The sequence below is a fragment of the Hymenobacter cheonanensis genome (assembly GCF_030581075.1).
GTDB lineage: Bacteria > Bacteroidota > Bacteroidia > Cytophagales > Hymenobacteraceae > Hymenobacter.
The window spans coordinates 227,824-285,494 of record NZ_JAUQSW010000002.1 but is presented as its reverse complement, the minus strand read 5'-3'; the positions used below and the strand labels follow the sequence as shown (position 1 = coordinate 285,494).

The following is a 57,671-nucleotide window of genomic DNA, read 5'->3' as shown; positions in this document are numbered from 1 at the left end:
GCCGACTCCAGGTCGTGGCCAAAGGGCTTTTCGATGACGATGCGCGTGCGCTCGGCGTCTTCTGTCAGGCCGGCTTTAGCCAGGTTTTCGGCAATGATGGGAAAGAAATTCGGCGCCACCGCCAGATAGTAGATAACGTTGGCGGGCGCCTGCCACTCCTCTTCCAGGCTTTTGATGAGCTTAGCGAATTCCTGGTAGGTGGTGGCATCCTGCACGTCGGCGGCCTGGTAGCGCACGTGCGGACCGAAGCCGGCCCACTTATCGTCGGCCACCTTGCCGGTGCGCGAGAACTCGTTGATGTCCTTGAGCATCCGGCCCTGAAACTCCTCATCGGTGAGCTTGGTGCGGCCCGTGCCCACCAGGGCAAAGTGCTCGGGCAGCCAGCCTTCGAGGTAGAGGTTGTAGAGGGCCGGCGCCAACTTGCGGGCGTTGAGGTCGCCGGTGCCGCCAAAAATGACGAAGATGGTCGGCTGCGATTTGAGCTGCGTGTTCATTTAGGCTTGGGGGGTAGTGGGCTCCTCGTCCGTTTGCTTGTTGCCGGCCACTGGCGGAGTAGCGGGCGGCTGGTTGGCGGCCGTGCCGGCCGGCGCCTCGGGCTTGCTGCGCATGCCCGTCCACTGGGTGTGGAAAACGCCTTCTTTGCCAATGAGTTCGTAGGTGTGCGCGCCAAAGTAATCGCGCTGCGCCTGAATGAGGTTGGAAGGCAGGCGCCCCGTGCGGAAGGCATCAAAGTACCCTAGCGCCGAGGTGTAGGCCGGCACCGGCAGGCCCGCCGTTACGGCCGCCGCGATAATGGCCCGCGAGCCGCCTGCGCTGCCCTGCACCAGCTTCTGCACGTTGCCGTCGAGCAGCAGGTGGGCTAGCTGGTTGTTGCCCTCGTAGGCATTGTATATGTCGTTGAGGAACGTGGAGCGAATAATGCAGCCACCGCGCCAGATTTTGGCAATGGTAGCCAGCTGCAAGTCGTACTTAAACTCCTCCGAGGCCCTGGCCAGCATATGCATGCCCTGGGCGTAGGCCATTATCATGCTGAAATAGAAGGCGTTTTCGAGCTGCGCCAGAATTTCTTCCTTGTTGCCAGCCAGCGGGCCGGCGGCGGGGCCGTATTGCTGGGCCAGCTGCTCGCGCAGCTGCTTGTACTTCGACAAGTCGCGCATCGACACGGCCGAGTCTACGGTGGGCAGGGGCGCCTGCAGGTCCATTGCTACCTGTGAGGTCCACTTGCCGGTGCCCTTAGCGCGGGCCTCATCCTTGATATCGTCGAGCAGCAGGTGGTCGGTATCGGGGGCGTTGAAGGCAAAAATATCTTTCGTAATGTCGAGCAGGAAGGATTGCAAACGGCCCTCGTTCCACTTGGTAAACACCTGGCCGATAGCGGCATTGTCCATGCCCAGCCCGGTTTTGAGCAAGCCGTAAGTTTCGGCAATCAGCTCCATCAGGCCGTACTCGATGCCGTTGTGCACCATTTTCACGAAGTGGCCGGCCGCGCCGGGGCCCATCCAAGCCACGCAGGGCGCGCCATCTACCTTAGCGGCAATGGCTTCAAAGACCGGCTGCATAGTTTTGTAGGCGTCTTTGTCGCCACCGGGCATCATGCTGGGGCCAAAGCGGGCGCCTTCCTCGCCGCCGCTCACGCCCATGCCGAAGAAGTGCAGGCCTTTGGCATCCAGCTCCTTATCACGGCGCTCGGTGTCGAGGTAATACGAGTTGCCGCCGTCGATAAGAATATCGCCGGGGGCTAGCAGCGGCACCATGTCGGCAATTACGCTGTCGACGATGGCGCCCGCGGGCACCAGCATCATAATGGCGCGGGGCGTTTTGATGCTCTGCACGAAGGCTTTAGGGTCAGTAAAGCCCTTCACGGGCTTGCCCTGGCCTTCCTGGCCTAGCAGGTCTACCTGCTTCTGGTTTTTATCGTAGCCAGCCACTGCGAAGCCGTGGTCGGCCATATTCAGGAGCAGGTTGCGGCCCATCGTGCCGAGGCCAATCATGCCGAATGCGTAGTCCGTGGGGGTGTCGCTCATCGTGCGAAAGAAAAGGAGTGAATGCGCAAAGGAAGGCTATACGCGGAAATGGCCGCCGGGCTGCCCTGAATGTTGGGTGAAGCTCCGTTTGGCCGCGCGTAGCTCGGTTAGCGTAAGCAGCTTTCACCCTCCTTGGTTTGAAAATGACCGTTTCGCACTGGCTATTTCGCGGGCTAGCCACGCTGGGGCTGCTGGCGCTGCTGGCCGCCCAGCCCGCCCCCGGCCCCGACCTGGCGCGCACACTGCGGGCTAGCCGCTGGCAGCACCGGCTGCTGCTCGTGGGCGCGCCCACGGCCAGCCAGGCCGATTTTCAGCGTCAGAAAGCCTTGTTGGCTGAGGCCGAAGAAGGCCTGGCCGCCCGCGATTTCAAGGTTATCGAAGTACTCTACGACCGGCTCTCGCCCGCCGACCGCCAGTGCTGGACGCAGCAGCTGGGCCAGCCCCTGGCCGGCTTTCGCGTGCTATTCATTGGTAAAGACGGCGGCGTGAAGCGCACCGAAACCCAGCCGCTAGCCCCGGCCAGCCTCTTCGGCACCGTGGATAAAATGCCCATGCGTCGCCAGGAAATGCGCGGCAAAAAGTAGAGATTTAATGAAAAGACTGTCATGCTGAACGCAGTGAAGCATCTCTACCGCACCGTTTAACGGCCCGACCAAGATGCTTCACTGCGTTCAGCATGACAGCCTTTTTTACTGCCGATGCGGGTTGTCGGCTAGCCTACCAGCACGGCGTCGCTGGCCGCGATTTCCTCCAGAATGGCGTAGACTTCAGCGCCATTCTCGGCATCGACCAGGCGGGTGCGCCACTGCTTGGCGCCTTCCAGGCCGCGGAAATAGTGGGCATAGTGCCGGCGCATCTCGAAGATGCCAGCCTTGGGGCCTTTCCACTCCAGGCTTTTGTCGAAGTGCATTTTGCACATGGCAATGCGCTCTTCCAGCGTGGGCGGGGCTAGCCGCTGGCCGGTGGCCACGAAGTGTTTCACCTCCCGAAAAATCCAGGGGTAGCCGATGGCGGCGCGGCCAATCATGACGCCATCCACGCCGTAGCGGGTTTTGTATTCGAGCGCCTTCTCGGGCGAGTCGATGTCGCCGTTGCCGAAAATCGGGATTTTGATGCGCGGGTTTTCCTTGATTTTGGCAATGAGGCGCCAGTCGGCCTCTCCTTTGTAGAGTTGCACGCGGGTGCGGCCGTGCACAGTAAGTGCCTCAATGCCTACGTCTTGCAGGCGCTCGGCTACTTCCTCCACGTTCAGGGTGCTTTCGTCCCAGCCCAGGCGGGTTTTCACGGTCACAGGCAGATGGGTGTTTTTGACCACGGCGGCGGTCATGGCTACCATCTTCGGAACGTCGCGCAGCAGGGCCGCGCCCGCGCCGCGCAGGGCCACCTGCTTCACCGGGCAGCCGTAGTTGATGTCGATGAGGTCGGGCCCGGCCTCGGTGCTGATGGCTGCGCACTCGCCCATCGTCTCCACATCGGAGCCGAACAGCTGAATGCCGATAGGCCGCTCGTAGTCAAATACATCCAGCTTCTGGCGGCTCTTGGCCGCCGCGCGTATCAGGCCCTCCGAGGAAATGAACTCGGTGTACATGAGGTCGGCGCCGTTGGCCTTGCACACGGCCCGGAAAGGCGGGTCGCTCACGTCCTCCATCGGGGCTAGCAGCAGCGGGAAGTCGGGCAGTTGGATGTTGCGAATAGTGACCACGGATTTAACAGATTTAACGGATTGCACAGATTCGATGGGTGGCCGCCGGAGCCGGCGCGCTGGCGGCCATTGCCCGCACGCCGCCAGGGGCGGTGCTACTCAGCCAGAATTTATTGCGCAAATTTACATCCCCTTGAACACCCCCGCCCTTATGAAAGGTTTAGTGCCCCGCTCTGTGCACCCCGCCGTGCAACTGCTCATGCTGCTGGGGCTGGCCGTGGCGGGGCTATGCCTGGCCGCCCTGCTGGCGCTGGTCCTGGTTAGTGCCTTGTATGGCGTCTCGATGCTGCAATTCAGCAGCCTGGCGGCAATGCCCGACCAATACCCGCATGGCTGGGATGCGCTCATGCTGTACCAAGGCTTGGTGCTGGCGGGGGCGGGGGCCGGCGCGCTGCTGCTGCCGCGCCTGCTGGGGCAGTCGGCAGCCAGCTATTTTTCGCCGCGCCGGCTAGGGGCGGCGTGGTGGCTGGGGGCGGCCGGGTTGGTCATTATCTGCTCGGTGCCCTTTTTGTCGGCCCTGGTTAGTTGGAATGCCAGCGCGCATTTCCCCGGTGCCCTACACGGCTTCGAGCTGTGGGCCCGCGACAAGGAAGACCAAGCCGCCGGCCTCACCAAATTTCTCACCGATTTCAACTCGCCCGGCCGGCTGCTGGTGGGCCTCCTCGTCATCGCCATCGTGCCAGCCGTGGCCGAAGAGCTGGTGTTTCGGGGCGGTGTGCAGCGTTGCCTGGTGGCGTGGTTCGGGTCGCGGCACGTGGGCGTGTGGCTGGCGGCGGCCATCTTTTCGGCCATTCACGTGCAGTTTTTTGGGTTTGTGCCGCGCTTCGTGCTAGGGCTGGTGTTGGGGTATTTGTATGAGTGGAGCGGCAATATTGTGGTGTCGATGGCCGCGCACTTCACCCAGAACGCCTTTCAGCTCGTGCTGCTTTACCTGGCGCAGGGCAAGCACCTGCCCAGCTCTTTCGACCCCGATGCTACCCAAGCGTTGCCCTGGCCGGCCGTGCTGGCGTCGGCCGTGCTCACGGCTGGCCTGCTCTACTGGCTGCACCAGCGCTGGGCGGCCAGCCCACCCGCCGCCCCGCTCAGTGCCGCGCTGCCCGGCGAGCGGGCGCTGCACTAACTTTTCCACGCCGGGCCGCCCGGCCCCAAACCCCGCTCTGATTTGAACCCAGCCACTACCCCTTCGCCCTTCCCTGACCCGGCCGCGCCCAAAGGCCCCAGCAACCTGCGCCTGCGCGTGATTTGGGGTGCCCTTGCGGCGGCCCTGCTCATCGGCTGCACCTTCGGTGGACCCCTCTCATTCGCAGTGTTTTTTGCGGCCGTGCAGGCAGTTATCCTGAAGGAATTTTACCGCATAATGCGGGCTAGCGAAGCTAAACCAGCGTTTTGGCTCGGCATTGTAGTGGGGCTGCTCATCTTTCTGGCTGTCAATTTTGTAGTGGGCTATACGGTGTATGCGGAGCTATTTGGCTGGCCCACGGGCTGGACTGTCTACCCTCCTTTATCTGTCCTGCCGCAGGAGATTCCTGGCCAACCCACCGGGTGGCCTAAGGTATTTACGACAGTACTCTCGGCCCCCGTGTGGCTCGGCAGCGCGCTGGTGCTACTGGTGCTGCTAGTGCTGCGTGAAATATTGCTATGGCCCCATAATGGCCAACCCGGCAGCAACATTGGCGCTACCGTCACCGGCCTGCTCTACGTCAGCCTGCCAATGGCCATGTTGAGCGTAATAGCCTACGGCTCGGGCCGTTTCGAGCCGGGCCGCGTGTTCTGCCTTATTTTCTTCGTGTGGGCGGCGGATACCGGAGCCTACTTCGCGGGCAAAAACTTCGGCAAGCACAAGCTGGCGCCCAGCATTTCGCCCGGCAAAACCTGGGAGGGCTGGGCCGGAGGCGCGGCGCTCACCCTAGTGGTAGGCTGGGCCGCCGGCCATTTCCTGCCCGATATTCCGTTGAGCCACCGGCTGGTGGCGGCCGGCGTAGTAGCCGTATTCGGCCCGCTCGGCGACCTGGCCGAATCGATGCTCAAGCGTAGCGCGGGGGTGAAGGATTCGGGTACCTTTTTGCCCGGCCACGGCGGCCTGCTCGACCGCTTCGACGCCTTTTTGCTGGTGCTGCCGGTGCTGGCGCTGCTGCAAGTGCTGCTAGGGTAAGCGCAAGCCAGAAGCGGGGAAGGCAGCGCGAGGAAGTATGCCAATGGTAATTCTTCATGCCCCCTTCCCGGTTCCTGCTTCGCTGTAGCCGTACCTTTGCGGCGCTTTTTCGTAAGCGCACTCCTCTTTCCTTCCCACCCACCCCTCACCCCATTACCTTCTCACATGGCAGCCACCACTGTGTACAAAGAACCCGCCCCCCGGGTCGAGAATACCGAAAATCCGCTTGAGTCCATGATGTCGCGCTTCAACGTTGCGGCCGAAATTCTGGGCCTCGACGACTCCACGTACGAAGTGCTGAAGGCACCCGACAAGCAGGTAATCGTGCACCTGCCCGTATCGATGGACGATGGCAAGGTGCGCGTTTTCGAAGGCTACCGCGTGGTGCACAACACCATTCTGGGCCCTAGCAAGGGCGGTATTCGCTACGACAAGAACGTAAACCTCGACGAGGTAAAAGCCCTGGCGGCCTGGATGACGTGGAAGTGCGCTGTCGTTGACATCCCCTACGGCGGGGCCAAGGGCGGCATTATCTGCGACCCCACCACCATGAGCGCCGGCGAAATTGAGCGCCTTACCCGCGCCTACACCGTGTCGATGAAAGACGTATTCGGCCCCGACCGCGACATTCCGGCCCCCGATATGGGCACCGGCCCCCGCGAAATGGCCTGGATTATGGACGAATTCTCGAAGACGGTGGGCCAAACCGCTTCGGCCGTGGTTACGGGCAAGCCCCTGGTAATGGGCGGCTCGCTGGGCCGCACCGAGGCCACCGGCCGCGGCGTTATGATTTCGTGCCTGGCCGCCATGAACAAGCTGGGCATGAAAATCGAGGAAACCTCGGTGGCCATTCAGGGCTTCGGCAACGTGGGCTCGTGGACGGCCAAGCTGATGTTCGACAAAGGCCTGACTATTAAAGGTGTATCGGACATTTCGGGTGCTTACTGGAACGACAACGGCATCAACATCGACGAGGCCATTGCCTATAAAAACGCCCACGGCGGCCGCCTCGAAGGCTTCGACGGCGCCGACCCGATGGACCCCACCAAGCTTCTGACCTCGGCCGTAGACGTGCTGGTGCCCGCCGCCGTGGAAGACGTTATCACGGAGCACAACGCGCCTTTCATCCAGGCTAAATTGATTGTAGAAGGCGCCAACGGCCCTACTTCGGCCTCGGCCGACCCGATTATTTATGGCAAAGGTATTTCGGTAGTGCCCGACATCCTGGCCAATTCGGGCGGCGTAACGGTGAGCTACTTCGAATGGGTGCAGAATAAGCAGGGCTTCAAGTGGAGCCTCGATATGGTGACCGAGCGCGCCGACCGCATCATGACCGAGGCGTTCGAGAAGGTATACGCCACCAGCCAGAAGTATAACATCTCGCTGCGCATTGCTGCCTACGTGGTGGCCATCGACAAAGTAGCCCAGACGTATAAGTACCGCGGCGGCTACTAAAATCACGGATTACGCGGATTTTAACGGATTTCACGAATTTTGTGGACGACGACCGGACGACGCAGCTTCGCACCGGTCGTCGTCCACTTTTCGTAAAGCTGTTGGCTAGCCCACCGTTACTTTGCACCTCGGCCATCGTACACGTTAGCTTGAGGCGCACATTGCCGCTCAAAAACTATTTATTGCCCCTCGCACATCCTTTACTCTTGGTTCTGACACGGAAGAAAAATGCGTAGGCATCGCCCACAAAATCCGTGAAATCCGTTAAAATCCGCGTAATCCGTGATTAAGATACATAAAGAAGGTCGGCGCATCCTGTTCGTGACGCTCCTGGTGCTGCTGGCCCTCAACCTCTTGCTGAGCCGCTACAATGGCCCGAATGTGGTATTCAATCGCATTTTTGCGGGCGCCTCGGTAGTGGCGTTTCTGATGCTGCTGCAGTTCTTCCGCTCGCCCTTCCGGCGCCTGCTCACGCACGAAGACCTGCTGCTAGCCCCCGCCGACGGCAAAGTGGTGGTAATTGAGGAAGTATTCGAAAGCGAATATTTTGAGGACGCGCGCCGGCAAATAAGCGTGTTCATGTCGCCCATCAACGTGCACATCACCCGCAACCCGGTGTCGGGCATTGTCAAGTATTTCAAGTACCACCCCGGCCAGTACCTGGTGGCCTGGCACCCCAAAAGCAGCACCCAAAACGAGCGTACCACGGTAGTAGTAGAAAGCGACGCCGGCCCGCTGGTGCTGTTTCGGCAAATTGCCGGGGCTATGGCCCGCCGCATTGTGTGGTACGTGAACGAGGGCGACGAAGTAAGTCAGGGTGAGGAATTTGGCTTTATTAAATTCGGCTCGCGGGTCGATATTTTTGTGCCCCTCGATGCCGACATCAAGGTCGAGCTGGGCCAGAAAGTAAAGGGTGGCGAAACAGTGCTGTGCCAGTTGAAGGCCTAGCCTGGCAGCACCCGAACAAACCTGCCCCGCAAAGCAAACGCCGGCTGCCCTTCCGTTTAGATGGGCAGCCGGCGTTTGCTTTGGGGTGCAGGAGCTAGTGAGCGGGGAGCTGCATTTGCTCCATCTGCTGTTTCATAAGAGGCGCCGTGGTGGGGTTGTGCAAAAGCACGTAGCTCAGGCCGATTTTAAGCAGCAGGCAGGCGCCTAGCGGCAGCAGCCAGTTGCGGGCCTGAAACTGGTACGTACCTACGTAGCGGGGCCAGAACCACCATACGTAGGCCATAATAATGGGCAAATCGAGCAGGAAACCAGTGAGCGGCGTAAACAGGTTCTGATTCACCAGCCACCTTAGCAGAAATACTTCGGTCAGAATGTAGGTGATAACAAACGCCACGAGCCCCGAAATGGCCCGCCCGCGCTTAAGACGATACATATTTGTAGCCAGCAGCACGGCGCCCGCCACCACCGAAATCATGGCCGACATAACCACGATACCCGCTGGCGAATAAAGGCGGGGTAGCTCTTCCTCCTCAGCGGGCACCAGGGCCTGCGCAGTCAGGCGCGCCTGCTCCTGCACCACGGCCTCCAGGGCAGGGCGCAGGCTGGCATCTTCGGGGGCCGGCTGGCCGCGGCGGCGCAGCTCGTTGAGGGCCGCCAGCACGGCCTCCTCGCGATACTGAGCGTGGCCCGTTACGTAGTCGCGCAGGGCAGCATCGGGCTTGAGGGTCATTTTGGCCGCGTAGTCTTCCATAAAAATCAGTAAGCAAGTAGCCTGGGCTAGTAAGCAGATAGCGTGTAAATGACCAGCGCCACTGCCCCTTGCAGGCCGCTAGCTGTAAAATTCCGAAATAGCCGCGCCCGCCCGGCGCACATCCTCAAACGAATTATAGAGCGGAACGGGTGCCAGGCGAATAACATTCGGCTCGCGCCAATCGGCAATAATGCCCCGGCCCGCCAGAAAGTCGAACAGCTCGCGCCCGCGCTCGTGCACCAGCAGCGACAGCTGGCAGCCCCGCTGGGCGGGTTCGGTGGGCGTAATTATCTCCAGCTTCGATTTCGGCAGGCCTAGCTGATTAAGTAAAAATTCGAGATAGCCAGTGAGCTTTTCGCTCTTGGCGCGCAAGACGGCCAGGCCGCCGGCGCGGTCGAAAATCTCCAGGTTGGCGCGGTGCACGGCCATGGGCAGCACCTGCCCGCACGAGAGCTGCCAGCCCGCCGCCCCGGCCGCCGGCCGGAAGCCCGGCTTCATCTCGAAGCGCTCGGCCGGGTCGTTGCCCCACCAGCCGGCTAGGCGCACCAGGTCGGGCCGGTGCGCAAAGCGCTCGTGAATAAAGGCGCCCGAGGTGCCGCCCGGCCCCGAGTTCAGGTACTTATAGGTGCACCAGCAGGCAAAATCTACATCCCAGTCGTGCAGGTGCAGTACTACGTTGCCGGCCGCGTGGGCCAGGTCGAAGCCCACGGTGGCACCCACGGCGTGCCCGGCCCGCGTAATGGCCGCCATGTCAAATACCTGCCCGGTGTAATAATTGATGCCACCGAAGATGACGGTAGCCAGCGAGTCGCCCAGCTCCGCGATTTTGGCTTCTATGTCCTCGGTGCGCAGCGTGTGCTCGCCGGGGCGGGGCGTCATCTCCACAATGGCATCGGCGGGGGCGAGGCCGTGCAGGCGGGCCTGGCTTTCGAGCGCATACTGGTCCGAAGGAAACGCGCCGCCCTCCATCAGCACCTTGTAGCGGGTGGCGGTGGGCCGGTAAAACGACACCAGCAGCAGGTGCAGGTTTACCGTTAAGGTATTCATAATGACCACTTCCAGCGGCTTGGCGCCCACCACGCGGGCGGCCGCTTCGGCTAGGGTGTCCTGGTAAAACATCCAGGGCGACTCGCCGTGAAAATGCCCTTCTACGGCCTGCGTTTCCCACGACTTAAACTCTGCCTCCACAGCCGCACGGGCGGCGCGGGGCAGCAGCCCCAGCGAATTGCCGCAGAAATAGGCCGTCGGCCGGCCATCGGGCCCGGGCGGAATATGAAACTCCTGGCGGAAAGGGGCTAGCGCATCGGCCGCATCCTGAGCGGCGGCGAAAGTAGGAGAGGGGTCGTAGGACATAAAATCGTTATTCGTACTTCGCTGCTCGTTTTTTGAAAGCGCGGGCCGGGAAGGGATATTCCTTTTTACGAGCGACAAAAAACGCGCAACGAAAAACGCGCGTTACATTTTCTCAAAAACCATGGCCGTGCCCTGGCCCACGCCCACGCACATGGCGGCCAGGCCATAGCGCACGCCCTCGCGGCGCTGCATTTCGTGCACCAGCGTAGCAATAATGCGCGCACCGCTGGAGCCTAGCGGGTGGCCCATCGCGATGGAGCCGCCGTTCACGTTGAGCTTGCTCATGTCCACGCCCAGCTCGCGGGCCACGGCCACGCTCTGCGAGGCAAACGCCTCGTTGATTTCGAGCAGGTCCATGTCAGCCAGGGTCAGGCCGGCGCGCTCCAGCGCCTTGCGCACGGCCGGCACCGGCCCCATGCCCATAATGGATGGGTCGACGCCCGCCACGGCCGACGAGATAATGCGGGCCATCGGCTTGAGGTTGTAGCGGGTCAGGGCCTCTTCGCTCACGAGCAGGGCGGCGGCGGCGCCATCGTTGATGCCCGCCGAGTTGCCGGCCGTCACGGTGCCGCCATCGGGCTGAAAGGCCGGCTTGAGGGTGGCGAGCTTTTCGAGGGTTGATACGCGGGGCTGCTCGTCGGTATCAAAAAGAGCGGTATCGCCCTTGGGCTGGGGCAGAAAAACGGGCACCAGCTCTTTGCGGAAGCGGCCCTTTTCGGCGGCGCGGTGGTACTTGCGCTGGCTTTCGAAGGCGAAGGCGTCCTGGTCTTCGCGGCTTACGCCATACTGCTTAGCCACGTTCTCGGCCGTGTCGCCCATGGTGTAAGGGTAGTGCTCGCGGGCCAGCCGGGAGTTTACAAAGCGCCATCCCAGGGTAGTATCGTGGGCCGTAAAGTCGCGGGCAAAGGCCGTGGCCGACTTCGCCATCACAAACGGCGCCCGGGTCATGCTCTCGGCCCCGCCGGCCAGAAATACGTCGCCCTCGCCGCACTTAATGGCCCGGGCCGCATCCATGATGCTTTGCATCCCGCTGGCGCAGAGGCGGTTTACGGTATTGCCGGGCACCGTTACGGGCAGGCCAGCCAGCAGCGCGGCCATGCGGGCCACGTTGCGGTTGTCCTCACCCGCCTGGTTGGCGGCCCCCATTATCACATCCTCGACCGCGTTCTTATCGAGGCTGGGGTTGCGACGCAACAGCTCGCGCAGGACGAGGGCGGCCAAATCGTCGGGGCGAACGCTGCTGAGCGCGCCACCAAACTTTCCAATCGGGGTGCGCACCGCATCCACGATATATGCATTAGGCATTCCGGGAGTATCATTGGGGCGAAGCGAGTCCGCCGGTTGAGGGCTAATTTTGGCCTGGCATCGCGCACCGGCGCGGGCCTTTTTCACAACCGCAAAGATGATACAAAGAATTCAAAGCGTTTTTCTTTTACTGCTGGCTTTGTCGATGCTCAGCCTGCTGGCGCTGCCGCTCTGGCACAAAGCAGATGCCCTCACCCACCAGGAGCTGACCCTGACAGCCTTCAACTTCAAAGCCACCGGCCCGGTGCACCCCACCACGAGCTTGCCCGTCTGGCTTATTGCCGTGCTAGCCCTGGCCTCGGCCGCGGTGGCCGCCTACGAGATTTTCCAGTTTCGCAATCGCTTCACGCAGCTCAAGCTGGGTATGCTCAACCTGCTGCTCATCGTGGCTACGTTTGGGGCCGTGTTTTATTTTTCCAACCAAGGCGAGGCGTTTCTCAACCCTAAGCTCGAAGGGCAGAATCTGCCGGCCTTCTACCTGCCCACGCTCGCGCTGATGCTCAACCTGCTGGCCAATCGCTTTATCCGGCGCGACGAGCAGCTGGTGCGCAACAGCTACGACCGCCTGCGCTAGCTGCTAGCCCTCACACCTCATGCAAAAGCCCCGGCTGCCTTGTGGCGGCCGGGGCTTTTGCATGAGGTGTGAGGTTGGAAAGGGCGATTACTCGGGCGGCAAGCCCACCGCTTGCCGCAGCGTGCGAATACTAGACTTGAATTGCAGCGCGTCATAAACCCGGCTGAAATCCTGGGGGTCGCTTAGGTGCGAGTAGCTAAAGCGGGCTAGCTCGATGCGCGACTCATCGTGGGTAAAGGTTTGCATCAGCTCGGCCAGCTCATTGGCGCGCAGGCTGCTTTGGTCGAGCGCCTGGGTAGCGGTGCGCAGGCGCTCGGCCTCGGTGGGGCGCTGGCGCAGGTCCTGGGCTAGCCCGGCAATTTCATCGGGGGTGAAGGGCTGAAGGTTGCTGGCGTTGTTCGGAGCAGGGTCGTAGCTGCCTTCGGTGGTCGTGTCGGGGTAGGCATTGCCCGGCGCGCTATTGCCGCCGGGGTAGGTTGGGGGAGGCGCCGGCGCCGGGTAAGCCTGCGGCTGCTCTTGGCTAGGGTAGGTAGGCGCCGGATATGTCTGTGGTTGCTGCTGGCTGGGGTAAGTGGGCGCCGGGTAAGCCTGCGGCTGCCCTTGGCCAGGGTAGCCGCCGCGCGAATCATAGCTAGGGTCATACTGGCCGTTGCCATAGCTGCCCTGAGGCGGCAAAGGGCTGCTATAGTACCCACCCTGGCCGCTGCCATAAGGCCCATTGCCGGGGCCATAGTAGCCACCCTGGCCATATCCGGGGCCCGCCAGCGGCACCATGCCTATCTGCCGCAGCTGCGGGCCGTAGGGGCTCAGCAGCAATACATAATCAGTCTCAACGCCCGGCTGCAGCCACACCTGGGTGCGAAAGCGCAGCGGCGGCCCGTAGCCGGTAGGCACGCTAAAATCGGCCCAGTGGCGGCCGGGGGCCAGCATGCCCACGCGCACCTGCGGGGCCAGCGGTCGGGTCAGCAGCCGCCCATCGAGCACGAGGCTGAAGGGCTGGCCCCGCTCGGCAGTAATGCTCAGGTTGGCCGGCGGGGCGGCGAGCGCGGGCGCGGCCCCCAGCCAGGCAAGCAGCGCCGTAGCAGCCAGGTTAAAAAGCGTTTTCATGAACGTAAAAGCTGCGGGCCGGTGAAGAAACTCACCCACTCTAAAGCGTTAAATTCAAACGCCGTGCCATAAAAAAAGCCCCCGACCGGCGGGGGCTTTTTTAGCTTGCTGCTGCTTGGCTGGTGCGCCGTTGGCCCTTGCCAGGCAGCTGGCCTTACTTGTCGATGCGTGTCACCTTAAACTCGGTGCGGCGGTTGCGCTGGTACTCCGCCTCAGTTTTGGCATCCTTCACGATGGGCCGGGTTTCGCCGTAGCCTTTGGCCGTGATGCGGCTGGCCGGCACCCCTTTGCTCACAATGTAAGCCACCGCCGATTCGGCACGCCGCTGGCTGAGCTTCAGGTTGTAAGCATCTTTGCCACGCTGGTCGGTGTGCGAGCTTAGCTCGATGTTGATTTTAGGATTGTCGAGCAGCGTTTGCACCAGGGTATCGAGGCGAATGGCCGCGTCGGGGCGGATATCAGCCTTGTCGTAGTCATAGAAAATATCCTTAACCTCAATAGCCTTGTTCACGATGATTTTATTCAGCGTGAGCGTTACGGGCAGCCGAATATCGTTTTGCTGCTGCGGCAGCGCGTCCTGGCTGGGGTAGCGGTCTACGGTGCTTACGCTGCCGCGCGCCGTGAAATCGCCGGGGCGGTCGGCAAACAGGCCGTAGGTCTGGGCCGAGTCGAGCTTGGTCGTGAACTTGCCATCGGGGCCGGTTGTCACATCCTGCTTCTGGCCGGTGCCACTCGTGATGGTCACCGTTTCGCTGGCTACCGGCGTAGTGGTGCCGGCCTTGTCGTTGCGCTCCAGCAAGGTGCCATCCACGTAAAAGGTCACCAGCTTGCGGGCCTTCTTCTTGAAGGAATAAAGGTCATCGGAGCCCTTGCCGCCTTCGCGGTTGGACGAGAAAACGCCCACGCCCGGCGCCGTAAAGAAGGGCGCAAAGTCATCGCCCGGGCTATTGATGCCCGGCCCCAGGTTCACGGGCTTGCCGCCCTTCACCTGAAAAATATCGAGCTTGCCGTAGCCCGGGTGGCCATCGGAAGAGAAATACAGCGTGCCATCGGGCGCCACGCCCGGAAAGTTGTCGTTGCCCACCGAGTTGATGGTTTCGCCCAGGTTCTCGGCGGGCGAGAAGCGGCCGTTGGCCCCTAGAGTAGCCTTAAACAGGTCGTTGCCGCCCAGCCCACCCTTGCGGGCCGAGGCAAAATAGAGCGTAGTGCCATCGGGCGCGAAGGCTGGGGCAAAGTCATCAGCCGTGCGGTCGTTGATGTTGGCCAGAATGGGCTCGGTCCAGGCGCCGTTGCGGTAGTACGAAATCCACAAGTCCACGCTGCGATAGCCCTTTTTCGAGCCATCGTTCGAGCGCGCAAACACCATCGTTTTGCCGTCGGGCGTGTAGGTGGCGCTGGCTTGCAGCTCCTTATCGTTGTTGAAAATCGGCTCCAGCTTGCGCGGCGTGCCGCCGGTCATGGCCGCCGGGTCGTCAAATTTCTGGGCGTAGAGCGCCGTGTAGCGCTCGCCATTGCCGGGGTAAGGCTTGCCGTCGCGGCCCGAGGCAAACACCAGCTCGCCACTATTAGGCATGCGCGCGGCCGAAAAATCAGAGTTAGGCGAGTTCACCGCGTCGAGCGGGGCCACGTCGTAGGCGGCGGCCAGGCCGGCGAGCGCCTTGCTGGCGGTAGCGCTGGCCGCCTCGGCCTCGGCGCGGGGGGCTAGCGTGCGGTTGGTGCCGCTCTGGGCGTAGGCCGTGAAGCGTGTGGCGGCTTCGTCAAATTTGCCGCTAGCCTTCAGCGCCTCCGCGTAGCGGTAGCCCAGGTCGGCGTTGCGCGAGCCGGCGTCGAGCGCTGCCTTGTAGTAAGGCTCGGCCTGGTCGAGGCGGTTGGAGAGGCGATAGGCTTCACCGAGGCGGAAATTGGCCGTAGCTGCGCTTTTGGGCTTGGCCGCGTCGGCCTTGTAGAGCGGAATGGCCGCCTCGTATTCGCCGCGCAAAAAGTGCTTATCGGCCTTGCTAAGCTTGCCCGATGAGGCGCAGCCACCTAGTGCCAGCGCCGGGCCAGCCGCCCCGACAAGCACAAATTTTCTAAGGGACGAGTATCGAATGGGGAACGCCATGCAGCCGGAAAAAGCAAGTCTATTGGTTTGATAGGCAATAATACAACTGTTTCGGGCTGCTCATTAGTGCCCCGGCCAGCGGCTAGGCCCCAAAATAGCTGGCTAGCCAGGTCTGGCCGGCCGGCGCCGGCCATTGGTCGTCCAACTGGGCTTTTGTAGTCAGCGTATTATTAAAATATAAGGTGTCGGGCTGCACCTCGCCGGCCGCGATGGCCGCCCGCAGCTCGCGGCGCGTGAGCAGCCGCAGCTCGCCCTGGTGCAGAAAGGCCATGCGCGATTTTTCCAGCAGCGGCACCCCTAGCCGCTGCTCCAACTCCTGCACAAAGCGCACCGAGGCGTCGATGGAGCAGCCGCTAGCCCCCGCCATTGCCTCATCGAGGCCAATCACTAAAAACTGCCGGTGCAGAAACTGCACGGCCGCCGCCAGCTGGCGGCCGTGGCTCGTCCACTCCTCGGCAAAAGCCGCTAGGCGCGGCAGCAGCGGCATAAGCTCGGCCTCGGCCAGCGGGCGGCTGGCCTGGTAAATCCACACCCGGGCATGGGGCGGCAGGTGGTCAAAAGCGACATTCATAAATCACGGATTACGCGGATTTTAGCGGATTTCACGGATTTTGTGGACGATTTTTTTGCCCGGGCCGTGAAGGCCGTCAGAAATAAGTAATTTGCCCAAAGGCACCGTTTTTAACAAACGACGCGTGTAAAAGAAGGATTACCGCCAACATGAAGTGGAAAGGGCGGCAGCTACTACCGGCTACAAAATCCGTGCAATCCGCTAAAATCCGCGTAATCCGTGATTTTAGGCGTTGATGCCTTCGGCGCTGGCTACCAATTCGGCCAGGTCAAATACCTGGACGTTAGCTTCCTGTTCTTTGTTTTTTACGCCATCGCTCATCATGGTCATGCAGAAGGGGCAGCTCACGGCAATGATGCTGCCTTGCAGGCTGTGCTGGCTGGGGGCGGTGCGCTCGGTTTCGACGCCGCGCAGGTTGTCGAGGGCCGCCGCCTGGCCGCTGAGGGTGGCCAGGGCCTCTTCGGTGCGCTCGATGTTGATATCCTTTTTGCCGGGCTCGGGCTCTTTCCACATTTGGGCGCCGCCGGCGCCGCAGCACAGGCCGTTAGCCTTGCTGCGCTTCATTTCCACGAGGTCGGCATCGAGGGCGGCTAGTACGTCGCGCGGAGCTTCGTAGATGTTGTTGGCGCGGCCCAGGTAGCAGCTGTCGTGAAAAGTGATGCGGCGACCCTTGTAGCTTTCGCCACCCTGCACGGCCACTTTCCCTTCATTAATAAGCTGTTGCAGGTAGGTACTGTGGTGAATCACCTCGTACTCGCCCCCGAGCGCCGGGTACTCATTCTTGATGGTGTTGAAGCAATGCGGGCAGGCCGTCACAATTTTCTTGATGCCGTAGCCATTCATCGTCGTGATGTTCTGCATGGCCTGCATCTGAAACAAAAACTCGTTGCCGGCGCGCTTGGCTGGGTCGCCGGTGCAACTCTCTTCGAGGCCTAGCACGGCGTAGTTGGTGCCCACGTGCTCTAAAATGCGGGCAAAGGCGCGCGTCACGCGCTTATAACGGTCGTCAAAAGCGCCGGCGCAGCCTACCCAAAATAGAATCTCGGGCACTTTGCCCTCGGCCGCGAGGTCGGCTACGGTCGGCACCGTAAGCTGGCGCTTGGCGGGGGCAGCAGGGGAGGAAGAAGGGGTCATAACGAAAAGAACACTACTGCTTATAAATCAATACTATACCGTTGTGGCGGGCGCTTTATCGGCCACGTACAGCTCGTCGGCCCAGTTGAGGCGGTCGGAAGGTGAGAAAGCCCAGGGCGCGCCGTTGTTTTCGATGTTGGAGAACATGACATTCAGCGAGTTGGGCGCGGCCGATTCTTCCAGTACCAGGAAGCGGCGCATCTCGATGATGCTTTCGAGCGGGTTGATATTTACCGGGCAGCTTTCCACGCAGGCGTTGCAGGTGGTGCAGGCCCACAGTTCCTCGGGCGTCACTTTGCCGCGCAGCAGCGTGGCGTTGACCAGGTCGGTAATAGGTTCGTGCTTAGCCTCTTGCCCATACACGTTGGGGTGGAAGATGAGCGGCGAGTTGTACTTCTCCTCCACCCGGTCGCGGGTGTCCATGATGATTTTGCGCGGCGAGAGTAGCTTGCCCGTCAGGTTGGCGGGGCACACCGAGGTACAGCGCCCACACTCGGTGCAGGAGTAGGCGTTCAGCAGGTTGGTCCAAGGCAAATCCTCCACGTCTTTAGCCCCGAAGGGCGTGGGGGCTATTGCCGAGCCATCGGCATCGACGGCCGGGGCGGGCACCTCGTAGCTAGGGTCCATCATGGCCTTCACCTCGTGGGTGATGCTTTCCACATTCGAGAACTGGCCCTGCGGCACCAGCCGCGAGTACCACACGTTCGGGAACGCCATGATGATGTGGAAGTGCTTGGAGCTGGGCAGGTAGTTGAGAAACAGCAAGATGCCGGTAATGTGAATCCACCAGCCGGCGCGTTCCAGCACGCGTAGCGTGGCTTCATTGCTGGCCGGCAGCAGGTTAGCCAGGAAGTGGCTGACCGGGAAGGCGCCCGGCAGGTCTTTGCCCTCCAGCTGATGCAGCTTGATATCGGCCGAGTTCATGAAGAACAGGGCCAGCATCAGGGCCACCTCAATGTAGAGAATGATATTGGCATCGAGCTTGGGCCACATGCGCAGCTCGGGGCCGGTGAAGCGCTGCACCGGCGGGTTGTGGTTGCGGCGCCACCAAAAGGCAGCTACCGCGATGATAACCAGCGCGGCCAGCGTTTCATTAATGGCCATCAGGGCATCGTATACCGGCCCCAGGATGCCTAGCACGCGGTGCGTGCCAAACAGCCCGTCGATGATAATCTCGATAACCTCGATATTAATGACCAAAAAACCCACGTATACCACCAGGTGCAACAGTGCGGGCGTGAGGCGCTTAAACATTTTCTGCTGGCCAAAAGCCACGAGCAGCGTTTTGTTGAGGCGCTTGCCGAAGTGGCCGCTCATGTCGCGGTCGCGCCCGACGAGGATATTGGCCCTGATTTTTCGAACCTGCCAGGTAAACAGGCCGAACGCTGCCAGCAGCAGCAGCGCGAAAAGAATGGGTTGCAGCATAGACGGTAAAGGTAAGCCGACGGGTGGGATGGGCCCGCAATTTAGTAGGCATGACGACTACTTTTCACAATTCACCCCTCGGCCGGGGCCTAATGGAAATTTTTTCGGCCCTGGCCTTGCGTCGTAACGCATTTTTAGTACCTTTGCACTCCCAAGCCGCCAAAGCGAGGCGGGAAACGGCAACATAGCTCAGTTGGTAGAGCACAGCACTGAAAATGCTGGTGTCGTTGGTTCGATTCCAACTGTTGCCACAAAAAAAGCCCTAGCATTGCGCTAGGGCCTTTTTTGTTTCGGGTATGGCCAATGCCCCTACGCTGTCTGGGAATGGTTTGAGGGAAAGCAAAAACTCAGCCAGCTGCACCAGATAATTAATTAATTGCTGCTTCACGCTGGCGAAAGCCAGGAGGCGGGCTAGCAGCAAAAGGCGTATGCGTTTGCCAGTCCATTGCCGAAAGCAGCCTGGGCTAGCGGGCCTTACAAGCAGCTTGGGGGTATTGAGGAAAAGAGCAGCCTAGGCGGCCTCTTAATAAATCAGTGCCAGCACTGATGCGCTCGGCGGCAGCAAAATGGTTGCTTTGCATTGTGCAGTAAGTGCTTGTTGCTCTAGATATTACCTTGTTTTATTCAATATTACGTGGCGTTCATTTATGCCTGAAACACTACGCCACTAGCCCGCCGCCACTGGTACGTCGAGTGACAACTGCTGGGGTTATACCAATAGCCAGGCGTACCGGGCCGACGTGACGACCCTGAGCCAACTGGCGCCGACTGCATTGGGCTGATTGTGACCCTGGTAGATTTGCCCGGTGGGGCTGCCCCGGGCAGCTTTATTACGGTAGTTTTTGACGTCAAGCCAAGAGACTGCCCCAATCCGTTCAACCTGACGGAAAAAGGCGTATTGCCACCGGCCATCCTGGGCACCACCGGGTTTGACATCACCAAAATTGACGTTTCTACGCTGAAGGTCAACGAAATGGCTCCCCTGCGCTGGGCCATTGAGGACGTGGCTACTCCCTACGCTGGCGACGTAACCGGCTGCACTGCCTGCACCGCGGCCGGGCCCGACGGTATTCCGGACCTGACGCTCAAGTTTAGCAGCGAGAGCATTGCCCAGACTTTAAGCGGCGCGGCAAGCGGCCGCTGCGCCAGCCTGACGCTTACCGGCAAGTATACGACCATTCCCATAGCCGGCCTCGATTATATGAGCATGAAGGGCAAGTGAGCAGCGAGCCAGCAGCGCGCCCAACGGCCCCGCCGGAACACTCAGCGTACCGGCGGGGCCGTTGGGCGCGCTGCTAAAGCGGCTAGAGCGCCTGAGGCCCGGCCCCCAGGCCTAGCGGCCCCGAATGGTATCGAAAAGGTTGGTTTTGCGCCTGAAGAACACGTAGCGAATGGAAAACGCCGTGGGAAAGCGGGCGTAGTCGTCGCCGGCAAACTCCAGGGTAGGCTTGAAATCGAAGCTGAGCACCACCGGCAGAAAGGCTACCTTATACTCGACGCCCACCAGCGCATCGAGGCCGCTGAAGCCGCCCGTGTCTTTGTTGTGGCCCAGGTGCCCGCCCGCCCCAAAGTAGTAGTTGAGACTAGGCCCCAGAATACCAAAGTGATACTCGCCCAGCACCGTGCCGCTGTACTCGCGCTGGCCCAGCCCGGCAATGCCCTCGATAGTGACGCGCGAAGCCACCCGCTGCTGTAGCGTGAGGCCGTAGTTGCCGCCGCCCAGCCGGGCGCCCAGGGCCGTATCGTACTTCTGCGCGAAGGCGCGCTCGCTTAGCGTTAGCAGCAAGAGCAGCAACCCGCTGAGCTGAAAAAAACGTAGGTGCATAGGAAAATAAAAGCCAGGATTGACGGCAGGTACACAACTACGGTGCCAACGCCGCCAAGGCCGGGCTAGTACCGGAGCAGCCGCCCCACGTGTAAGATTCCGGCTTTTCCGGCTTTTATTCGGGGCCTAACGTTTGTTAGCCGGACCTTTGTACGGATATTCTCTTACCCACTACCCACTGCGTGTACCTGCATCACGTGGCTGCCTACCTGCCGGCAGCCGTTGTTACCAACGAACATTTTACCCGCCTCAATGGGCTGGCTTCCGACTGGATAATTGAGCGCACCGGCATTCGGGAGCGGCGCAAGGCGGGCCCCGGTGAAAATGCCAACACAATGGCCATTGCGGCCACGCAGGCCCTGCTGGCGGAGATGCCGGAAGTAGCGCCGGCCAGCATCGACCTTATTGTAGCGGGCACCTACACCCCGCACGATACCATTTATACCGCCGCGCACGCCGTGCAGCGCGCCTTGGGAATCAATGAGATACCAGTAGTAAGTATTTCTTCGGCGTGCTCCTCGCTGCTCAATGCCGTGGAGATAGTGGAAGGGTATTTTGCCTTGGGCAAGGCTAGCCGGGCGCTGGTGGTAGTGAGCGAGCACAACACGGCCTACAACAACGAGGAAGACACCATGGCGGGCCACCTTTGGGGCGATGGCGCGGCGGCGCTGCTCCTGACCAAAGATGCCCTGGCGCCCACCGACCTGCGCGTGGTGCAGGTACTGACCGGCGGCGCGGCCCCGATGGGCAAGGCCGACGAAGCCGTGACCCTGAAGCCGGTAGACAAAGGCATTGTGATGCCTTTCGGCCGCGATGTGTTTCAGCAGGCCTGCACCTATATGGCGCGTATTACGCAGCAGCTTCTCGATGCTCATGGCCTAACGGTGAACGAGTTGCACTACCTGATTCCGCACCAGGCCAATTTGCGCATCTCGGCCAACGTGGTGAAGCAGCTAGGCCTCGACCCCGCCCGCGCCGTCAATAATATCGAGCGCCTGGGCAACACGGGCTGCGCCGGGGCCGCTATTGGCCTGGCCGAAATATGGCCGCGCATTGCGAGCGGCGACAACCTGATTGTAACGGTATTCGGTGGCGGCTACTCCTACGGAGCCATGCTGCTCGCCAGGGAGTTATGAGTTGAGAGCTTGAGTTGAGAGCCAGGCCTTTACTTGTGCTCTGCCACTCATCCGGCATACTTCCTAACTTACAGCTCTCCGCTATGCTCCCGCCACCTGCTGCCTTTCTGCCCGAAATCGTGTTTCAGACCAGCCGGGCCAGTGGGCCGGGTGGGCAGAATGTAAACAAGGTAGAAAGCCGTGTGGAGCTCCGGTGGTCGCTGCAAGCGTCGCAGGTGCTGACGCCGGAGCAAAAACAGCTCATTCTGGAAAAGCTGGCCGGGCAGCTTACCCAGGAAGGCTACCTGTTGGTAGTAGCCCAGGACGACCGCAGCCAGCTGCGCAACAAAGAAATAGCCCTGGCCCGCTTTCACGAGCTGCTGCAAAAGAGCGTGCGCCGCCCCAAGCCGCGCCGCCCCACCCGCCCTAGCGCCGGGGCCGTGCGCAAGCGACTGGAAGGTAAGAAGATACAGAGCGACAAGAAAGCAAATCGCCGGCGCTTAAACTAGCAGTAGCGCTTCGGCCACGGGTTATAAACTGAAAGGCCCGGCCCAACCAATGACTAGTGGTTGGGCCGGGCCCTGGAAAAGTGCAGGAGAGTGATAATAAAGCGTAATCAGAGCGGAGAGCGGTAGCGCGGCGCCTGCTGCCCAACGACGACCCTAGCGGGCAGTGCGCCGAGAAACAGGCCAAAGGTCTTCATAGGTCAGAAAAAGCAGCTGGCAGCCTGGGGCGAGGTACGCCCTAGGCCACCACAAAGGACCTGCCTGGATGGGAAGAATAGTAGCGTAAAAACACCTGCTTTTGAAACCACGTATTTCTACGTGGTAGTGCTGGGCAGCGGCGAATCGAGCAGCCCGTGGCGGGCGGCATATACCACCAGGCCGGCCGAATTGGGCGCGCTGGTTTTTTCGAGCAGCTTCTGGCGGTGGCCCTCCACCGTGCGGCGGCTGATGAAGAGCTGCTCGGCAATGTCGGCGGCCGTGCAGCCCTGGCAGATAAGGCGCAGTACTTCGTGCTCGCGGGTGGTGAGCTGCACCAAATCGGGCTGCTTGGGCGTGGGCGTGCGCTCGGGGTGCTGCACGCCCCGGATGAGGGCCCGCGAAATGCGGGGCGTGAAGTGAAACCCCGTCGTCAATACTTCCTCAATGGTAAGGCGCAGCTGCTCCTGGTCTACGTCTTTGGGCAGGTAGCTGCGGGCGCCCGCTTTCATCATCTGCGTGATGTACTTATCGGCCGAAAACATCGAGAGCACGATGATTTTCAGGTCCGGAAACTCCAGCAAGAGCCGGCGGGCGGCCTCGGGGCCGTCTACATTAGGCATTTGCAGGTCGAGCAGCAGCACATCGGGCACGCGCCGGCGGCAAATGGCGAGCAGCTCGGGCAGCTCGGCCGCTTCCTCTACCGATTCGACATAGGGCAGCGCCTGCAAAATATAGCGCATACCCTGCCTGAAGAGTTGATGGTCATCGAGCAGGGCAATGTATACGGGGGCAGCAGGAGTTGGCATAGCTAGGTGGGTAGAGCGGGAAAAGAATAGAGAACAGGCTTAGGCGAAAACCGGGGTTTCCATTTCGATGAGCGTGCAGGTGCCCTGGCCCGGGGCCGACTGCTGGCTCAGGCGGGCGCGCAGCATTTGCACCCGCACCTCAATGCTGCGCAGCCCCGCGCCGCCCGAGGCCGCCCGGGTAGTTTCGAGCGCGGTCACGTCGAACCCGCAGCCGTTGTCTTCGACTATAAGCCGGAGCCCTTTGCTGTGCTGCTGCAGGCGCACCTGCAGCAGCGTGGCCCCCTGCGCGTGCTTCTGCGCATTATGAATCAGCTCCTGGCAGATGCGGTAGAGGGCTAGCTCCTGCTGCAAGGCTACGGGCTGCTGGTAGTCGATGGTAAGCTCCACATCCAGGGTGTTGGTTTCGCTGCACACATCGGCCAGGTGCTGCAGGGCCTCGGCCAGGCCAAAGCGGTCGAGCACGGCGGGGTAAAGGCTGTGCGAGAGGCCCCGCACATCGTGCACGGCATTGCCCAGAATTTCCTTTACGGTGAGAGTCAGGTTGGAAGCCTCGTCGGAGGCTAGACTTTCGAGGCGGCCCACCAGCAGCTTGGCCGTGGCCAGGGTCGAGCCAATGCCATCGTGCAGGTCGCGCCCAATGCGCTCGCGCTCGTGCTCCTGGGCCTCGATAACGGCGGCCAGCAGCTGCCGCTGATACTCGGCCTCGGTGGCGCGCAGCAGCAGCTGCTGCTGGAGCAGCCGCTTCTGGTATACCACCACAAACAGGACTAGGGTAACGGCTGACAAAAACATGAAGCTGATGCCACCGAGTAGCAACGGGCCAAAGGCTAATTCTGGGGGCGAATCCATAGAGCCACAAGGTAGCAACTATACAACACGGCTAAAAGCAGCGAGTGAATGGCCCAGATGTGCAGGTTGAGCTGGGTGGAGTAGTGAGTGAGGAGAAAATTGCTGAAAAGATAAATTTGCGACTTGCCCAGGTTGTTGATAACCAGGCCGATGGACACCCAGAACATGGGCTCCAAATCGAGCCGGGTTACGCGCAGCTCTTGCAGCAGCTTGCGGAAATAGAGCGCCACCAGGCCTAGCAGCAGCGCACTCTCGACCAGTTGCAGCGCCGGCTTAAACCGGGCAACCTCGGGAGTGATAAGGCTGTCGAGGGCGCAGTACCCTGCAAAAGCCCCCGCCAGCCACGGCCGCACGCGCGAAAACCGGGGGCTGTGCAGGGTTTTATCGTACACCAGCGCCAGCAGCCACAGCTCGCCCGCCGCAAAGAGTGGACCTACAAACAGATTGGGCCGATGGTAGTAGCGCAGGTAAAGGGAAAGGATTTCGGTAACAATCTCCAGGCCTAGCACCCACCCCAGGTAGCGCAGGTTGGCCGGCAAGCGCTTGTACCGCACGGCACAGCTGATAGCCGCAATTGCGAGTATCGTAAAACCAAAGCGGTTGATGTTATCGAGCGTAAAAAGCGCTTGCCAGCTCATTGCCACTAGGGGAGTAGCCAAAAGGGATGGGGCCGCTGCAAGGCCGCAGCGCCAGGAGCGATTAAGTTAGCAAGAGGGTGGGCAGGGAGAAGACATATCGTAAAATACGGAGCCGCCGTCGTCACCAACAGTGAGTTGGTCGTTCGCGGTTGCGCTGGCTGCCATCTTGGCGCTTCCTAGCGTACTCGTGGGGTACTGCACAATCAGGCCCAGCGTCTGGGTAGGCACGTTGTCGCCGTTGGGGTTGGCGTAGGAGTAGGCGTGCAGGCCAAGCTTAATGGCAATCAGCGTGTCTGGCTCGTTCAGCACCAGGGAGCTGGGTACCTGCCGCAACGGTGCCAGAAAATCTTCTAAATCAAACGTATAGCCGCGCAAAAAGCCGTAAGAGCCATTGACAATGGCGGGCACCAGCTTGGCCCCGTTAAACGTGACATCCAGGCTCGCCAGGTACCAGTGGGCCACCCAGGTCATGGCCAGGGCATCGGGTATCGCCCCCATAAAGGGAACAGGCACTGCGTCGTCGATAACGCCGTTGGCGTTGTAGCTGGCCCCCGACTCGATGTAGGTTTTTACGTTCCTGGCAAGTGCTTCGGCCGCAGCAGTATCTTGCCAGTAGGGCTCGGATACGTAGTACGAAGAAAGCCGGGTATTAAATGCATCCGTGGCAAACAGCACCAGGGAGAAGTACTGCTCTGTCGAGCCAGCCGCCGCCGGCTGCAAAATAAAGCGGGCCTTAATGTTGCTGGCTCCCACCGTCGAAAGAAGCTGCGCGATGCTGCCTGCCTTAAAGTTAACCCTGTCAATCAGTATCTTAAATTCTTTGCTGCCCTCCTTCAGGATAAAGGAACAAAAATAGTTGCTCAGGTCGCTGGTGTCGGGGTCGCTCGCCGTGTTTACCCAGGCGGCTGCGTAGGTGCTGTAGTCATTCTGATTGAGAATGCTGGGAGTGAAGCTTGAGATGTTCATGAAGGGTGAGGAAAGGAGTGAGCAGGATAAGCGGTTGGGATGCCCCTGTGCGTGGCTGGCCTGGCAGGCCGCAACACCAGTGCCCAACACAGGGCAGCCGACGGAAGAAAGCAGTGGCCGCCCCCAAAAAGCTCCCACGCAGTTGCGTAGGAGCTTTCATGGAGTAGCTTTCTACCAATCAGAAGCTGCTTTTTATACTTGCAAAGAGACGGTCGGAATCAGGCGAGCTTAAGCGTATTTATACGCGGTTTTTAAAACAGGTATTTCTACCTGCTTTAGCTCTACAGCAGCGTGCCGCGCAGCATTATCAGGGCCACGGTAAAGTAGATGATAAGCCCCGTTACATCCACGAGCGTAGCCACGAAGGGTGCCGACGAAGTAGCCGGGTCAAGGCCCAGCCGGCGCAAAATGAGCGGCAGCATCGAGCCCGCAATGCTGCCCCATAGCACAATGCCCACCAGGGCCACGCCCACGGTAAGCGCCACCAGCAGCCAGTGCGGGCCATAAATAGGCGTGATGCTCTGCCAGATGGCGATGCGACTAAAGCCCACAATGCCCAGAATAACCCCTAGCATGAGGCCGCCCGCCAGCTCGCGCCGCAGCACCCGCCACCACTCGCCCAGCGTAAACTCGCCCAGCGCCATAGCCCGGATAATGAGCGAGGTAGCCTGCGAGCCCGAATTGCCGCCCGAGCTGATAATGAGCGGGATAAACTGCACCAGCACAATGGCTTTCTGCAGCTCGCCCTCAAAAAACTGCATGGCCGAGGCCGTGAGTAGCTCGCCCAAAAACAGGACGACCAGCCAGCCGGCGCGCTTTTGCACCAGCTGCAGCAGCGGAATGGTGAGGTACGGCTCGTCAAGGGCCTCGGAGCCGCCAAATTTCTGGATATCCTCGGTGTCCTCTTCTTCGCGAATACTCAGAATGTCGTCCAAGGTCACGATGCCGAGCAGGATGCCCTGGTCGGGGCTCACCACGGGCAGGGCCACGCGGTCGTTGCGCCGAAAAATGTCGATGGCCTCCTCCTGGTCCTGGCCCGCCGTGAGCTGCACAAAGCGGTGGTCCATAATATCGCGCACCCTGGTGGTGGGCGCGGCCAGCAAAAATTCGCGAATGCGGATGTCGTCGATGAGCTTGCCCCGCGCATCGGTTACGTAGAGCATGTTCAGCGTTTCGGACTGCCCGCCGTGCTGGCGCACGAAGTCGAGCACCTGCTGCACCGTCCAGTTCTCGCGAATGGCGATGTAGTCGGGCGTCATCAGGCGGCCCACCGAATACTCGGGGTAGCCTAGCAGCTGCAAGGTTACGCGGCGCTCGGGCTCTGAGAGGTTTTGCACCAGCTCGGCCACGAAATTGGCCGGCAAAAATTCGAGCAAGGCCGTGCGGTCATCCGGCGACATCTCGTTGAGAATGTCGGTTACCTTGTCCTGAGCCAGGTTTTCGAGAAAGTGGCGCTGCACCTCTAGGTCGAGGTACTCGAACACGGCGGTGGCCAGCTCCAGCGGCAGCAGCCGGAAAATGATGAGCTGCTCGCGCTCGTCTTCGTTCTCAATCAGCTCTACCAGCTCGCTGGCCTGGAAGCCGCGCAACAGTTTCTTCAGCTTGAAAAACTCGCCCTCCTGAATCAATGTCGTGATGTGGTCCACGGTTTCGGGCGCAGTCATAGGCAGGGCAAAAAATCAGGTGAAGATTTTTAAAACAGACGAGTTGTTTCGCTAGGCAACAAGGGGTGACGGGGCAAAATTACGCTTGCGTTGGCGCTAGGTTGGCAGCCTAGCCGGCATTTTTGGCGTACTTCGCTCCTGTACCTGCTTTTGATTGTCGTTTTGCCTACCTCTGCTCCTTCACCCGCCGACACCGCTGCGCCCCAGGGCACCATTGTGGTGCTCGGCGGTGGCTACGACGACCCCACGCTGGCGCTGCTGGCCGGGCTGCTGCCCCGCCGCACGGCCAGCATCGAAATTCTGACCGCCGCCACGGCCCACGACCCGGCCCGCACCCACGCCGCCTACGCCCGCGTGCTGCACAAGCTGGGCTGCCCCCACGTGGGCCACCTGCAAGTAGATGAAGCCCAGCCCGCCGATGCGCCCGCCACGCTGGCCCGCCTGCGCGCGGCCAGCCTCGTCTTTCTGAGCGGGGGCGACCAGGAGCGCCTCACCGAGCAGCTGCTGGGTACCGAGTTTCTGGCCGTGCTGCGTCGGCGCTGCCAGCACGAAGCGGGGTTTATCCTGGCTGGCACTAGCGCCGGCGCCTCGGCGCTGGGCGGCCAGATGCTGGTGGCCGGCCGGGGCTGGCGCAGCCTGCTGGCCGGCGGCATTGAGGTGATACCGGGCCTGGCCATTTTGCCCAACCTGCTGATAGACCAGCACTTTGCCGAGCGGGCGCGCTACCCGCGCCTGCTGCACGCCGTGCTGGCCTACCCCGCCCTGCTAGGCCTCGGCCTGAGCGAGGAAACGGGCATCATCTTCCGGCCTGGCCAGCCGCCCGAAGTATTTGGTGATGAAGTAGTAGTGCTGGTAGATGGCCGCCAGCTCACGGCCAGCAACTATACTCGCCAGGTGGCCGGCCAGCCCGTCAGTGGCCAGGGCTTCGCGGTGAGTTTGCTGGTGAAGGGCGACACCTTTGCGCTGCCCGCCTAGCCGGGCACCAAAACCCGATACTTTTGCGTTGGGTTGCCGGACAATTTCAGTACTCTTTTTTCTGCCATGTCGTTGTTTCGTTCTCGCACGCCCGTGCTGGGGCTGCTGGCCCTGCTAGCCGTAGCCTGCACCCGCAAAACGGTTTCGTTCAACTCGCGGCCCGGCGCCGAGGGCGTAACGGCTTTGGCTGCCCCCGGCGACACCCTGACTACCACCGCCCGCAAGGGCGCGCCCAAGCTCAGCATCGCCGGCAAAAAAGCGGTGCTTACCAAGGCCGAGGAAAAAGCGGCCAAGGACGAAGAGAAAGCCGCCCAGCGCAAAAAGCCCATTAAGAAAAAAATATTTCTGGGTGAGCGCATTAAGAAGGCCTACGTGAAGTCGGGCCCCAAGGGCCGCAACCAGATAATTGAGGTGTTTTACTACCTCAAAACCTTCAAGCAGCCCGACCCCATGGCGCCGGCTGTGTACTACTACAGCCCGCGCAAGCACAAGATATATAAGGCCACCGGCGAGCTTGATGCCAGTACGGACAAGGTGCTGCACGGCATCTATAAAAAGATGCAAAACAACCAGGTGCTCGAAACCGGCTACTTCGCCAACGGCACCCGCCATCTGCGCTGGGAAAAATTCGACGTGAAGGGCAACCTGCTGACGAAAACGCACTACGAAATGGGTTTCCCGCGCGATGCCAACATCAGCTACTACGACGCGGGCCGCACTATGCTGCGCGAAGTAGTGCCCTACGTAAACGGCAAGCTGGAAGGCGATTACGTGAAGTTTCGCAACGATGGCCGCCGCGAGTGGACCGGCCATTTCGAAAACGGCCGTCGGGTAGGGGAGTGGACCAACTTCGGCGACTACAAAAAGTACCCGCACTACGTGTTTCAGTACGGCGAAAGCGGCTACGAGCCCGAGGTGGAGGAGCCCGAGCTAGTGCGCGAGTACAGCCGTGGCGGCTCCGTCATCTTCGATAAGGAGAAAAATGTGGACAAGCGCGGCGACGCCGACCCCGATGCGGCCCCTGTGAAGGATGCCCGCCGCCCCGGCAGCCACGGCGTGCCCACGCCCCGCCCGCCCGTGCGCAAGGCCCAGGACCGCCGCCCCGGCTACCACCCGCCCGCCGCTGTGCCGCCGGCCGTGTCGCCCACGCCCGCCGGCGCTGCCCCGGCGGCTAGCCCGGGCGCCACTCCGCAGCCCTAGTAAAAGGCGTCTTCGAATACCTCCAGCCGCAGGCCGCCGTGCAGCTGCGTCACGGCCAGGATGTCGAAGCGAATATCGCCGCGCCAGTCCAGCTCTTCCTGCAAGTGCGTAGCCGCCAAGCGAAAAAGCTCCTTTTTACGCGCCGAAACGAAGGTTTCGGGCGGGCCATACTGGCTGCCCGAGCGCGTTTTTACTTCCACAAATACCAGCAGCGCTGTGCCCTGGCGCGCCACTAGGTCTACCTCGGCCCGCTTGTGGCGGTAGCCCTGGGCCAGCACCTCGTAGCCCGCCTGCCGGTAAAAGTCGGCAGCGGCAGCTTCGCCCGCTTGTCCTAGCGCATGCGCAGCGGTGGCCATAGGTAAAGGAGTTTAGGGGCTAGTAGAATAAGAAAAAACGCCTGGGTAAGCGGGCGGCGGGTGGCTAGCCCAGCTAAGCCGCAAGCTAAACCATCGGGCGCGAAGTAACTTTGCGTCACTAGCCTGTTCTATTTCTGCTTCTTCCGATGGATATGTATTCGGCCTGCATGGCCCCCGTTGTTTCGGTTGCCGAAGCGCCGCCCGTGGAGCCGCTGGGGGCAGCTCAGCGCAGCATTCAGGTGCAGCGGCTGGGGCTGGTGCCCTACGTGCCCACCTGGGATTTGCAGGAAGCGCTGCTGGCCGATACCCTCGCCAGTAAAGCGCACAACCGCCAGGCCGGGGCGGCCGGCCAGCCGCTCCAGCCCACGCCCAACCACCTGCTCTTTTGCCAGCATCCGCCCACCTATACGCTAGGCAAAAGCGGCAAGCCCGAGCACCTGCTGCTCGATGAGGAGGCCCTGGCGGCCCACGGCGCCACCTTTCACCGCATCAACCGCGGGGGCGACATTACATTTCACGGCCCCGGCCAGCTGGTGGCGTACCCGCTGCTCGACCTCGAAAACTTCCGGCCCGACATCCACTGGTACCTGCGGGCGCTGGAGGAGGCCGTTATTCAAACCCTGGCTAGCTACGGGCTGCACGCCGGGCGCATTGCGGGCCTCACCGGCGTGTGGCTGGGCTGGGAGGAAGGCGCTGCTAACCCGCGCAAAATCTGCGCTATGGGGGTGCGGTGCAGCCGCTGGGTCACGCTTCATGGCCTGGCCCTCAACGTCAACACCGACCTCACCTATTTCGGCTACATCGTGCCCTGCGGCATCACCGACAAGGCCGTGACCTCGCTGCAAGCCGAGCTGGGCCACGCCGTGCCCGTCGAGGAAGTGCAGGAGCGCCTGCTGGCCGCCTTGCTAGGGCAATTCGATGCAACGGTGGCCCCGCTGCCTGCCCCCAGTACCCTACCTACTCTATGAAACAAGACATTGATTTTGACCCGGTAGCGGGCGTTTCGATTGCCATAGTGCCCGACGCAGCCCCCGAACCCGGCGCCGACGGCATTGCCGCCTGGACGGTGTACCTGCTCAACTCCAACGACACGCCTCTCGATACCGTTCTTATTGCGGCCGAAGGCTACGGCACCCAGCCTACCGGCGAAGCCGTGCGCACCTCCACGCTGCGCTACCATTTCGCGCAGGTGGGGCCCCATTCGGCCACGCCAGTCGAGTTGATTAACCCCGCCGTTTTTCACCTCACCAATCAATACTGGGTGAGCTATTACCAGGAAGGCCGGATTTTTGATAAGAAATTCATCTTCGTGCCCGACTCTCTGGTACCCGCCAACCTTAGCCCGCTTGCCCTGCTCGACGGCCGCCCCGGCGTGCTGCACAGCTAGCGTCGGCTGGCACTCAGCGCGCGAGTAGCCATTGTGCTTTATTTCAGTATAAATATGATAATGAATACTTTATTACAGCTTACAACCCCTGTTATCGGCGACCATTTTAGCGTGTACCTGGGCCTGGCGGGCTTGTGGGCGCTGCTGGTAGCCATGTTTGCTGTGCCCTCCATTGTGCATATCGCCCACCTCAAAAACCTGCTCGATACGCCCAATGGCCGCACGGTGCACCAGTCGCTTACACCGCGGCTAGGGGGAGTGGCGGTATTTGCGGGCTTTATGTCGGCGCTCACCATTTTCGCGCCGCTCAACAACGGTGTGAAGGAGCTGCTGGCGGGCTGCATTATCCTCTTTTTTGTGGGCCTGAAAGACGACCTCGTGTCAATTTCGGTGGCCAAAAAGTTTGTGGGCCAGCTGCTGGCCACCGGCGTCGTGATGATAATGGCCGATGTGCGCGTCACCAGCTTCCAGGGAATTTTAGGCATTTACACCCTACCCATGGGCGTGAGCTACGCGTTCACCTTCGTCATGATTGTGGGCATTACCAACGCCATTAACCTCATCGACGGGCTCGATGGGCTGGCGGGTACCATCGTGCTCATTCTCACGGGCACCTTTGGGTACTATTTCTACCGCTACGGCGGCGCCACCTTCAGCAACTACGCATTTGTGGCGGTGTGCCTGATTGGCGGAATGTTAGGTTTTTTGCGCTATAACTTTCACAAAGCCAGCGTATTTATGGGTGATACTGGCTCGCTTGTATGCGGCTTTATTGTGTCGATACTAGCCATTCAGTTTATTGAGTTGGGTAGCCACACGGGGCAGCCTTTCGGCAATGCGGCGCCGGCCGTTACGCTCGGCGTGCTGTTTGTGCCGCTGTTCGATACGCTGCGCGTGTTCATCCTGCGCATGGCGGCCGGGCAGTCACCCTTCACGCCCGATAAGAACCACGTGCATCACCGCATTATGGCCATGGGCTTCCCGCAAATCAGCACGGTTTTGCTGCTAGGCCTGCTCAATATCGTAGTGGTGCTTTTTGTTATCAACTTCTACTTCCTTGGCAATCTGCCGCTCATCGGCATCCTGGTGGCGTTTTCGGTGTTGCTCAGCGTGTTTCTGGGAGTGTATCATAACCGCGCCGCGCGCCGGCAAGTAGCCTCATCCTAAGCGTCTTGTCTGCCTCTGCCGTGTTTGTGGGCGGCCGCCACCCTAGCCGCTGCCTGCTAGGCCTGCTGGCCTGGCTGCTGCTGGCCGGGTTGGGGCAGCTGCCTGCCAAAGCCGCCGAGTACCACCCGCTGCCGCCCGCCGCCGCCACCGGCCTGGCTGCCGACGGCTGGCTGCTGCACGATGCAATTGGCAATCGTCTCATCCTCTACCTGCCTGGCTACCATGCCCCGGCGCACGCCTATTACCAATGGGTGCGGTTTCAGCCCCGCCAGCCCTTCGTGTTGTCGTTTCTGGCCGCGCCGGGCTTAAGTATCTTCCTCGATAACCAGCTGCAGTACACTGCCACCCGCGCCGGGCGCTTCAGCCTCGACCTGGCTGCGGCGGTGCCGGCCGCGCGGCTAGGGCATCCCCACCTGCTGGCTGTGTGGCAAGCCGATGGCTACCCTGCCCTCAGCTCCTTCGGCACCGAAGCCAATACCCCCGCGGCGCCCGTGGCCACGCCAGCTGGCCCGGCCGCGGCAGCTTTTCGGGCGCAGCTGCGCCTGCCCCCGGGGCAAGGCACCAACGTACTGCTTCTTTTTTTACTGCTGCTGGGCCTGCTCTACGGGGTGGTGCGCAGCACTTACCCGGCAGGTCTGGCCCGCATTCTGCAAGTAAATGAGTTGTTTGGCAGTTCGGCCGACCCCCAAAGCTTCCTGACGCGCCCCGCCTTTACGTGGCTTAACCTGGGGCTAGTGGGGCTTTTTTCGCTGTCCCTGGCCTTGCTGCTCACGGCGCTGCATACCGATTTTAGCAGTCTGCCCCTGTTTCAGCGGGTGTTCGACGTGCCGGAATCAGCCATCGTAGCGCGGGTGCTGGTCTATACCGGCCTGATTATCACGTTTGTTATTGGCAAATATATTCTGGTCGAGCTGCTCAGCTACATCTTCGACCTGCGGCTGCTCGTCAACCTGCACTACCGCGAGTTTTTGCGCACCACCTTACTGTTGGGCTTACTGCTGCCCATCGTGCTGTTGCTATACCTCGGACTGAACGCTCGCTGGCCGGGCGTTGTTGGCCTAGCCAATGGGTGCGTGCTCCTGCTGCTCACGGCTACCGTGCTGCGCGTGGCGCGCACGCTGCACCAGCGAGCCTCCCTGCTTAATCTTCATTTGTTCGCGTACCTTTGTGCTACCGAAGTACTGCCCCTGGCCGTATTATTGAAACTCATCGTGTTTACGTATCCTGCTTAGGCAGCGCCGCGCCTCTCTGGGCAAGGCTTACTTTTCTTCTATAGTTCTAGCGTTACCCTTTCTTCTTCTATGGCCGAGAGCGCAGCACAGCCGAGTATGGACCGGCACGCCCAGCCCATTCGCAGCATTCTGGTTACCCAGCCCAAACCTGCCAACGACGTTTCGCCTTACTCCGTATTAGCCGAGAAATACGGTATTCGCGTGGATTTTCGGGAGTTTATCGATGTGCAGGGCGTTCCTTACAAGGAATTCCGCAAGGACAAAGTCAATATCCTGGAGCATACGGCCGTCATCTTCACCAGCCGCAATGCCGTCGACCATTTCTTCCGCATTTGCCAGGAAGCCAAGCTGGAGATGCCGGCAGAGATGAAATACTTCTGTATTTCGGAGCAAACGGCTAACTACCTCCAGAAATACATCGTGCTCCGCAAGCGCAAGCTCTTCGTGGGCCTGCGCACGGCCGCCGACCTTTTTGAGGTCATCAAGAAGCATAAAGGCGAGAAATTTCTATACCCCTGCTCAGATATCCGCAAAGATGACCTGCCGGAATTCATGCGCGCCAACAACCTCAAGTTTACCGAGGCTGTCATTTACCGCACCGTAGCCAGCGATTTGTCGGACCTGGCCGAAGTAAAATACGATTGTCTGGCCTTTTTCAGCCCTTCCGGCATCAGCTCGCTGTTTGTCAACTTCCCCGATTTTACGCAGGATGGCACCCGCATCGCGGCCTTTGGCCCCACCACCGCCAAAGCTGTACGCGACGCTAATTTAATTCTTGATATTGAGGCGCCTATGCCCAACGCCCCGTCCATGACGGGCGCCATCGAAGCCTACATCCGGCAGCACGCCGCCCAATCGGGCATGGCCGTCGGGAAAGACAAGTCGGCCAGCCATTAATAGAGCCGGCTGCCAGACCGGCCGATTTGCTGTTTGGGCCGGTCGTTTCTTTGCTTAGTGGGTAGCGTACAGGGGCAATTCTTAGCTACATTTGAACAAAGGGCTGCTGGCCGGCCTGCTACTTTTTATTTCTTATCCTGTCCCCTTTCTTCGTTGCTCCCATGAAAGGTATTGTACTCGCTACGCTGCTAGCGGTAGCGGCCGTGCCGGCCCTGGCGCAGCAGCAGCCGCAGTTCACGCACTATGGCCTAAATGGCATGTACCTGAACCCGGCCTACGCCGGTATCAAGGGCCAGACGGAAATCAATCTTATCGGGCGCTACCAGTACCTGAACCTGAGCAATACCTTAGGCGACGAAAACGGGTCGCCCCGCACGGGTATGCTATCGGCTTCGGTGCCGATTTTGCCCCTGCACGGTGGCGTGGGCCTAGCCGTGTATTACGACCAGGCAGGGGTTTCAAAAGTCACCAATACGGCTCTTTCGTATTCGCAGCACATAAAGCTGGGCAGTGGCCAGCTGGGCATCGGCATCCAGGGCACCTTCACGTACCTGAGCAAGGGGTCTTACCGCGCCATCGACCAGAACGACCCCTTCGTACCCGAAAGCGGCTCCGACCGTAAGTTCGACGCTGGGGCCGGCTTGTGGTACGAGTCCCCGAAATTTTACGCGGGCCTGAGTCTGAATAACTTGTTCCGGGCTACCTACACGTTGCAGAGCGCAATCCGCGATGCAAACGGCAAAATTATCGGTTACCAGAACACCTCGCAGTTTCTGGGAGAGAACCACGCGTATTTCACGGCCGGCTACAATATCGAAGCTTCGACCAGCGTTACGGTCACGCCGATGATACTGGTAAAATCCGTATTGCCAGGCAGCTACGATGCCGCAAACAAGTACGACAACCAACACAACTACTCTTTTGAGGGCGGAGTACGCGCTACGCTCAACGACCAGTTTTGGGCCGGCCTCAACTACCGGCATGAAGAGTCCATATCCGGCCTGCTAGGCTACGGCTTCGGGCCCGACAACCGTTACCGCATTGGCTACGCCTTCGATTTCATCGCCTTCAACCAGGCCGCCCGCGCTTTCAGTTCTCACGAAATAATGCTTTCGCTGCGTCTTCCCAAAGCAGTACCGCTCATTCGCCCAGCCATTCGCACGCCGCGCTACAGCTTCTAACTCATTTAAACCGACAATTGTCAAAGGTTTAACGAAGAATTTATGGGCCCTTATTGTATCTAACTTAGGATTATAGGGTCATTAAACGAGTTTTTTGGCCCCTCGAACGAATTAGATGCTTTGCGTGTCCAAACCGTATTGTGCGGCTCCCACGAGTAACGTAGATTTGCCAGTAATTACACAATTTGCCCCAATCGCAGCCTGATTATAAATTAGTTCTTTCTTCCTATTATGAAAAAATTTCTGGCATTACCCCTACTCGCCTTATCGGGGGTATTTCTAGGTGGCTGTTTTACTAAAAACTTCCAGGGCGACCTAGTAGGTACCGACGACCGGCCTATTTTTAACCCGCAGGAAGTGCCCTTCGGAATGGTGCCCTGCCCCGGCGGAACCTTCCATATGGGCCAAACCGACCAGGATATTTCGGCTTCTATGGTAAACATGAACAAGCAGGTGACTATTGCCGGCTTTTACATGGACGAAACCGAAATCACGAACAACGAATACCGGCAGTTCGTGAATGCCATTATGACGGACTCGGTAGAGGCGCTGGGCGAGGACTATATCAAAACTGAGCTTTATCCGGATACTACTGTTTGGGTGCGCGACTTTACGTATCACATGGGCGACCCGCTCCTGGAATATTACTATTCGCACCCGGCTTTCGACGACTATCCCGTAGTAGGGGTCGACTGGTTTGCGGCGCGCTATTTCTGCAGCTGGCGTACCAAATACAAGAACACCACCGCCGAGGAAACCGGCGATGCTCCGTACCCAAACTTCCGCCTGCCCTCCGAGGCTGAGTGGGAATACGCGGCCCGTGGTGGCCGCGAAGGTGCTACCTTTCCCTGGGGTGGTCCTTACGTTCGCAACACGAAAGGCTGCATGCTAGCCAACTTTAAGCCCGGCCGTGGCGATTATGCTTCGGACGGTTACGCCTACACGTCGGAAGTAGGCTCTTACTTCCCCAACGATTTCGGCCTGTACGACATGGCCGGCAATGTGAGCGAGTGGTGTGATGATGCTTACATGGAAGCCTCAGTGCCGGTAGTGTGGGACTTGAACCCCACCAACCCCGACGACAACGAGCCCCGCAAAGTAGTGCGTGGCGGCTCGTGGAAAGACATTCAGTATTTCCTCGAAACTGGTACCCGCAACTTCGAATACCAGGATTCGGCCCGCTCTTATATTGGCTTCCGCTGCTCCATGATTCAAATCGGCATGGGCACCAACCGTCGCCTGAACTAATCGCTCTGTCCAATTCATTCTTTTTCTCTTTCTCTAAACGGAGCTGATACAGCTTCAACTCAACATGGCTGCTAAAGGAAATTTTCTGTACGACCAGGTGATGCCCAAAGTATATGGCATCGGTGCTGCTGTAGTTATTATCGGTGCGCTATTCAAAATTCTGCACTGGAAAGGTGCTGATATTATGCTGATGGTGGGCCTTGGCACAGAGGCTGTTATCTTCTTCCTAAGCGCTTTCCAGCCTCACCAGGCCGAAACCGATTGGTCGCTGGTATACCCCGAGCTGAGCGAGGGCTATGACCCTTCGACCAACGACAACCGTTTCCGTGACAAAGCTCCGGCTCCCAACGGCCTGACTGGCAAGCTGGACGACATGTTGAAAAACGCCAACGTTACGCCCGAAGCCCTCACTAATCTGGGCCAGGGCCTGAACCGTCTCAGCGCTACTACGGCGCAACTGGGCCAACTGGGCGATGCTACCAATGCTACCGATGAATACACCGCTAAAGTGCGCACCGCTGCCCAGTCGCTCGACGGTATCAACAAGGCTTACTCTAATACGGTAGATGCCATCACGTCGCTCTCCAACGCTACGGGCGATGCCAAAGAATACCACCTGCAGGTCCAGAACGTAACCAAAAACCTGGGTGCGCTGAACGCAGTGTACGAGATGGAATTGCAGGATGCCAACACGCACCTTAAGTCGATGAACCAGTTCTACGGTACGCTGGGCAAAGCCATGGAGAACATGGTACAGGCTGGCAAAGACACCGAGAACATGCAGGGCCAGGTGGCTGCCCTCACCGGCAACCTCACTTCGCTCAACCGGGTGTATGGCAACATGCTGAACGCCATGCGCGCTGGGGCCGTTAGCTAAGCGAGCTACTTATTAATCGCTTATTCTATCACAATTTAGCAATATCTCTAGCAGATGGCAGGCGGAAAAGAAACACCGCGGCAGAAGATGATTGGCATGATGTATCTCGTGCTGACCGCTCTGCTGGCGCTCCAAGTTAACTCAGCAATTCTGCTGAAATTTAAGTTTATTGACGACAGTCTGGTCGACGTTAACGGTAAAACAGATAAAGCTGCTGAAGGCACCATCAAAGGCATTCAGGAAGCGGTAGCTAAAAACCGTAATCAAGCCGCTGACCAAGCGGTGCTCAAGCAAAGCGAAGAAATTCGCAGCAAAACCAAAGAGGTTGTTGCCTACCTGGCTGGCGTGCGCGAGAAGCTTGTAGCAGCCACCGAAAATGACAAGGGCAAAAACGAGTACAAGAACATGAGCGCGGAGGACAAGGTGGCCATCACCATGCTCGGCGGCACCCGGAACGGCCTAGCCTATCCGATGCAGAAAACACTCAACGACTACTCGTCTTACATCGGCCAGTTCGTGCCCGGTGCTACCCCGCTAGCCCTCGATGCAAAGGTTGACCCGCGCGTAACGGACCCTGAGCAGAAGAACAAGAACTTCGCCGAGCTGAACTTCGAGAACACGCCGCTGGTAGCTGCTTTGGCCGTACTGAGCCAGAAGGAAACCGAAGTGCTGAAGTACGAAGCTGATGCGCTGCAAAAGCAGGCTGAGAAAGTTGGTGCCAAGACCATCGTATTCGACAAGCTAGGGGCTTTTGCTTCGGCCGAGTCGAACACGGTAGCGGCTGGCACCAAGTATAAGGCTGAGCTGTTTCTGACGGCTGCCGCCAGCGGTCTGAAGCAGAACATGACGTATAACGGCAGCGCTTTGGCTGTTGACCCCAAGACCAACCACGGTAAGATTGAGTTTACGGCTCGCCCCGGCAACTTTGACGCTGCCGGCAATGCCAAGGCTAGCTGGACGGGTAGCATTCGCATCAACCAGAACGGCCGTGACACGACCTTCAAAGTGACGGTGCCCTACACCATTACCAAGCCGGTAATGCAGATTCAGTCGGCTTCGGTGCAGGCGCTGTACTACAAGTGCGGCAACAAGCTGAGCGTGCAGGTGCCGGCTCTCGGGGCGCAATACCAGCCTAGCTTCTCGGCTTCGGGCGCTTCGGTTATCACGGGCCAGAAAGGTGATGTAACCTTGGTGCCCAACGCCCGCGAAGTGACGCTGAACGTGAGCAGCGGTGGCAACGCCATCGGCTCGCAGACGTTCAAAGTGCGTCCGATTCCGAACCCGACCATCAAATGCTACACTGGCGGCAGCGAAGCCAACGAAAAACAGGGAACTCCCGGCACCGCAATTCGGTCTGTGACCTTGCGTGCCATTCCCGACCCGGGCTTTGCTACGTTCCTGCCAGATGATGCCCGCTATCGCGTGTCGCGCTTCACGGCGGTGCTGGCCCGTGGCAAGCGCCCGGTAATCGGCCCGAAGACCATCAACGGCCCGCAGGGTGATTTCAGCGACATGGTGAACGCTTACAAAGAAGGCGACCGTTTATTCCTCGAAGTGCAGGGCGTACAGCGCATGAACTTCCAGAACCAAACGGAAGATGTGAACATGACCCGCACGTTCAACATCCCGCTGCAATAAGGTAATTACGCAATTCGTTAGCTCTAAAAAATCTATTATGACCCGCTATTTCAAAGCATTGCCCTTCACCGCGGCGGCCCTGATGGTTGCGCTGGTGGGCCGGGCGCAGGAGCAAGCTACCTCTACCGCCACCACGGGAGCCATTCGGCAGATTCCGGTTTCCGACCAGATGTTCCGCAAAACCATTTGGCGGGCCGTTGACCTGCGTGAGAAGCAAAACCGCCCGATGTTTTCGGATGGCAAAGAAATCAGCAAGGTCATTATGGAAGCCGTGAACCGCGGCGAGCTACAGGCTTATAAGAACGATTCGGTAACCTCGACGTTCTCGCCGGCTGAAGTAAAGAGCAACATGTCTTACGCACTGGAAGCCCCTATCAGCCCCGACGCTGATGGGGGTGACTGGGGCAGCACGCCAGCGCCGAAAGGCAAGAAGGCAGCTCCGGCCAACGATGGCTGGGGCGCTCCGGTAACTCCGGCGCCGTCTTCTGGCGGCTCTACCCGGGTGAAGGTGCTTGATAAGAACGGCAAGCCGGTGAAGAAAAATGGTAAGTACGTGTACAAAACGGTGCGTACCTCTACGGTGGCTGCTGCGCCGCCGCCCCCGCCCGCTACCACGGCGCCTTATCGCTACAAGGACCTCTATCAGATGGAGCTGACCGAGGAGATGATTTTCGACAAGAAGCGCTCGCGGATGTACCACCAGATTAAGACGGTGTCACTGAAGCTGCCTTCTACGCTGCCCGGCAACGCGGCTGGCCTGGAGAAAAACATCGCTACGTTTAAGTACTCGGACTTGGTGAAGGTGTTCCGCAACAATCCGCAGCAGGCTATCTGGTTCAATGCGCAAAACGATGCGCAGCACAAGAACCTGGCCGATGCATTTGAGCTGTGGCTCTTCAATTCGTACATCGTGAAGGTATCAAACCCCTCGGGCGATGACTTGGCTACGCAGTATGGTAGCGAGCGTGAGGGCTTGCTGGCTGCCCAGCAAACTGCCGCTGACCTCGTAGAGTATGAGTACAGCCTGTGGAGCTTCTAAATCACGGATTACGCAGATTTGAACGGATTTCACAGATTTTGTAGTTGCAAAAAAAGGCCCCCGCTAGCTAGCGGGGGCCTTTTGTGTTATTAAGTATGCCGTTGCGCAGTACGGGCTGCGGCTAGTTTTGCCAGCTAGCCAGCTGTCTCCTGCTCATTGAAGTAGGTAAGCAGTACTTTAGCCTTGGCTTTGCCAACTTCGGCTTCCAGCTCAGCTTGGGTAAGCTCCTTGATTTTCTTAACGGATTTGAACTTGCTCAGGAGCTTATCGGCCGTGATGGGGCCTAGCCCTTTCACGTCGGTGAGTTCGGTTTTGAGCGTGGCGGCGTCGCGGGTGTTGCGGTGGAAGGTGATGCCAAAGCGGTGCACCTCGTCGCGCATACGCTGGAAAAGGCGCAGGCTCTCGCTTTTCTTGTCGATGTAAAGCGGCAACGGGTCGTTAGGGACGTAGATTTCCTCCAGGCGCTTGGCGATGCCAATGATGGCCATCTGGCCCCATAAATTGAGGTCCTTGATTGCTTTTACCGCCATGCTGAGCTGGCCCTTGCCACCATCGACTATCACGAGCTGCGGCAGGCTGGCGCCCTCATCCACGAGGCGGCGGTAGCGGCGCGTCACGACTTCATACATGGTGTCGAAGTCGTTGGGACCCACCACCGTTTTGACGTGGTAGTGGCGGTAGTCTTTCTTGCTAGGGCGTGCGTTGCGGAAGCACACCATCGCCGACACCGGGTTGTCGCCCTGGAAGTTGGAGTTGTCGAAGCACTCGATGTGCTTAGGTAGCTCCGTGAGGTGCAGGTCTTTTTTAATCTGCTCCATAATGCGCACCTCGTTCACATCCTTGCTCTTCTCGTTCATGCTCTCCTTTTCCTTGCGGGCATAGAGCACATTTTTGATGCTGAGTTCTAAGAGCTTGCGCTTATCGCCGATTTGCGGCACGGTAAAGGTGACGCCGGGCAGCGGCAGGCTTTCGATAGGCACATTGGTGAGAATTTCCTTCGCCTCGCTCTCAAACTCCTGGCGGAGCTGCATGATGAGCGGCGCCAGAATTTCGGCGTCCGTTTCATCGAGCTTCTTGGTCAGCTCCAGGTTTTGGGTGAGGATGATGCTGCCATTCATCACCTTGAAATAGTTGACGAAGGCCGATTTCTCGTTGGAGGCGATGCTGAACACATCGATATTGGTGAGCGAGGCGTTCACGATAGTGCTCTTCGTCTGGAAGTCGTCGAGCTTATCCAGCTTTTGCTTGAACTGATGGGCTAGCTCGTACTGCATTTCCTGGGCGGCGGCAGTCATCTTATCGCGGAAATACTGCTTAGGCAGGCGTAGGTCGCCGCCCAGTATCTGGCGGATTTGCTGAATGTACTGGCCGTAAGTCGCCTCGTCTTCCTTCGCCTCGCAGGGGCCCTTGCAGTTGCCGATATGGTACTCCAAGCACACCTTAAACTTGCCGCCGGCCACGTTTTCGGGGCTCAGGTTGTAGGTGCAGGTGCGCAGCGGGTACAGGGCCCGAATAAGCTCCAGCAGCACGTTGAGGCCGCCCTGGTTGGCGTAGGGGCCGAAGTACTGGCCGTCGCCGGGCTGCTTGTTGCGCGTGGGAATGAGGCGCGGAAACCGCTCCTTGGTCAGGAGCAGATACGGGTACGTTTTGCCATCCTTGAGCAGAATGTTGTACTTGGGCTGGTGCTGCTTGATGAGGTTGTTTTCGAGCAAAAACGCATCCGACTCCGAGTTCACGATGGTGAACTCGATGCGCTTGATATTCTTGACCAGCTGCTGGGTTTTCTTGTTATAGTCCTGCTTGGTGAAGTAGCTGCTCACGCGCTTGCGCAAATCCACGGCCTTGCCCACGTAGATGATGCCCTCGTCGTCGAAGTAGCGGTACACACCGGGCTGGTGGGGCAGGCGGTTTATCTGTTCTTGTAGTTCGGGTTTGGCCGGCATGGTTGGGCGGGTTGGTCGAGCTGTTCGGGAAGTTACCGCTGAGGTACGCAGTGGGAGGCGCGGAGGTACGCAGAGGGGATAGGATAACAAAAATGGCCAGCGAAAAGCGCCGGCCATTTCCAAAATTTGGTGGCTAGCCACCGGGTTAAATATCCTTGTCGTCGAGCGGGTCGAGGGTGGGCTGCACCATCTTCTGGCTGCTGGGGATGGTGTCGCGCTGGCCACCATAATACTTCGAGCAATCGAGTTCGATGGTGAGCGGCGCGGCGGGCGCCGGGAAGGGCCCACGGTCGATGTCGAGCGACTTATCGGCGTAGACCTTCTTCATGAAGATGCCGTAGAGCGGCAGCGCCAGCCTCGCGCCCTGGCCGTAGGCGCCGGTGCGGAAGTGGATGCTGCGGTCTTCGCCACCAATCCACATGCCGCACACGAGGTTGGGCGTGATGCCCATAAACCACGCATCGGAGTAATTGGAGGTAGTGCCGGTTTTGGCGCCAATCTGGTACGGGAAGTTGAAGCCCGTGTGCAGAATGGTGCTGGTGCCGCCCTGCTCGGTGGTGCTGGCTTGCAGCATGTTGGTCATCACGTAGGCCGTTTCCTCGCTCAGCGCCTCCTTGGTGGGCGCCACGAAGCGGCGCAGCTCGTTGCCGTTCTTGTCCTCGATGCGTGTTACCATAATGGGGCCAGTCCACACGCCCTTGTTCACGAAGGTGCCGTAGGCGCCGCACAACTCGTAAATGCTGCAATCGGAGGCCCCAAAGCCCACGGCCGGCACTGGGTCGATGGGCGAAGTGATGCCTAGTCGCTTAGCATAAGCCACCACCGTTTCGGGCCCTAGCTTGTACACCAGCCAGGCCGTAATGGAATTCATGGAGCGGGCTAGGGCCTGCCGCAGTGTGAAGGTGCGGCCCGAGTAGCCACCCTCGAAGTTTTTGGGCGTGTAGGGCGGGCGGCCCGCCGCGCCGGGGAAAGTCGTGGCCACGTCGGGCCGCGGGAAGCACGGCGAATAGCCCTGGTCAATGGCCGCCGTGTACACAATGGGCTTGAACGTGGAGCCCGGCTGGCGCTTGCCCTGGCGCACGTGGTCGAACTTGAAGAATTTGTAGTTGGGCCCGCCCACCCAGGCTTTGATGTAGCCATTGAGCGGGTTCACGGCCATGAAGCCGGCCTGCAAGTAGCGCTTGTAGTAGGCTAGCGAATCCATCGGCGACATGAGCATCTCCTTTTCGCCCTGCCACGAAAACACGGTCATCTTGTATTTCTTGCGCAGGTAGTAGTTCACCGAGTCGCGGTTGCCCTCGTAGCGGCTCATCAGGGACTTGTAGCGCTGGGTGCGGCGCATGGCCGTTTCCAGAAATTGCGGAATAACCTTGCCGTTTTCATCGCGCCAGGGCAGCTGGCCTTTCCAGTGGGCCGAAAACCACTTTTGCTGCAACGCCAGGTGCTCGGCCACTGCCTTCTCGGCGTAGGTCTGCATGCGCGAGTCGAGGGTGGTGTAAATTTTCAGGCCGTCGGCGTAGAGGTCGTGGTCGGTTTCCTTGGCCCAGGCTTGCAGGTACTTAGCCACTTCAGTACGGAAGTAGGGGGCTAGCCCCTGCACGGGGCTTTCCACGCTGTAGTGCAGCAGAATAGGCTTGGCGGTATCCTGCACCATCTCGGCAGCCGAGAGGTAGCCGGCCTTGGTCATTTGCTGCAGCACCCAGTTGCGGCGGCGCTTCGAGCGCACCGGGTGCAGAGCAGGGCTGAAGCGCGAGGGCGCATTCACGATGCCCACCAGCGTAGCGGCTTCGGGCGTGGTCAGCAGCTTGGGGCTTTTGTTAAAGAATGTCTTGGCGGCCGTGTTGATGCCGAAGGCGTTGGAGCCGTAATCCACGGTGTTGAGGTACATCCGCATAATTTCGCGCTTCGTGTAGTTGCGCTCCAGGCGGATGGCCAGCAGCCACTCCTTGGTTTTGGTGATGAGCAGGCCCAACTTGCCCGGCCCGTTGAGGGTGCCGTCGTTGAGGTTACTTTCCTCGCCGGGGCGGGTTTTGAAAAGCACCTTGGCCACCTGCTGGCTCAGGGTAGAGCCGCCACCGCTGCGCCCCAGCCCCGCCACAGCCCGCATAATACTCTTGAAATCGATGCCCGAATGCTCCTCAAAGCGCACGTCTTCGGTGGCAATGAGGGCATCAATCACGTTCTGCGGCAGGTCTTTGTACTCAACCGGCGTGCGGTTTTCGCGGAAGTACTTACCCAGCAGCACGCCATCGGCCGAGTAGATTTCGGAGGCCAGCTCGCTCTTGGGGTTTTCGAGCGTCTTCAGGTTGGGCATGCGCCCAAACAGATTCATGAAGTTGATACTCACCGCTCCTACGTAAAGTAGCGTGGCCAGCGTGCCCCCCACAAACAGCACCCACATCGTGCGCGTGAAGGCCTCGAAGCGTCCTTTACGTGCCGGTGGTGGAGGCCCCCGGCGAACGGGTGAGGTAGGGCGAGCCGGGGAGGAGGAAGAGCTAGGCATCTGGGAGAGTCGGGAGTGAGGAAGTAAGGGCCGGGGCTGCGGAAAGCAACAACCATACTTAATTCCCCACAAGCCCTATTGGTAAACCTTCTGGTAAAATTGTTGGTAGCCGGCGAGGTCGCCACCCGCGTCTTGCAGCAGCGTCAGGTTGGCCAGGCTGATAACCAATGCCTGGTAGCCCTGGCCGCGCAAGCGGGCTAGCGGCGACTGCGGCCCGCGCAGCTTGGTGGCGTAGCTCTGGGCCACCTTGGCGCCCGGCAAAGACCGGACCACCACCATTTCCTGGTCGGTACCCAGCGGCTGGGCCGCCTGCACCGTGAGATTATTGGCCCGGAAAAACTTACCGTTATACGCCGTAAGCTGGCTAGCCAGGTCGGCCGTAGGCGCCGTGCCCTTCGGGTACACCAGCACCACGGCGTGGGCGGCGCTCAGCTGGGTGGCGTAGGCCACGGCTGGCGCGGCCGGGGCCGCCGGCGCAGCCGCTGCGCCGGCCGGGGTAGGTGCGGTGCCGGCTGGCGCCGGGGCAGCGGGCGGCATAGCCGGCACGCCCGGCTTGCCCGGGAGCGAGGTGGAAGCCGGGGCCGCCTTTTCCTCCTTGCCAAGGGCCGGCGCATTGGTAGCCGGGGCAGTGGGTTGGAGGCTAGCCTCCTTGGCGGGCGCAACGGGCATGGCAGCGGCGCCGTGGTCCGGCGTAGCTGCCGGGGTGGGGGCAGGCAGCGGCGCCGCTGGTAGCTCGTCTTCACCGTAGGCAATGCGCATCCGGTTCTCGACCTCGCCCGGCCGGAACTGCGACGACAGTAGCGGCTTCTCGGTCGAGGCCAGGGCACCGTAGAGTTGTCCGGCTTCGGCCTTCTGGTAAGCGCCGGCCAGGGCCTGGGCCTGCGGCACGAGCGGGCTATCGGGATAATCCTTGGCAAACTGCCCCACCGATGCCTGCACCGCCACCGGCGGCTGGGTGCGAATGGCCAGCAGCAGCTTCAAATACGCCACCCGGTCGGTGAGGTCGCTCTTGGGGTACTGCTTTTCGAGCCGGGCCACCACGGCCTTCGACTTCGTAAAATATTGGTCCTTATACAGCACAAAGGCCGAGTCGAGCCGGGCGGCCACGGCATTGTGCAGGGCGCGCTCGTGCTCGCGGTACAGCGGGTCGGCAATGAGCCTGGCGTAGGTCGAAGTCGGAAACTCGCGCTGCAAAGCGGCGGCGTACTGCGCGGCCTTTGCGGGGTCAGGCAGGTCCCGGTAGTAGAGGTAGAGCAAGTAGTCGGCATCGGGCGCGTGCGCGCCGCGGGGGTAGCGCGTCACCTCGCCGGCGTAGGTTTCGTAGCCGCGCTGCTTTTCCTTGAGCAGTTCCTTGTAAATGCCGCCCAGCTCATACATTGCCGCTTCTATCTGCTGGTCAGAGGTTTGCAGCTGGCTAGGGGTGGTGGGCAGGTCCTGCCGATACTTGGCTACCAGGGCATTCTGCCTGGCCACCGAGTCGGCGGCGGCGCTCACGGCGGGGGGGCTGGCCCCCGGCTGGCCATTGGCCCCTGGCGCGCCGCCGTTCACGCGGGTCTGGTCGTTGCCGGTGATGCTCACGGGCGCGCCGCCATTCTGCGGCGCATTGGGCGAGCTGCTCGGCGTAAGCGTTGTGCGCCAGTTGTCTTGCAGCTTGCGGTCGCCCCACAGCCGGATAAAGTCGGCCCGCGCCGTGCCCAGCGAGGTCGCATTATCGAAGTACCAGCCCGCGCCCGAGGCCACGGCCGTGGTCGCATCGAAGGCATTGGGATTGCTGATGTCGCGCTGGCTGCCGCTCAGCGAGTTGGGGGTAGAGGTAATGCGGCTGGCATCGGCCTGCTGCTTTCTGGCCAGGGCTTTTTGGGCGGCCAGTAGCTTGGCTTCGGCCCGGCGCTTGGCGGCCAGCTCGGCGGCGGCGTAGGTATTCAGGCGCTTATCTAGCTCGGCGCCGGGCAGCCGGGCTAGCGCCTGCAGGCTGTCCTGGGTTTCGATGATGGTGTACTGCCTGGCAAATTCCTTCAGGATGTCAGCCCGCTCCTTGATGCTGGCATACAAAGGGTTATCCTTTGGCATGGCCTGCGTAGTGCTGTCATAGTAAGCCGCTGCCAGCCGGTATTTCTGCAGGTTTTCGTAGTAGATGCGCCCGGCCAGCAGGTAGGTATAGCCCTTCTGCGACCTGCTGGTGGTGGGCTGCCGGGCCGAGGTGCGTAATAGGGTCAGCGCCTCGCCGTATTTCTGCTGGCGGTAGGCCAGCCGGCCCATCTCGTAGTAAATCTTGTCGCGGTACTCCTTGTTTTTTGGGTCTTTCAGCAGGGCCGCGAAGTACTTATCCAGCCGCTCCTTGCTTTGCTTATCGAGGTCCGACACTTGCCCTAGCAGCAGCTTGCTCTGAAAATCAAGCTCATAGGGTGGGTTGTGCTTCAAGATAGTGTTGAGCTGCGCCGTGGCTTCCTTGTTCTGGCCCTGCGCCTGGTAAAGCTGCGCCAAAATGAAGCGCGAGCGCGAGCGCTCGTTCTTGGCCGGAATCAGGGGCACCGCCTTTTCGAGCTGCGCGATGGCTAGTACGGGGTCCTCGGTTTGCAGGTAATAATCGGCCCGGGCCAGAAACAGCTCGCGGGCATCTTTGGGCAGGCCCACTTCCTTGTCGAGCAAATCCGACACGGCCTTGGCATTGTCGAGCTGCTTGGTAATGAGGAAGGTGCGCATCAGTCCAATCAGGGCTTCCTGCTTGGCAAACGGGTCGCGGCTCGTGCTGTTCACGTACTTGAACGTGAGAATGGCGTCGTCAAACTCCATCTTGTAGAACCGCGACCATCCCACCAGCAGGTAGGCATCGTCGGTCCAGTCGGAGCCCGCGCGGTGCTGAATCGGCAGCGACGCCTTCTTGATGATATCGTTCAGGTCGGGCCGGGTGGCGCGCACCGTGCCGCTGTCGAGGGTGGGGTAGAGGGGCAGCACGCGGTTGTAATCGTCGCCGCGGCCCTTGTACAAAGTGGCCTCGGTGGCCCACAGCTTTTCGCGGGCCAGGAAGAAGCCGTTGTCGCGGGCGGCCACGTTGTTGAGGGCGTGGCTGAACACCGACTTATCGGAGGCGCAGGCCGCCGCGCTCAAACCCAGCCAGGCCAGCAGCCAAAACCGGTAGTATTTCAGGGAAATAGCGATTTTCAACGTCGAAAGCTGGTCAGGTAAGTAGGTCGCAACGCCCGGTGCGCCCCAAAATGTTCGGCGGGCCTAGCCCTAACGGCCGGCAACCCGTAAAATTACGCCCGCCCCGCCCGAAACCCGCGGCGCGCCTCACCGCTTCCTCATCCGCCCCCACCCGCCCTAGCATGGCCACTAATCCCCCCCTTCCGCCCCCCGACGATTCGGCCCGCAACAACTCGGCCCTGGCCAAGTACGGCAGCATCGCCGTGCAGATGATTGCCATCATCGGCCTCAGCACCTGGGCCGGCATCTGGCTCGATGGCCATTTCCAAACCAAGACACCCTGGTACACTATCGGCCTCACCCTCACCGGGATATTTGGCGCGCTCTACCAGGTTATCCGCAGCGCCAGCAGCGACGAGTGAAGCAGAAAAGGCAGGCGGGCAAAAACTTTTTCTGTGTAATTGATGTAGGTACATTAATTGCAGCGTAGCTTTGATGCGCCGCAGTTTTCACCTTCATCCGTTTTGCCATGCGCTCGCATTTTTTTCCCGCCACCGACCGGGGGCTCAAGGACATTGGCTGGCTGAAAAGCCACCTCACCTTCAGCTTCGGGCCCTACGCCAACCCCGAGCGCAACGGCTTCGGGCTGCTGCGTGTGTTCAACGATGACTTTGTGGCGCCCGGCCAGGGCTTTGGCCTGCACGCCCACGCCAACATGGAAATCATCTCGGTGCTGCTGGCCGGCACCATGAACCACAAAGACTCGCTGGGCTACTCGGAGGTCATTCCGGCCGGCGGCGTGCAGATAATGAGCGCCGGCTCGGGCCTGCGCCACGAGGAATACAACGTGGGCGACGACGAGGTCAACTTCCTGCAAATCTGGATTGAGCCCAAGCTCCAAAACGTGACGCCGCGCTACCAGCGCCGCCAGTTTCCGGAGGCTAGCCGGGCCAACCGCCTCACTACCATCGTGAGCAACGAGGAGGGCACCGCCCACTGCTGGATAAACCAGAACGCTAAGCTCTCGCTAGGCTATTACCCCGACGCCCAGGGTGTTAACTACCAGTTTGCCCCGGCCAACAAGCAGCTCTACATCTTCGTCATCAGCGGCGAAGTGACGGTGGCCGGCCAAAAGCTAGCCCAGCGCGACGCGCTAGGCCTCTGGGAAACGGACGGCACGGTGCGCCTGGAGTGCGGTGCCGATGCGCGCTTTCTGCTGATTGAAACGCCGATTAACCACTAGGCGAGCTGCCCGTGAGGCCCCACCCCCGGCCCCTCCCCTGCGGGGGAGGGGAGCCAGACGTCTGCTTTCGCTAGGCTCCCCTCCCCTGCGGGGGAGGGGCCGGGGGTGGGGCGCCCCGCCAACACGGCTTTACCTAAAACCTACTCATCTCATCATGGAAACCCAACTCTTAGGCCTGCACCACATCACGGCCATTGCCGGCAACGCCCAGCGCAATTTCAACTTCTACACCAAGACGCTCGGGCTGCGTTTTCTGAAGAAAACCGTCAATTTCGACGACCCCGGTACCTATCACCTGTACTACGGCGACGAGCGCGGCTCGGCGGGCACCATCCTCACGTTTTTCCCGTGGGAAAACATGCAGCCCGGCCGCCGCGGCCCCGGCCAGGCCACCGAAATCGGTTATGCGGTACCCGTGGGTAGCCTCGATTTCTGGATGAAGCGCTTTGATAGCCAAGGCGTCACGTACAACAAGCCCGCCGAAAAGTTTGGCGAGCGCTACCTTACCTTCCTCGACCCCGACGGCCTGAAGCTGGAGCTGACCGAGGTGGCCGACGACCCGCGCACGCCCTGGACCACCGCCGAAGTTGGCGCCGAGGTGGCCACGCGCGGCTTCCATCACATCACGCTCACGCTGAGTGATGTAAAGGCCACAGCGGCCGTGCTCACCGACGTATTTGGCTACAAGCTGGTGGCCCAGCACGTCAACCGCTTCCGCTACGCCACCGATGCGCTAGGCACCGCCAACCTGGTAGAGCTGGTGGCCGCCCCCGGCGAGGGGCGCGGCCAGGTAGCCGCCGGCTCGGTACACCACGTGGCCTTCCGGGTGAGGGACGACGCTAGCCAGCTGTACTTCCGCAACTTGCTTATCAAGAAAGGCTTCCAGGTGACGCCCCAGATTGACCGGCAGTACTTCCACGCCATGTACTTCCGCGAGCCCGGCGGGGTGCTGTTTGAGGTAGCCACCGACAACCCCGGCTTTATGGTCGATGAGCCGCTGGCCGAGCTGGGTACCCACCTCATGCTGCCGCCCCAGCACGAAGGCAAGCGCGCTGCCATCGAAGCCCACCTGCCCGTATTAGCTTAGTTATGAGCCCGAACAAAGTGGCTTTTCAGCCCCTCACCTACGTATACCAGCCCGCGCCCATGCCGGCGCGGGCCACGCTGCTGCTGCTGCACGGCACTGGTGGCGACGAGCGCGACCTGCTCGCGCTAGCCCCTCGCTTCGGTCCCGGCCTCAACGTGCTGAGTGTGCGCGGCAACGTGCAGGAAGGCGGCATGCCCCGCTTTTTCCGTCGCCTCGGCATGGGCGTCTTCGACGAGCCCGACGTCATTTTCCGCACCCACGAGCTGGCCGATTTCCTGGCTAAGGTGGCTGTTAAGGAAGTCTTCGACCCTAGCCAGCTCATTGCGGTGGGCTACTCCAACGGCGCCAACATTGCGGGCAGCCTGCTGATGCTCTACCCCGGCCTGCTGGCTGGCGCGGTGCTGTGGCGGCCTATGCAGCCGCTGGTGCGGCAGGTGCCGGAGTTTAAAGCGCCGCGGCCGGTGCCGGTGTTTTTCACGCCCGGCCTGCAAGACCCCACCGTGCGCCCCGCCGCTACCGATGCCTACGCCGCGCTGCTCACCCAAGCCGGCTACGCCCTCACGCGGCGCGATATGCCCGCGGGCCACAACCTGATTCAGGCCGACCTCGATGGCGCCGTGGCCTGGCTGGCGGAGAATTTCCCAGCGAGCGAGGTGTAGATGGCGCGGGGCGCTGCTCCGTGCCGATTGCTTCGCCGGCCGCTGGTGGGCAATCGTTGGCGAGTCTTGCGCACTTCACGCAGGCCAGCGGCCTGCCAATAGTCGGCACGGGGAAGCGCCCCGCGCCATCGGGGCCATCGGGCAACCCAGGCTACTACAAAAATCAGCCGCCGTTTTTATCGACGGGTTGAAAGGCAATACCTTGCGAGCCTATGCTCCGGTATCCGCGCTTTCGACCCGTCGTGTTTTTTGGGCTGTTGCTACTTAGTTGGCTGGCCGGTGTGCCAGCGGTCTTTGCCCAGTTGTTGCCGCCCCGGCTAGCCCCCGGCGTGGTGGTGTTGCGCAATGCGGACCAGCTGCTGCCCCTGCGCCGGCTCGATACCCTGCGGCTAGCTACCGTAAAGCTGCGTGCCCACGCCGACGTGGTGGATTTCTGCTGGCCGCTGCCGCAGGAGGTGGCGGCTTACGTGCCCGGCATGTTCTTCGTGGGGCCTCAACCGGCTGATTTTGCGGCGCTGCGCAAGCAAAACCTATTGCTGCTAGCCCTGCCCGATGGCTCGGCCACTGACCGCGCCGCCCTGCGTCGCCTGCTGGCGCTGCGCAAGCAGACTATAGCGCTCGTTTTTGACAGTACCACCCTGGCCGCGCTGCCCGAGCTGCGGCAGGCTACGGCCGTGGTGTTGGCGCCGGGCCATAGCTACCAGGCAGTTAGCCAAGCCGTGCAAGTGCTGTTTGGTGGGCTAGGGGCCGCCGCACTGCCGGGGCCCGCTACGGCCCACGCGGGCTTTGGGCCGGGGCTAGCCACGGAAGGCGGCCTGCGCTTATCCTACGGCTCGCCCGCCGAGGCGGGGCTGCGGGCCAGCCTGCCTGAGTTAGTCGATTCGCTGGTGAAACGGGCGCTGGAGGCGGGCGCTTTTCCGGGTGGGCAGGTGATTGTGGCGCGGCACGGGGTGGTGGCGCTGCGCCGCAGCTACGGCGTGCAACAGATGGGGCCCGGCGCCCCGGCCGTGCCCCGCCCGGTGCTCAACAACACACTCTACGACTTTGCCTCGCTTACCAAAGTCACGGCGGCACTGCCGGCCCTCATGCTGCTGCAAGACCGGGGGCTGCTAGGGCCCGACTACACGCTGGGGTCGCTGTTTGATTTTTTACAAGGCACTGATAAGCAGAATATTCGCCTGCGCGACGTGCTCACGCACCAGGCGCGACTGCGGGCGTTTATCCCCTTCTGGCAAGACTACGTGTACCCCAATGGCCTGCTGCGCCCGCAGTTTTTGCGACCCGATTCGACCCGGCGCTCGCCGCTGCCGGTAGCGGCCGGCATTTGGGCTAGCCGCCTGCTGCCGGGGCGGCTCTACGCGGGCATTGCCGCCTCGGCGCTCAATGCCAAGCCGGGCTACGTGTACTCCGACTTGTCGTTTATGCTCTACCCGTACTACGTCCAGAAGGCTACGGGGCAGCCATTTGACCAGTTTATAACTGAGCAGCTTTACCGGCCGCTGGGGGCAAGTACGCTGGGTTTCAATCCCCTGCGGCGGTTTCCGCTGGGCCGCATTGCGCCTACCGAGTACGACTCGCTCTTCCGCCACCAATTGGTGCACGGCACCGTGCACGACGAGGGCGCCGCGCTGCTAGGGGGCGTGAGCGGCCACGCCGGCCTGTTTGGCTCGGCCAACGACCTGGCCAAGCTCGTGCAACTGTATTTGTGGCAGGGGCGCTACGGCGGGCAGCAACTTATTAAGGCAGAAACTATTGCCGAATACACCGCTTGCCAGTTTTGCCCCGACAACCGCCGGGCGCTGGGCTTCGACAAGCCCGACCCCAAAAACCCGGCCCTGAACGCGGCGCGTAGCGCCAGCCCGCGCAGCTACGGCCACACCGGCTTCACGGGCACCTACTTCTGGGTCGAGCCCGACCTCGACTTGTTCGTGATTTTGCTTACCAACCGCGTCAACCCCACGCGCAACAATGGTAAGCTCGGCGAGCTGGGCGTGCGCTCGGCGCTGCTGCAGCTGGCCATCGAAAGTGCCCGGCCCTAGCTGGCCGGCGCGGCAACTGAAAAAGTGTGAAAAGGTTTGCTGAAAATTTCCTGAATTTTTTGCACCTTTAGGGTCCCAACAATGCCGAGGTTAAGCTGCGCGGCTGCAAATGGGCTTTTTATCGCTGTTTAATTACCTGTTTGGGCGCCGGGATACGGGTGTGGCCGGCGCACCAGATATTTTCCGTCTCTTTCCCTTCCTACTCTTTTTCACTGCTTTCTATGAGAAAAATCTACTGGCTTCCAGTTGCCTTGCTGCCGGCGCTGGGCAGTGCCTTGCCCAGCCTGGCCCAAACCAGCCCGGCCGCCACGGCCGCCAGCGGCCCCGTTACGGGGGTGGTGCGGCAGGCTTCGGACCGCACGCCGCTGCCTGGCGTCAACGTCATCGTGAAGGGCACCAGCAACGGCACTTCTACCGGCGCCGATGGCCGCTATACTCTGGCCAACGTGCCGAACGGCGCCACGCTCGTGTTCAGCTTTGTGGGCTACGAGCCCATGGAGCGCCGCTTCGACGGCGGTCCGCTCGACATTACGCTCACGGCCAGCAACCGCGACCTCGACGAAGTGGTGGTACTGGCCTACGGCATCAAGCAGGACCGCCGCGACATCGTGACGGCCGTGCAGGAAGTAACCAGTAAGGACATTATCGACTCGCGCCAGACCAACATTGTCAATGCGTTGCAGGGCAAGGTGGCGGGCGTCAACATCACCTCGTCGGGCGGCGGGGCGGGCGAGGGGGCTAGCATCGTCATCCGGGGCGGCACCTCGCTCGATGGCGACAACCAGCCGCTGTTCGTCATCGACGGGATGATAATGGACAACTCGTCCTTTCAGGAAAGCACCGCGCCGGGCGGCGGCTCGGCCTTCAATGGCCTGCTGGGCCGCTCGGTGGGTGCTGCCAACCGCGCCGGCGACCTCAACCCCGAAGACATTGCCTCGATGACCGTGCTGAAGGGCCCGGCCGCCGCCGCCCTCTACGGCCTGCGCGCCGCCAACGGCGCCGTGGTTATTACCACCAAAAAAGGCTCGGCGGGGCGCACGCAGCTCAACTTCCGCAGCCAGTACTCGGTAGATGAGGTGAACCGCCTGCCCAAAATGCAGGACCAGTACGGCCAGGGCTCGGGCGGCCTCTACGACCCTAGCACCCGCGTGTCGTTCGGGCCGCGCTTCCAGCCGGGCCAAACGGTGTATGACAACCTGGGCAATTTCTTCCAGAAGGGCAATGCCATCCAGAACTTCGTAAACATGTCGGGCGGCTCCGACAAAGCCAGCTTCTTTGCCTCGGCCTCCAACCTGAAGCAGAACGGCGTGACGCCGCAGAGCACCTACGACAAGACCACGGTGCGCATTTCGGGCTCGGCCCAGATTTCGCCCAAGCTCAGCGTTACGGGCTCGGCGCAGTACCTCAACTCGGGCGCCGTGCGGCCCTTGCAGGGGCCGGGTTTGTTTGGCAGCTCGGGTGGCTTTTTGCTGAGCTTGCTCAACTGGCCGCGGGGCGACGATGCCCGCAACTACCTCAACGCCGATGGCTCGCGCCGCCGCCTGCTGCCGCTAGGGGCCGGCACCGATGCCGATGCCGACAACCCCTACTGGACGGTAGACAAAAACCCGCAGAGCGACCGCACCAACCGCTTCGTGGGCAACGTGCAGGTGTCATTCTCGCCCATTAAAGGTCTCACGCTGAGCCATAATATCGGTACCGACGTGTACACCACCCGCAGCCAGTCTGTGCGGGCCGTGGGCACCTCGCAGGTCGGCAACCAGTTCGGGGGGCTGGCCCAGACCGTGGACCAGAGCCGCCTCATCACGGCCACGACCCTGGCCACGTACAACCACAATTTCTTTGGCGAGAAGCTGCGCGGCGCCCTTACGCTAGGCAATACTATTGAGGAAAACAAGGACGAGGCCGTGGACTACATCGGCCTGATTTTCCAGAATCCCGATTTCATTGGCCTGAACAACACCGTGAACCGGGGTGCCTTGCAGCGCGACCAGACGCGCCACCTCATCGGCAACTTCGCCAGGCTCTCGACCACCATCTTCGACCAGCTGATTGTGGAGCTGCAGGCCCGTTACGACCAGTCGTCGACCCTGCCGCGGCCCGATGAGGGCAAGATTTTCGGCAAGGGCTTCCTCTACGGCTCGGGTGCGGTGGGCTACGAGTTCACCAAAATTCTGGGCCTCGACCAGAACCCGGTGCTGAACTACGGCAAGCTGCGCGCCTCGGTGGCCGAGGTGGGCCGCGACACCGGCCCCTACCGCGTGCAGGCCCCGCTCACCACCAATACCTACATCGGCGGTGGTTTCCGCAACGATTTCTTCGGCTCGAACCCCAACCTCAAGCCCGAGCGCACCCGCACCTACGAGGCCGGCGTGAACCTCCAGTTCTTCAAAAACCGTCTGAGCCTGGATGTAAACTACTACCGCTCGCGCACTGTGGACCAGCTCATTGCCCCGCGCGTGAGCCAGGCCACGGGCTTCATCCTACAGTACATCAACGGCGGCGTGGTAACGAACGAGGGCCAGGAAATCAGCCTCAGCGGCACGCCCGTGCGCACCAGCACCGGCTTTACCTGGGACATCAACGCCAACTTCTACCACAACACCAACAACGTGGAGAGCCTGCCCAACCCGCTCACGGTGGTGTACCAGTCCGATGCCTTCGTGACCGACGTGCACGAGGGCGGCGCCTTCCCCAACCACCCTATTTCGGGCATCGCCGCCACCGACTTTAACCGCGTAACCGACCCTAGCTCGCCCTACTACGGGCAGGTAATTGTGGGCGCTACCGGCTATCCGTCGGCCAGCGCTACGTTTATCTACGCCGGCAACCGGGCGCCGCGCTTCACCACGCAGCTCACCAACACGTTTACTTACAAAGGCTTATCGCTGACTTCGCTGCTCGATTTCCGGGTGGGCGGCGTGGTAGTAAACGGCAACGACTGGTACCAAACCGGCGTGGGCACCTCCACCCGCACCCTCGACCGCTACAACACGGTAGTATTCGACGGCGTGGTGGCCTCGAAAGATGCCAGCGGCAACACCGTGTACACGCCCAACACCCGGCCCGTGGAGCTGACCCAGACCTACTACACCACCATCCTGTCGCGCGCGGGTACCGCCTTCATCGAGGACGGCTCGTGGGCGCGCCTGCGCTACGTGGCCCTCAGCTACGCCCTGCCCCAGCGCTGGCTGGGCGGCGCTGGCTCCTTCCTGAAAGGCGTGGAGGTGAACGTGACCGGCCGCAACCTCGTGCTGCTGACCAAGTACAGCGGCGCCGACCCCGAAACGGCCTCGGCCGGCGCGGGCGTGCGCGGCGGCGGCTCGGGCGGCATCGACTTCGGCAACATCCCCGCCACGCGCGGCGTGGACATGGGCGTGCGGGTCAATTTTTAAGCAAGCAGCTAGTTCTATCCGATGAAAAAATATCTTCTCTTTCTCAGCCTGCTAGGGGCCTCGGCGGCCCTGACCTCGTGCGAGAAGTACCTCGACGTTAATACCAACCCTAACAACCCGGTTGTTTCGACGCCCAACTTCCTGCTGCCCAACGTTATCTCGAACGGTATTCAGACCCAGATGTTTACGGCGCTGCGCACGCCCTACATCACGCAGTACATCGTGAGCCGCACCGCCAACAGCGGCGGCAACGACCAGTACTATTTCACCAATGCCCAGAGCACCAACACGTTCAACTACTCGTACTTCTATTCGGGCGGTAATATTCCGCAGATGATACAGGTGGCGCAGGCCGAAGGGTCGGTGTACTACGTGGGGGCGGGCAAGATTATGCAGGCGCTCATTCTGGCGCACGTTACCGACATGCTCGGCGACGTGCCCTACACCGAGGCCTACCAGGGCGGTGCCAACTACACGCCCAAGTACGATTCGCAGGAGTCGATTTACGGCGTCATCAACCAGCTCTGCGACGAGGGCATAGTAGAAATGTCGAAGCCCTCCAGCGCCAACTTCCGGGCGCTGTACAGCACCTCGCCCAGCGAAAGCGGCGACATTCTGTACAAAGGCGACCCTGGCAAGTGGGTGCGCCTGGCCTACGCGCTCAAGGCGCGCCAGGCCCAGCACCTCACTAAGAAGGCCAGCTACGACCCCAATGCCGTGCTAGCCCTCGTGGACAAGGCCTTCATCTCCAGCGCCGACGATGCGCAGATAAACTTCCAGGTGGCCGTGTCGCCGCTGGTGAATACGACCAACATCTTCGGGCCCACGCGCTCCAACTTCGGCACGGCTACCTTCTCGACCAATATCGTGAAGTATCTGAACGGCACCACGTTTCCGGGCGTGACGGACCCGCGCTTTGGCATTATGATACCTACTACGAGCGTGGGCGCCGACCCCGGCGCGGGCACTAGCACAACGACCAACCTCACGCCCGGCTCCACGCTCACCGACTTCTACGGCAGCTGGTACGCCCGCGACATCACGGGATATTTTGAGGCCATCACCTACCACGAGGTGAAGTTTATTGAGGCGGAAGCCGCTTACCGCGCCGGTAATAAAACCCGGGCCCTGGCCGCGCTCAAGGAAGGCATTCGGGCGCACATGGCCAAGATTGGGGTGGGCGGCAGCAATGCCCTACCCGCCGTCACGTTCCCTACCATCTCCTCGACGCAGATAAACGCCTACCTCACCTCGGCCGCCGTGCCGCAGAACGAGGCCGCCCTCACCACGCT

Annotated in this window: 49 protein-coding genes and 1 tRNA gene (2 of these 50 only partly in view); 29 read left to right on the top strand and 21 right to left on the bottom strand. The window is 60.8% G+C overall.

The window, feature by feature from the left end; genetic code table 11:
* Both zwf and gndA read right to left on the bottom strand, forming a co-directional pair.
* Positions 1-494, bottom strand: the start of a protein-coding gene (zwf, locus tag Q5H89_RS04810; RefSeq protein ID WP_305018164.1) for a glucose-6-phosphate dehydrogenase. It extends 1,021 nt beyond the left edge of the window; the window shows 494 of its 1,515 coding nt (coding positions 1-494); its start codon is at positions 492-494; the stop codon falls past the left edge of the window.
* Positions 495-2,024 (bottom strand): NADP-dependent phosphogluconate dehydrogenase, encoded by a 1,530-nt coding sequence (gene gndA / locus Q5H89_RS04805; protein ID WP_305018163.1) that lies wholly within the window; start codon positions 2,022-2,024, stop codon positions 495-497.
* A gap of 143 nt (positions 2,025-2,167) precedes the next feature.
* Between gndA and Q5H89_RS04800 the strand changes: the two genes are divergently transcribed.
* Positions 2,168-2,608 carry a DUF4174 domain-containing protein gene (locus Q5H89_RS04800; RefSeq protein WP_305018457.1) on the top strand — a complete coding sequence of 147 codons (441 nt, stop codon included), beginning with the start codon at positions 2,168-2,170 and terminating at the stop codon, positions 2,606-2,608.
* Positions 2,609-2,736: 128 nt separating this feature from the next.
* On the opposite strand, the gene dusB is transcribed toward Q5H89_RS04800, so the two are convergent.
* Positions 2,737-3,726 (bottom strand): tRNA dihydrouridine synthase DusB, encoded by a 990-nt coding sequence (gene dusB / locus Q5H89_RS04795; RefSeq protein WP_305018162.1) that lies wholly within the window; start codon positions 3,724-3,726, stop codon positions 2,737-2,739.
* 151 nt (positions 3,727-3,877) lie between these two features.
* Here dusB and Q5H89_RS04790 point away from each other — a divergent pair, with 151 nt between their 5' ends.
* The 4 genes from Q5H89_RS04790 to Q5H89_RS04775 all read left to right on the top strand — a co-directional run bounded on the left by Q5H89_RS04790 (position 3,878) and on the right by Q5H89_RS04775 (position 8,281).
* The gene (locus tag Q5H89_RS04790) at positions 3,878-4,846 is read left to right on the top strand and encodes a CPBP family intramembrane glutamic endopeptidase (protein ID WP_305018161.1); all 969 of its coding nucleotides are present in this window, start codon (positions 3,878-3,880) and stop codon (positions 4,844-4,846) included.
* 42 nt (positions 4,847-4,888) lie between these two features.
* Positions 4,889-5,878, top strand: coding sequence for a phosphatidate cytidylyltransferase (locus tag Q5H89_RS04785; protein WP_305018160.1), 990 nt, complete (start codon positions 4,889-4,891; stop codon positions 5,876-5,878).
* Between the two features lie 165 nt (positions 5,879-6,043).
* Positions 6,044-7,333 carry a Glu/Leu/Phe/Val family dehydrogenase gene (locus tag Q5H89_RS04780; RefSeq protein WP_305018159.1) on the top strand — a complete coding sequence of 430 codons (1,290 nt, stop codon included), beginning with the start codon at positions 6,044-6,046 and terminating at the stop codon, positions 7,331-7,333.
* Between the two features lie 285 nt (positions 7,334-7,618).
* Positions 7,619-8,281 carry a phosphatidylserine decarboxylase family protein gene (locus Q5H89_RS04775; protein WP_305018456.1) on the top strand — a complete coding sequence of 221 codons (663 nt, stop codon included), beginning with the start codon at positions 7,619-7,621 and terminating at the stop codon, positions 8,279-8,281.
* A 94-nt stretch (positions 8,282-8,375) separates the two neighbouring features.
* On the opposite strand, the gene Q5H89_RS04770 is transcribed toward Q5H89_RS04775, so the two are convergent.
* The 3 genes from Q5H89_RS04770 to Q5H89_RS04760 all read right to left on the bottom strand — a co-directional run bounded on the left by Q5H89_RS04770 (position 8,376) and on the right by Q5H89_RS04760 (position 11,690).
* Positions 8,376-9,032, bottom strand: a complete 657-nt coding sequence (locus Q5H89_RS04770) for a hypothetical protein (RefSeq protein WP_305018158.1) — start codon at positions 9,030-9,032, stop codon at positions 8,376-8,378.
* Between the two features lie 78 nt (positions 9,033-9,110).
* The gene (gene kynU, locus Q5H89_RS04765; protein WP_305018157.1) at positions 9,111-10,385 is read right to left on the bottom strand and encodes a kynureninase; all 1,275 of its coding nucleotides are present in this window, start codon (positions 10,383-10,385) and stop codon (positions 9,111-9,113) included.
* A 102-nt stretch (positions 10,386-10,487) separates the two neighbouring features.
* Positions 10,488-11,690: a thiolase family protein gene (locus Q5H89_RS04760; RefSeq protein ID WP_305018156.1), complete on the bottom strand. Its 1,203-nt coding sequence runs from the start codon at positions 11,688-11,690 to the stop codon at positions 10,488-10,490.
* Between the two features lie 97 nt (positions 11,691-11,787).
* Between Q5H89_RS04760 and Q5H89_RS04755 the strand changes: the two genes are divergently transcribed.
* Positions 11,788-12,264, top strand: a complete 477-nt coding sequence (locus tag Q5H89_RS04755) for a DUF4293 family protein (RefSeq protein WP_305018155.1) — start codon at positions 11,788-11,790, stop codon at positions 12,262-12,264.
* 87 nt (positions 12,265-12,351) lie between these two features.
* Here the strand turns inward: Q5H89_RS04755 and Q5H89_RS04750 are convergent, their stop codons facing one another.
* The 5 genes from Q5H89_RS04750 to Q5H89_RS04730 form a co-directional block, all read right to left on the bottom strand.
* Positions 12,352-13,371, bottom strand: coding sequence for a DUF4476 domain-containing protein (locus tag Q5H89_RS04750; RefSeq protein WP_305018154.1), 1,020 nt, complete (start codon positions 13,369-13,371; stop codon positions 12,352-12,354).
* A 154-nt stretch (positions 13,372-13,525) separates the two neighbouring features.
* Positions 13,526-15,472, bottom strand: coding sequence for an OmpA family protein (locus Q5H89_RS04745; RefSeq protein ID WP_305018153.1), 1,947 nt, complete (start codon positions 15,470-15,472; stop codon positions 13,526-13,528).
* Positions 15,473-15,554: 82 nt separating this feature from the next.
* Complete coding sequence (locus Q5H89_RS04740; RefSeq protein WP_305018152.1) at positions 15,555-16,043, bottom strand: hypothetical protein; 489 nt, start codon at positions 16,041-16,043, stop codon at positions 15,555-15,557.
* 225 nt (positions 16,044-16,268) lie between these two features.
* The gene (locus Q5H89_RS04735) at positions 16,269-17,177 is read right to left on the bottom strand and encodes a (Fe-S)-binding protein (RefSeq protein WP_305018151.1); all 909 of its coding nucleotides are present in this window, start codon (positions 17,175-17,177) and stop codon (positions 16,269-16,271) included.
* Between the two features lie 33 nt (positions 17,178-17,210).
* Positions 17,211-18,602: a 4Fe-4S dicluster domain-containing protein gene (locus tag Q5H89_RS04730; protein ID WP_305018150.1), complete on the bottom strand. Its 1,392-nt coding sequence runs from the start codon at positions 18,600-18,602 to the stop codon at positions 17,211-17,213.
* Positions 18,603-18,780: 178 nt separating this feature from the next.
* On the opposite strand from Q5H89_RS04730, the gene Q5H89_RS04725 reads away from it, so the two are divergent.
* Both Q5H89_RS04725 and Q5H89_RS04720 read left to right on the top strand, forming a co-directional pair.
* A tRNA-Phe gene (locus Q5H89_RS04725) sits at positions 18,781-18,853 on the top strand.
* A 533-nt stretch (positions 18,854-19,386) separates the two neighbouring features.
* On the top strand, positions 19,387-19,824 hold the full coding sequence (locus tag Q5H89_RS04720) for a hypothetical protein (RefSeq protein ID WP_305018149.1): 438 nt from the start codon (positions 19,387-19,389) through the stop codon (positions 19,822-19,824).
* A 111-nt stretch (positions 19,825-19,935) separates the two neighbouring features.
* Here the strand turns inward: Q5H89_RS04720 and Q5H89_RS04715 are convergent, their stop codons facing one another.
* On the bottom strand, positions 19,936-20,427 hold the full coding sequence (locus Q5H89_RS04715) for a hypothetical protein (RefSeq protein WP_305018148.1): 492 nt from the start codon (positions 20,425-20,427) through the stop codon (positions 19,936-19,938).
* A 182-nt stretch (positions 20,428-20,609) separates the two neighbouring features.
* Here Q5H89_RS04715 and Q5H89_RS04710 point away from each other — a divergent pair, with 182 nt between their 5' ends.
* The gene (locus Q5H89_RS04710) at positions 20,610-21,563 is read left to right on the top strand and encodes a 3-oxoacyl-ACP synthase III family protein (RefSeq protein ID WP_305018147.1); all 954 of its coding nucleotides are present in this window, start codon (positions 20,610-20,612) and stop codon (positions 21,561-21,563) included.
* Between the two features lie 83 nt (positions 21,564-21,646).
* The gene (gene arfB, locus Q5H89_RS04705) at positions 21,647-22,051 is read left to right on the top strand and encodes an alternative ribosome rescue aminoacyl-tRNA hydrolase ArfB (RefSeq protein ID WP_305018146.1); all 405 of its coding nucleotides are present in this window, start codon (positions 21,647-21,649) and stop codon (positions 22,049-22,051) included.
* A gap of 311 nt (positions 22,052-22,362) precedes the next feature.
* Here the strand turns inward: arfB and Q5H89_RS04700 are convergent, their stop codons facing one another.
* The 5 genes from Q5H89_RS04700 to mgtE form a co-directional block, all read right to left on the bottom strand.
* Positions 22,363-23,052: a response regulator transcription factor gene (locus Q5H89_RS04700; RefSeq protein ID WP_305018145.1), complete on the bottom strand. Its 690-nt coding sequence runs from the start codon at positions 23,050-23,052 to the stop codon at positions 22,363-22,365.
* Positions 23,053-23,091: 39 nt separating this feature from the next.
* Positions 23,092-23,901: a sensor histidine kinase gene (locus Q5H89_RS04695; RefSeq protein WP_305018144.1), complete on the bottom strand. Its 810-nt coding sequence runs from the start codon at positions 23,899-23,901 to the stop codon at positions 23,092-23,094.
* Complete coding sequence (locus tag Q5H89_RS04690; protein WP_305018143.1) at positions 23,880-24,560, bottom strand: hypothetical protein; 681 nt, start codon at positions 24,558-24,560, stop codon at positions 23,880-23,882. The genes Q5H89_RS04695 and Q5H89_RS04690 overlap by 22 nt, the downstream gene beginning before the upstream one ends.
* Positions 24,561-24,605: 45 nt before the next feature.
* Positions 24,606-25,505: a hypothetical protein gene (locus Q5H89_RS04685; RefSeq protein WP_305018142.1), complete on the bottom strand. Its 900-nt coding sequence runs from the start codon at positions 25,503-25,505 to the stop codon at positions 24,606-24,608.
* A 281-nt stretch (positions 25,506-25,786) separates the two neighbouring features.
* Complete coding sequence (mgtE, locus tag Q5H89_RS04680; protein WP_305018141.1) at positions 25,787-27,169, bottom strand: magnesium transporter; 1,383 nt, start codon at positions 27,167-27,169, stop codon at positions 25,787-25,789.
* Between the two features lie 162 nt (positions 27,170-27,331).
* Here mgtE and Q5H89_RS04675 point away from each other — a divergent pair, with 162 nt between their 5' ends.
* Positions 27,332-28,144 carry a cyanophycinase gene (locus Q5H89_RS04675; protein ID WP_305018140.1) on the top strand — a complete coding sequence of 271 codons (813 nt, stop codon included), beginning with the start codon at positions 27,332-27,334 and terminating at the stop codon, positions 28,142-28,144.
* A 66-nt stretch (positions 28,145-28,210) separates the two neighbouring features.
* Complete coding sequence (locus Q5H89_RS04670) at positions 28,211-29,344, top strand: toxin-antitoxin system YwqK family antitoxin (protein WP_305018139.1); 1,134 nt, start codon at positions 28,211-28,213, stop codon at positions 29,342-29,344.
* Here the strand turns inward: Q5H89_RS04670 and Q5H89_RS04665 are convergent.
* Positions 29,341-29,700, bottom strand: a complete 360-nt coding sequence (locus tag Q5H89_RS04665; RefSeq protein ID WP_305018138.1) for a YraN family protein — start codon at positions 29,698-29,700, stop codon at positions 29,341-29,343. The two genes, Q5H89_RS04670 and Q5H89_RS04665, sit on opposite strands and share 4 nt — an antisense overlap.
* A gap of 146 nt (positions 29,701-29,846) precedes the next feature.
* Here Q5H89_RS04665 and lipB point away from each other — a divergent pair, with 146 nt between their 5' ends.
* From lipB to porN, 10 genes are all read left to right on the top strand, one after another.
* Positions 29,847-30,668: a lipoyl(octanoyl) transferase LipB gene (lipB, locus tag Q5H89_RS04660; protein WP_369810637.1), complete on the top strand. Its 822-nt coding sequence runs from the start codon at positions 29,847-29,849 to the stop codon at positions 30,666-30,668.
* Positions 30,665-31,087: a hypothetical protein gene (locus tag Q5H89_RS04655; protein WP_305018137.1), complete on the top strand. Its 423-nt coding sequence runs from the start codon at positions 30,665-30,667 to the stop codon at positions 31,085-31,087. Before lipB ends, Q5H89_RS04655 begins: the two co-directional genes overlap by 4 nt.
* A 60-nt stretch (positions 31,088-31,147) precedes the next feature.
* Positions 31,148-32,254, top strand: a complete 1,107-nt coding sequence (locus Q5H89_RS04650; protein ID WP_305018136.1) for an MraY family glycosyltransferase — start codon at positions 31,148-31,150, stop codon at positions 32,252-32,254.
* Between the two features lie 5 nt (positions 32,255-32,259).
* Entirely contained in the window at positions 32,260-33,486 is a 1,227-nt protein-coding gene (locus Q5H89_RS04645; protein WP_305018135.1) for a DUF4271 domain-containing protein, read from the top strand.
* 69 nt (positions 33,487-33,555) lie between these two features.
* Positions 33,556-34,383, top strand: a complete 828-nt coding sequence (locus Q5H89_RS04640; protein WP_305018134.1) for a uroporphyrinogen-III synthase — start codon at positions 33,556-33,558, stop codon at positions 34,381-34,383.
* Between the two features lie 161 nt (positions 34,384-34,544).
* Complete coding sequence (locus Q5H89_RS04635; RefSeq protein ID WP_305018133.1) at positions 34,545-35,564, top strand: PorP/SprF family type IX secretion system membrane protein; 1,020 nt, start codon at positions 34,545-34,547, stop codon at positions 35,562-35,564.
* Between the two features lie 231 nt (positions 35,565-35,795).
* Entirely contained in the window at positions 35,796-36,812 is a 1,017-nt protein-coding gene (porK, locus tag Q5H89_RS04630) for a T9SS ring complex lipoprotein PorK/GldK (protein WP_305018132.1), read from the top strand.
* A 64-nt stretch (positions 36,813-36,876) separates the two neighbouring features.
* Positions 36,877-37,689 (top strand): type IX secretion system motor protein PorL/GldL, encoded by an 813-nt coding sequence (gene porL, locus Q5H89_RS04625; RefSeq protein WP_305018131.1) that lies wholly within the window; start codon positions 36,877-36,879, stop codon positions 37,687-37,689.
* Positions 37,690-37,743: 54 nt separating this feature from the next.
* Complete coding sequence (gene porM, locus Q5H89_RS04620) at positions 37,744-39,327, top strand: type IX secretion system motor protein PorM/GldM (RefSeq protein ID WP_305018130.1); 1,584 nt, start codon at positions 37,744-37,746, stop codon at positions 39,325-39,327.
* 37 nt (positions 39,328-39,364) lie between these two features.
* Positions 39,365-40,366, top strand: coding sequence for a type IX secretion system ring subunit PorN/GldN (gene porN / locus Q5H89_RS04615; protein WP_305018129.1), 1,002 nt, complete (start codon positions 39,365-39,367; stop codon positions 40,364-40,366).
* Between the two features lie 134 nt (positions 40,367-40,500).
* On the opposite strand, the gene uvrC is transcribed toward porN, so the two are convergent.
* The 3 genes from uvrC to porW form a co-directional block, all read right to left on the bottom strand.
* Complete coding sequence (uvrC, locus tag Q5H89_RS04610; RefSeq protein WP_305018128.1) at positions 40,501-42,309, bottom strand: excinuclease ABC subunit UvrC; 1,809 nt, start codon at positions 42,307-42,309, stop codon at positions 40,501-40,503.
* Between the two features lie 145 nt (positions 42,310-42,454).
* A complete protein-coding gene (locus Q5H89_RS04605; protein ID WP_305018127.1) occupies positions 42,455-44,812 on the bottom strand; it encodes a penicillin-binding protein 1A in 2,358 nt (785 codons plus the stop codon).
* Positions 44,813-44,887: 75 nt separating this feature from the next.
* The gene (gene porW / locus Q5H89_RS04600) at positions 44,888-47,977 is read right to left on the bottom strand and encodes a type IX secretion system periplasmic lipoprotein PorW/SprE (protein ID WP_305018126.1); all 3,090 of its coding nucleotides are present in this window, start codon (positions 47,975-47,977) and stop codon (positions 44,888-44,890) included.
* Positions 47,978-48,138: 161 nt separating this feature from the next.
* Here porW and Q5H89_RS04595 point away from each other — a divergent pair, with 161 nt between their 5' ends.
* The 7 genes from Q5H89_RS04595 to Q5H89_RS04565 all read left to right on the top strand — a co-directional run.
* Positions 48,139-48,378, top strand: coding sequence for an AtpZ/AtpI family protein (locus Q5H89_RS04595; RefSeq protein ID WP_305018125.1), 240 nt, complete (start codon positions 48,139-48,141; stop codon positions 48,376-48,378).
* A gap of 107 nt (positions 48,379-48,485) precedes the next feature.
* On the top strand, positions 48,486-49,199 hold the full coding sequence (locus tag Q5H89_RS04590; RefSeq protein ID WP_305018124.1) for a pirin family protein: 714 nt from the start codon (positions 48,486-48,488) through the stop codon (positions 49,197-49,199).
* A 154-nt stretch (positions 49,200-49,353) separates the two neighbouring features.
* Positions 49,354-50,286: a ring-cleaving dioxygenase gene (locus Q5H89_RS04585; protein ID WP_305018123.1), complete on the top strand. Its 933-nt coding sequence runs from the start codon at positions 49,354-49,356 to the stop codon at positions 50,284-50,286.
* Between the two features lie 2 nt (positions 50,287-50,288).
* Positions 50,289-50,945 (top strand): alpha/beta hydrolase, encoded by a 657-nt coding sequence (locus tag Q5H89_RS04580; RefSeq protein ID WP_305018122.1) that lies wholly within the window; start codon positions 50,289-50,291, stop codon positions 50,943-50,945.
* 212 nt (positions 50,946-51,157) lie between these two features.
* Positions 51,158-52,984: a serine hydrolase domain-containing protein gene (locus tag Q5H89_RS04575; protein WP_305018121.1), complete on the top strand. Its 1,827-nt coding sequence runs from the start codon at positions 51,158-51,160 to the stop codon at positions 52,982-52,984.
* 221 nt (positions 52,985-53,205) lie between these two features.
* Positions 53,206-56,379 carry a SusC/RagA family TonB-linked outer membrane protein gene (locus tag Q5H89_RS04570; protein ID WP_305018120.1) on the top strand — a complete coding sequence of 1,058 codons (3,174 nt, stop codon included), beginning with the start codon at positions 53,206-53,208 and terminating at the stop codon, positions 56,377-56,379.
* Positions 56,380-56,400: 21 nt separating this feature from the next.
* Positions 56,401-57,671: the 5' portion of a SusD/RagB family nutrient-binding outer membrane lipoprotein gene (locus tag Q5H89_RS04565; protein WP_305018119.1), read on the top strand. It continues 298 nt past the right edge of the window; the window shows 1,271 of its 1,569 coding nt (coding positions 1-1,271); its start codon is at positions 56,401-56,403; its stop codon lies beyond the right edge, outside the window.

Coding starts and splice junctions, on each gene's coding strand:
- gndA (WP_305018163.1), bottom strand. CDS start 2,024: ATGAGCGACACCCCCACGGACTACGCATTCGGCATGATTGGCCTCGGC.
- Q5H89_RS04800 (WP_305018457.1), top strand. CDS start 2,168: ATGACCGTTTCGCACTGGCTATTTCGCGGGCTAGCCACGCTGGGGCTG.
- Q5H89_RS04790 (WP_305018161.1), top strand. CDS start 3,878: ATGAAAGGTTTAGTGCCCCGCTCTGTGCACCCCGCCGTGCAACTGCTC.
- Q5H89_RS04780 (WP_305018159.1), top strand. CDS start 6,044: ATGGCAGCCACCACTGTGTACAAAGAACCCGCCCCCCGGGTCGAGAAT.
- Q5H89_RS04770 (WP_305018158.1), bottom strand. CDS start 9,032: ATGGAAGACTACGCGGCCAAAATGACCCTCAAGCCCGATGCTGCCCTG.
- kynU (WP_305018157.1), bottom strand. CDS start 10,385: ATGTCCTACGACCCCTCTCCTACTTTCGCCGCCGCTCAGGATGCGGCC.
- Q5H89_RS04760 (WP_305018156.1), bottom strand. CDS start 11,690: ATGCCTAATGCATATATCGTGGATGCGGTGCGCACCCCGATTGGAAAG.
- Q5H89_RS04755 (WP_305018155.1), top strand. CDS start 11,788: ATGATACAAAGAATTCAAAGCGTTTTTCTTTTACTGCTGGCTTTGTCG.
- Q5H89_RS04750 (WP_305018154.1), bottom strand. CDS start 13,371: ATGAAAACGCTTTTTAACCTGGCTGCTACGGCGCTGCTTGCCTGGCTG.
- Q5H89_RS04745 (WP_305018153.1), bottom strand. CDS start 15,472: ATGGCGTTCCCCATTCGATACTCGTCCCTTAGAAAATTTGTGCTTGTC.
- Q5H89_RS04740 (WP_305018152.1), bottom strand. CDS start 16,043: ATGAATGTCGCTTTTGACCACCTGCCGCCCCATGCCCGGGTGTGGATT.
- Q5H89_RS04735 (WP_305018151.1), bottom strand. CDS start 17,177: ATGACCCCTTCTTCCTCCCCTGCTGCCCCCGCCAAGCGCCAGCTTACG.
- Q5H89_RS04730 (WP_305018150.1), bottom strand. CDS start 18,602: ATGCTGCAACCCATTCTTTTCGCGCTGCTGCTGCTGGCAGCGTTCGGC.
- Q5H89_RS04715 (WP_305018148.1), bottom strand. CDS start 20,427: ATGCACCTACGTTTTTTTCAGCTCAGCGGGTTGCTGCTCTTGCTGCTA.
- arfB (WP_305018146.1), top strand. CDS start 21,647: ATGCTCCCGCCACCTGCTGCCTTTCTGCCCGAAATCGTGTTTCAGACC.
- Q5H89_RS04700 (WP_305018145.1), bottom strand. CDS start 23,052: ATGCCAACTCCTGCTGCCCCCGTATACATTGCCCTGCTCGATGACCAT.
- Q5H89_RS04695 (WP_305018144.1), bottom strand. CDS start 23,901: ATGGATTCGCCCCCAGAATTAGCCTTTGGCCCGTTGCTACTCGGTGGC.
- Q5H89_RS04685 (WP_305018142.1), bottom strand. CDS start 25,505: ATGAACATCTCAAGCTTCACTCCCAGCATTCTCAATCAGAATGACTAC.
- mgtE (WP_305018141.1), bottom strand. CDS start 27,169: ATGACTGCGCCCGAAACCGTGGACCACATCACGACATTGATTCAGGAG.
- Q5H89_RS04670 (WP_305018139.1), top strand. CDS start 28,211: ATGTCGTTGTTTCGTTCTCGCACGCCCGTGCTGGGGCTGCTGGCCCTG.
- Q5H89_RS04665 (WP_305018138.1), bottom strand. CDS start 29,700: ATGGCCACCGCTGCGCATGCGCTAGGACAAGCGGGCGAAGCTGCCGCT.
- lipB (WP_369810637.1), top strand. CDS start 29,847: ATGGATATGTATTCGGCCTGCATGGCCCCCGTTGTTTCGGTTGCCGAA.
- Q5H89_RS04655 (WP_305018137.1), top strand. CDS start 30,665: ATGAAACAAGACATTGATTTTGACCCGGTAGCGGGCGTTTCGATTGCC.
- Q5H89_RS04650 (WP_305018136.1), top strand. CDS start 31,148: ATGAATACTTTATTACAGCTTACAACCCCTGTTATCGGCGACCATTTT.
- Q5H89_RS04640 (WP_305018134.1), top strand. CDS start 33,556: ATGGCCGAGAGCGCAGCACAGCCGAGTATGGACCGGCACGCCCAGCCC.
- Q5H89_RS04635 (WP_305018133.1), top strand. CDS start 34,545: ATGAAAGGTATTGTACTCGCTACGCTGCTAGCGGTAGCGGCCGTGCCG.
- porK (WP_305018132.1), top strand. CDS start 35,796: ATGAAAAAATTTCTGGCATTACCCCTACTCGCCTTATCGGGGGTATTT.
- porL (WP_305018131.1), top strand. CDS start 36,877: ATGGCTGCTAAAGGAAATTTTCTGTACGACCAGGTGATGCCCAAAGTA.
- porM (WP_305018130.1), top strand. CDS start 37,744: ATGGCAGGCGGAAAAGAAACACCGCGGCAGAAGATGATTGGCATGATG.
- porN (WP_305018129.1), top strand. CDS start 39,365: ATGACCCGCTATTTCAAAGCATTGCCCTTCACCGCGGCGGCCCTGATG.
- uvrC (WP_305018128.1), bottom strand. CDS start 42,309: ATGCCGGCCAAACCCGAACTACAAGAACAGATAAACCGCCTGCCCCAC.
- Q5H89_RS04605 (WP_305018127.1), bottom strand. CDS start 44,812: ATGCCTAGCTCTTCCTCCTCCCCGGCTCGCCCTACCTCACCCGTTCGC.
- Q5H89_RS04595 (WP_305018125.1), top strand. CDS start 48,139: ATGGCCACTAATCCCCCCCTTCCGCCCCCCGACGATTCGGCCCGCAAC.
- Q5H89_RS04590 (WP_305018124.1), top strand. CDS start 48,486: ATGCGCTCGCATTTTTTTCCCGCCACCGACCGGGGGCTCAAGGACATT.
- Q5H89_RS04585 (WP_305018123.1), top strand. CDS start 49,354: ATGGAAACCCAACTCTTAGGCCTGCACCACATCACGGCCATTGCCGGC.
- Q5H89_RS04580 (WP_305018122.1), top strand. CDS start 50,289: ATGAGCCCGAACAAAGTGGCTTTTCAGCCCCTCACCTACGTATACCAG.
- Q5H89_RS04575 (WP_305018121.1), top strand. CDS start 51,158: ATGCTCCGGTATCCGCGCTTTCGACCCGTCGTGTTTTTTGGGCTGTTG.
- Q5H89_RS04570 (WP_305018120.1), top strand. CDS start 53,206: ATGAGAAAAATCTACTGGCTTCCAGTTGCCTTGCTGCCGGCGCTGGGC.